Here is a 56,878-nt window from a genome sequence, read left to right on the forward strand (position 1 = left end):
CTGGCCGACCTCATCGCCCAGTTCCGCACCGCATCGGCCGCCGGCCACGCCGCCCAGGCCCGCAAGGCCTCCGCACGGCCGATGGGTGGCAACGCCCGCTCGACCGGTGCTGTGCCGCGCACGGCGGTCCGCATGAAGGTGCAGGGCGCCGGCGGGGCCGCGCTGAAGGCGCAGGCGTCCGAGGACGACTGGGAAGAGTTCTGATCGGCTGATCCCGATCGAGGGATCGGGACATCAATGACAATGACCGGCTGGCGTCACCCGACGCCGGCCGGTTTGCTTTTCGGGACGTGCTCTGGCGCAGGACGGCCGGCTGACCCGTCGTTGGCGCCCTGTGCCAACTGACGATCGAAGGGTTCCGCGGCCGTGCTGGCGTGGTCCTGAGGCCGTGCTGATGGAGATTGCGCTGCTACTGGCTCGCCCAAAGGATGCGGGCGATCCATTCGATCTCATCGACCGCAAATTGCCGATCCGGATAGTCCGGATTGACGGAAGCCAGCTCGATCGTGCGGGCGGTGCGGCGCTGCAGGATCTTCGCCATCACCTCGCCCTCGCGCGTCTTCACCACGACGCGATCACCGCGCCGGATCGAGGCGCTGGGCGACACGATGACGATGTCGCCGTCGCGGTAGAGCGGCATCATCGACTGCCCGGACACCTCCAGTGCATATACGGTCTCGTCATTCGTGGCCGGCAGGCTGATCTCGTCCCAGCCCTGTCCGACGGGAAAACCTGCATCGTCGAAGAAGCCGCCGGCGCCGGCTTCGGCAAGGCCGAGCAGCGGCACGGTCATCATCTTCGGTATGCGCGGCTCCAGCGACGTGCCGCGCATCAGCCCGACGAACTCGTCCATGCTGCTGCCCGTCGCTTCGACGATCTTGGCGATCGACTCGGTCGAGGGCCAGCGGGGGCGGCCGTCATTGGCCGCACGTTTGGACTTGTTGAAGGTCGTCGGATCGAGGCCGGCGCGGCGGGCAAGTCCGGACGGCGACAGCTTGTAGCGTGCCGCGAGCGCGTCGATAGCAGCCCAGATCCGGTCATGTGACAGCATGCGAATACGCCTAGGCGCTAGCGAGACAGTGAGGAATAAAGTCCTTGTCGTGAGTCTTAAAGTGCGCGCCCGCCACTGTCCAGCCCGAATTCATGATGGACGTGTTGTACAGGACGAGTTGCAGAGCAGTCGTCGCGCCTGCAGATGCGCGGAACGCGCGACCTGCTGGAACTCTGGCGCAATTGTGGCATTGATGGGATAGGAGTCTTACTGCCGCGTCGGCGGCACCGTCACCGGCCATGCGCTGCACCTGCTCCGGCTGGCCGAGGACGCGCGCAAGGAGTGCCGCTGACGATGAGCCTCAGATTTGCGCCGAACACCACCGAGGAAACCCGCCGGCGCGCCAGCGAGCCCGATCGCGGCCGCGATGCCAGGGCGCCTCAGCACATCCCGTGGCGAGGCTGGAAGGACATTCTGGTCCGCATCTACTTCTCCTTCTTCGAGGATCGGGTGATGCTGATCGCGGCCGGAGCGACCTTCTACCTGCTGCTGGCGCTCTTTCCGGCTCTTGCGGTCTTCGTCTCGCTCTACGGCTTCGTCGCCGACCCCGTGACCATCGCCGACCACATAGCCTTCATCGGGCAATTTCTGCCGCCGGCCGGCACGGAGCTCCTGGAGACGCAGCTGAAGACGCTTGCGCGGCAGGACCCGGCCTCGCTCTCGGTCGGCTTCATATCCGGCCTCCTGTTCTCGCTCTGGAGCGCCAACAACGGCATCAAGACGCTGTTCGAGGCGATGAACGTCGCCTATGGCGAGAACGAGGAGCGCAGCTTCCTGAAGCTGAACGCCGTTGCCTTCTGCTTCACGCTCGGTGCGGTCTTCATCGGCATCCTGCTCATCACGTTGGTTGGCATCGTGCCGGCGGTGATGAGCATCCTCGGCCTCGAAAGCTTCGCCGACCTTCTGATTGCCGCCGCGCGCTGGCCTGTCGCCTTCGCGCTGATCGTCGGCGCCATCGCCTTCGTCTATCGCTTTGGCCCGAGCCGGAACCGGGCGCGCTGGAGCTGGGTGCTGTTCGGCGCCGTGTTGACCGCCATCGTCTGGCTGGCCGTGTCCGTGGGCTTCTCCTGGTATCTCGCCAACTTCGCCAACTACAACGCCACTTACGGTTCGCTGGGTGCGGTGATCGGCTTCATGATGTGGGTCTGGATCTCCTCGGTGATCTTCATCGTCGGCGCGGAGATCAATGCCGAGATGGAGCATCAGACGGCCATCGACACGACCGACAAGCCGGACAAGCCGATCGGCACGCGCGGCGCCCGCGTCGCCGACACGATCGGCAAGAGCTCGACACGCGACAAGGCTCCCACGGCCGAGAAGAAGGGGCTGTTCGGCTGGCTGAAGCCGGCGCCCGAAGTGCCGAAAGGCTGAGACGTCCAGCGCCTCGTGCCACAGCGGCCGCCCCATGTCGCGAACCGATGCGGCGGCGTCGCGTCCTGCCCGCGGAAAATCCTCGACAGGTGCCTATATTGGCCCCTGATCGACGCTGAAACTGCAAAGCCCACCCCTCGGCCGGAAGCGGCAGACGGGGACCGGCACGTGGCGGTGGCGTCAGCGGGATCGTTGCCATGTCCATCAGCATCTTCGAGCTCTTCAAGATCGGCATAGGACCATCGTCCTCCCATACGGTCGGGCCGATGTGGGCCTGCCGACGCTACCTCGACCGTCTCGAAGAGCGCGGGCTGAAGACGCTGACGGCCGGGGTGACGGTGCGCCTCTACGGCTCGCTGGCGCTGACGGGCAGGGGTCACGGCACCGATAAGGCGGTGATGCTCGGACTTGCCGGGCTTCGCCCCGACACGCTCGACCCGGATGATGCCGAAGAGCTCTACGCCTTCATTCGGCAGCAGGGCGAGCTGCAGCTCGACCGCGCCCAGCGCATCCCCTTCCGCGAGGGTCACGAGCTGCTCCTCCTGATGCGCGAGCGCCTGCCGCATCACTCCAACGGGATGCGCTTCGAGGCCTTCGATGCGGGCGGCCGGGAAATCGACCGGGCAGACTACTACTCGGTCGGCGGCGGCTTCGTCCTCTCGGCGGCGGAGGTCGAGAATGCCGCGCCGGTGATGACCAATGCGCGCGCGCCGTTCCCCTTCGCTTCCGGCGACGAGCTCTTGGCGATCTGCGACCGCGAGCGGATGACCATCGGCGAGGTCGTCTTGGCCAACGAGGAGACCTGGCGGTCGAAGGAGGAAATCCGCTCCGGCATCCTCTCGATCCGCGATGCGATGTTCGATTCCATCGAGCGCGGATGCCGCATGGACGGCATCCTGCCGGGCGGCTTGAAGGTGCGCCGACGCGCCAAGCAGCTCCATACCGAGCTGCTGCGCCGGCCGGAGCAGGCGTTGCGCGACCCGCTGACGACGCTTGACTGGGTGAACCTCTATGCGCTTGCGGTGAACGAGGAGAATGCCGCCGGCGGCCGTGTCGTTACCGCGCCGACCAATGGCGCGGCCGGCGTCATACCGGCGGTGCTCGCCTATTACGAGCGCTTCGTCCACTCGGCGAACGACGACGGCGTCGTGCAGTTCATGGCGACGGCGTCTGCGATCGGCGCGCTGTACAAGCAGAACGCTTCCATCTCCGCGGCCGAGATGGGCTGCCAGGGGGAGGTGGGCGTTGCCTGCTCGATGGCAGCGGCCGGCCTATGTGCCGTGCTCGGCGGTACGCCGCGCCAGGTGGAGAATGCTGCCGAGATCGCCATGGAGCATAATCTCGGCCTCACCTGTGATCCCATCGGCGGGCTGGTGCAGATCCCCTGTATTGAGCGCAACACGATGGGCGCGGTGAAGGCCATCAACGCCGCGCGACTGGCGCTCAAGGGCGATGGCACGCACTTCGTCTCGCTCGACAGTGTCATCGAGACGATGCGCCAGACCGGCGTGGACATGAGCGAGAAGTACAAGGAGACCGCCCTCGGCGGGCTGGCGGTGAACGTCACGCTCTGCTGAGCGGAGCTGCGGGACAGGGGCGCCGGGCGAGCGCCCAAGCGCCTCGCCGACCAGCCGTGTTGCGGCGACGGCGACGGCGCTCCTCAAGGGTCGAAAACGCACAAGTCAAAAGCTTTGCCGGCGAATATTGTTTTCGCCCGTCCGGCTCTCTATTGTGACAACAATTCTCGAGATTTTTCGGAGCCTTGCGCAGCCTCGTGGAGGGAAGCAGCCGATGCCTACCAGTCATGTCCTGATCAGTCTGTGCGGCGAAGTCGCACTGCTGCTGTGGGGCATCCAGATGGTCAGCGCTGGCATGCAGCGCGCGCTCGGCAGCAGCCTCCGGCACTTCCTCTCCATCGGGCTGAAGAACCGCTTCCGCGCCGTCCTTACCGGTCTCGTCGTCACGGGCCTTCTGCAGAGCAGCACGGCGACGGCGATGATGGCGACATCCTTTACGATCGGCGGAGCCGTCGATCTCGTGCCGGCGCTGGCGATCATGCTCGGCGCCAATGTCGGCACGACGCTGATCGTGCAGCTCGTTTCCTTCGACATTACGCTGGTCTATCCCGCGCTGATCCTGATCGGCGTCGTCCTGTTCCGGCGCGGCCGTCGCGCCGCGGCTCGCGATGCCGGCACGGCCGTTGTCGGGCTCGGCATCATCCTCCTGTCGCTGCACCTGTTGATCGAGACCATGCGGCCGCTGGAAGCCTCGGCCGTCCTGCGCGATCTTCTGCAGGCGGTGACGGATGATCCGCTGCTCTGCATCCTGCTGGCCGGGCTGCTGGCCTGGGCGGCGCATTCCAGCGTCGCGGCAATGCTTTTCATCATGTCGCTGGCCGGGGCAGGCGTGGTGACGCCGCAGGCCTCCCTGGCGCTCGTCATCGGTGCCAATCTCGGCAGTGCGCTCAACCCGGTGATCGGCGGCCTCGGCGGCGATCCCACGCGGCTGCGTTTGCCTGTCGGCAATCTCCTCAACCGCGTCGTCGGCTGCATCGTCGCGCTGCCGCTGCTGCCCTACCTGACGGCGCCGCTGCTCGATCTCGCCGGCGGTCCCGCCCGGGCTGCGGCCTTGTTCCACTTCGGCTTCAACATCGCAACCGCCATCCTCTTCGTCGGGCTTCTGCCGAGGCAGGCGCGGCTGATGGCTCGGCTTCTGCCGAAGCAGGCTGAAGCGGCCGATGCCGGCAAGCCGCAATATCTGAACGAGATGGCGCTCGGAACGCCCTCGGTCGCTCTGTCGAACGCGGCGCGCGAGGTGCTGCGCATGGTCGACATCGTGGAGGCGATGCTGCGCGGCTCGCAGGACGTCTTTCATCGTGACGACCGCGACAAGATTGCCGCGATCAGCCGCATGGATGACACGCTGGACCGGCTCTACAAGGCGATCCAGCGCTATCTCGGCCAAATCCGCCACGAGCGTCTGGACGCGGAGGAGGCCCAGCGCCTCTCCGACACGCTGGCGCTCGCGATCAACCTCGAGCATATCGGCGACATCATCGACCGCAACCTGATGGATCTCGCCGCCAAACGCGTCAGCAACGGTTTGAGACTTCCGGAGGAAGCGCAGGCGCAGGTCGACGACATGCATGCGCGGCTGCTCGATCACCTCCAACTGGCCGTCGCGGTCTTCATGTCCGGGGACTGGCAGGCCGCGCGACGGCTCGTCGCCGAGAAGGAGAGCTTTCGCGACATCGAGCGGGAAGCAACGCAGCGGCATGTCGAGCATATGCGCGCCGGCGCGCGCGGCGAGATCGAGACGAGTTCGCTGCAGCTCGACATCACCCGCGATCTGAAACGCATCGAGTCGCATATCGCCGCAACGGCCTACGGCATCCTGGAGGCCGCCGGCCAGCTGCGCGGAAGCCGCCTGACCGCGTGAAGCCGTGGTTCGCATGCTCGGATCGGGCAGGCGCGGCGGTAGAGGCGCGGTTCTACGCCGGCTATCGATCATCCCGGCGCTGCGGGGGCTGCTTAAAGGTCGATCAAGGCTTCTGCTGTAGCCATCAACGGACGGATACTCCGACCCTGCAGGTGGCGGCATGGCTCACGGATGCGAAGGCTGCCGCTCAGGCGCCGAGCTCGATTTCACCTTCTCGATGGCATTCCAGCCGATCTACGACGTCGCGGCGGAGCGTGTGTGGGGCTACGAGGCGTTGATCCGCGGCACGGCCGGCGAGGGCGCCTATGGCGTTCTCAGCAAGGTGGCGGCGGATCAGAAGTATCGCTTCGATCAGGCCTGCCGCGTGAAGGCGATCGAGCTTGCCTCGGCGCTCTTCCCGCAGGGCGCAGACCTGCGGCTCTCCATCAACTTCATGCCGAACGCCGTCTACGAGCCGGCGGCCTGTCTGCGTGCAACGCTCGCCGCCGCCAAGACGCACCGCTTTCCGCTGAACTCGATCATGTTCGAGTTCACCGAGGCGGAGGAGATAGTCGACACTGATCACCTCACGAAGATCATCACCGAATACCGGCGGCGCGGCTTCATCACCGCGCTCGACGACTTCGGCGCCGGCTTCGCCGGTCTTGGGCTCCTCGCCGACTTTCAGCCTGACCTGATCAAGATCGACATGAAGCTCGTCCGCGATGTCGATACGAGCCGTCCGCGTCAGGCGATCCTGGCGGCGGTGCTTCACATCGCGCGGGAACTGGGGATCACGGTGCTTGCCGAAGGCGTGGAGACGGAGGCGGAGTTTCTGGCTTTGAAGGCTGCCGGCATCCGGCTGTTCCAGGGCTACTATTTCGCCAAGCCGGCCTTCGAGGCGCTGCCGCCGATCGGCGCCGGCGCGGCGGTCGCGGCCTGAGACAACGTCACCGTCGGCCAAGGCCTGATCGTGCACAGGCGGGCCGGACTGCTGGATCAGGACCGCTTCGGCACCGCAAACTGGAAGCTCTGCACTCCTCCGCCATCGAGTTCGGCCGGCTCGTTCGGCAAGGCCATCGCGGCGACGAGCCAGGACGGCCGCGACTCGGCGCCAAGATGCGATGTCGGGATGATCGCTTCGGGATCGTCGAGGCTCGACAGCGTGATGCTGATCGTGCCCGTCGGCAGATACTGGTAGGTGAGAGGTGTGCCGCAGTCCGGGCAGAAACCGCGATCGGCGACCGAAGAGCTGCGGAAGAGTTTCGGGGGCTGCTTGTGCCAGACGACGTTCTGGGCGCTGAACTGCGCATGGCCGAGAAGCGGCGCACCGGCTGAGCGCTGGCACATTCGACATTCGCAGAGGCTGGCCATCGCCGGCTCGCCCTTGACGGTGTAGCGGATGGCGCCGCACTGGCAGCCGCCGGTCAGCTCGCTCATCGAAATGCCTCCATCGTGAATGCCGTGGACCGGCCGCATTCCGCGGCCGCCACGTTTCGGCTCATTCATTCACGAAGACGAGGCCGGGGCCAAGATCGCATATGTGAGCGGTGCCCACTGCGAAGGTCCGATCGGCGCCAGAAGAGGCGGTTCCCGGCTGCCGGAACGTCCAAAGCGGCGACGGTCCTCCGGCCGCGCCGCTCTCAACGATAAAGTGTCGAGACGGAGCCCTGCATCACGCGTCATCCGACAATGCAGGGCCCCGAAGTCACTCCGCGGCCGCCTGCTGCTCCAGGAGCCGGCTGACATGCTGAAGCGAGAGCGTCATCGCGTCGAGCGAGGCCGCAATCTCCTTCTGCTGATCGCGCAAGACCTTCTCCTGCTCCTGGAAGCGCTCCAGCGCCGCCTCGAGCTGCTTCCGGCGCCCGTTGGGCTGATGGTAGATCTCGATCAGCTGCTTGGCCTCGGTCAGCGAGAAGCCCAGAACCTTGGCGAGCAGGATGAGCCGCAGCCGCGCCCGATCCTTGCGGGAGTAGAGGCGCGTGGTTCCGCGGCGGTCCGGCGAGAGCAGGCCGCGGTCTTCGTAGAAGCGTAATGTCCGCAGGGTGACGCCGAATTCGCGCGCCAGATCACCGATCTTGAAGACCTGCCGATCCGAATGGCGATCTTCCTTCATTCCGAGGAGGAACTCGACGTCCGCCACAACGACGCCGTCGTCGAGTGGCTCGACGGTCTTCATGTCTGTCATTTAGAGGATTCCGGGAAGTTCGTTGGAGGAGAGTTCAATGGTCTCAAAGGCGTAGAGGCCAACTCTGTCCCCGCGTAATATCGTGAAGAATGAGGCGCTTACAAGATGTGGTCTCATTCTAAAATCCAGCTTCGATCACGCTTCCCCGCGTATTTAACGAATTCTGAATAATCCGGATCACGCATCGTTTACCGGATTACCTAGCGGCATCGCCGGCCGAGCGTGTCGTTGGGAACAAAGCTGCGCCGGGCGACCTGCGTCGGGGACGGAACGAGGAGACTCACATGGCCGAGCCGAGAACCGCAGCTCAGGTGAAGCGCTCCGCTGACGAGCCTGACGTTTCGCTGGCCTCGCTCAACCGAACTCTTGAGCAGCTGGAAAGCCGGCTGTCGCGGCTGACCTTGAGCAAGGGCGTAGTGTCGCCGGCGCCGTCCGGCCGGATCACCGAGGTGCCCGGCGAGATGGCGGCGCAGTTTGCGGGGCAGCCGAGCGCGCCGACCCCGGCGCCGCGCCCATCGCTCTCCGACGCCGTTTCCGAAATCGCCATGCGCCGGCAGATGCTGGAGCGCGAGGGTGAGAAGAGCGCGGGTGCTGCGGCGGCCGCCGCCGACCTGCGCGACATCATCGCGCGCCATTCCGCTCCTGCGCCGCGTCCGACCGCTCCTGTTGCGGCCCGTCCGGCCCAGGCCGACATCGAGGCGCTGAAGTCCGATGGCGTCAGCTACGCCCTGATGGCGAGCGTCACGGCAGAGCTGCAGCAGCTCCGCGCGACGCTGAAGTCGGAGGTGGCCGAGCGCATCGAGCCGCGTTTCGACGACATGCGGACCGCCTTCGACGAACTGCGCCAACTCGTCGCTGACCAGGCGAGCCCCGACACCATCGACGCCGAAATCTCGCGCGTCGATCGCGGCCTCGTGCAGATGGTCGACGGCGGCGCTGATCCCGGCATGGTGGAAGCACTGCGCCACGAGCTGCGCCAGATGCGCCAGCTGGTTGCCCAGACGGCGCGCGAGGACACGCTGCAGTCGGTCGGCCGGCGATGGGACGATCTCGCGACCTCGATCAGCGGCAAGGCCGAGGAAGAAACGCGCGCCAAGCAGGATCTGAAGGCCGAGCTGGAGCGTCTGCGCGAATCTCTCGGCGGTCTGGCCAGCGAGGACCACATCAAGGCCGTGGAGCGCCGCTGGGACGACTTCGAGACGCGCTATCTCGACCGTGCCGCACCGGACGGCGACCAGCTGAGCGACCTCCTGCAGAAGGAGATGCAGGCGCTGCGCGAGAAGCTGGAGACGCTTGCCAGCGAACGCTCGATCAAGGCCGTCGAGGAGCGCTGGGGCCAGCTCGAGGAGCGCTTTGCCTCGCGTGACATCGAAGCCAAGATCGAGGCGATGGCCGCGCGCATGGAGCAGCTGGAGACGGCGCTCGCAAAGCTCCCGGAGACGCTGCCGATCGCGCCGCTGGAGCAGCGCATCCATTCGCTCGCCCTGTCCATCGAGCAGCTGCTGACGCACCAGCCCGAGCACGACATCGACCACTTCGTGGCTCTGGAGGAACGCCTCGACGAGATCTCGCGCGCCATCGTCTCCAATGCACGCCAGGCACCGGCGCAGCTGGACATGGCGCCGATCGAGCGCATCGAAGCCCGAATTGCGGCGCTGACCGCGCGGGTCGACCAGATTGCGCAGGAGGGTGACGCCGAGCTGTTGTCGCAGCGCGTCAGCGAATTGGCGCAGCGCGTCGAAGCGTTGTCCTTCGATGGCGTTTCAGGCGAGCTTGCCGCGCGCCTGTCGGACTTCTCGGACCGGCTCGAGCGTCTGCTGGCTGAAGCCGAACAGCCGCGCGTCGATGTGGAGGCAATCGAGGGACGGTTGTCGGACCTGGCCGCGCGCATCGAGAGCGGCCTGCCGCAGGTTGACGAGGCGCTGGTCCGCTCGCTCGAGGCGCAGATCGCCAAGCTGTCGCAGCAGGTCGGCACCATCGGCGGCTTCGGCTCGGGCGGCGAGGTGGAGTTCGACGAGCGACTGGCGGCGATCGAGCGCCGGCTCGACGAGAACCGCGACGCCCTGATCGCATCTGCGAAGGCGGCCGCCGACGAGGCCGTGGAGCGGATGCTGGAGATCGGCGCCTTCCGCGAAAGCGAGCATGTCGAGCAGCTCTCGCAGGACCTGCGTTCGCTGGAGGCGCTCGCGCGCCAGACTGACGAGCGGGCCGGCCATGTCTTCGAGGCCGTCCACGGCACGCTGCAGAAGATCGTGCAGCGGCTCGACCAGATGGATCGTGACTTCGCCGGTGCGAGCCACCGCAACGACGTCCGCGAGAGTGCGCCGGTCGTGCAGGCCGCAGCGGCTCCGGCTGTCGCATCCGCTGCGGCGGCTGCCGAGCCGCCGATGCGCGGCGCCGATGTGGGCGGTCTGCGCAATGCCATCTCGCGCCGGCTGAATCTGCGCGACGCTGCGGCGGAGAGTGCGGGCGAGACAGCCGGCGACGTTCTCGAAGGCACGCGCGACGAGACGCCGGAGGAGATGCGGGCGCCCTCGCTCGATGCCGCCGACTTCATCGACACGCGCGAGGCCAACCGGCCGCTGGAGATCGGCTCCGGCGCTCCGGACATCGCGGCCCTGCTCAACCGCGTGCGGGCTCAGCAGAGCGCCGGCACGGCCGAGGTCGATCCCGCCGTTCGCGCCGACTTCCGCGCCGCCGCCAAGCGCGCCGCCGTCGCCGCGGCTGCGGAGGCCGAGAGCCTGCGCTCGAACGGTTCGGAGGAGGGCGGCCGCGTCAGCCTCAGCGAGGCGATCTCGCGCCGCCGCAAGCCCATCCTGATGGCCGTCGGAGCCGTGCTGCTGGCCCTGATGGCGATGCCGCTCGGCCGCGCCTTCCTGGCGCAGCGTCCGGATGCCGTCGACGAGGACGCCGGCGTGCAGATCGAGGAGCCGGCAACGCCGATGTCGAACACGACGCCGGCCGAAGCACCTGCTGCATCGTCGTCCGAGATCGAGGATGCGGCGCCGGTCGCGCCCGCCGCGCCCGCAGCGTCTGAGGCATCCGTCAAGCCGCCGTTGATGCCTGTGGCGACACCGCCGCAGCAGCCTTCGGCGATCGCTCCCGCCGCGCCGGAGAGCACCACGCCGGCGGCAAACGCCGGGCCTGCCGGCACGGCCGCGCCATCCGGCACGCCGGCGATGGCGCCGTCCGCTTCACCCCAGCCTTCCTCGGCAATGACGGCGCCAACCGGCTCTGCTCCGGTAGCGGACGCTGCACCACTGGCCTCGGCGCTGAGTGCGGCCTCTCCGGCCGGCTCGAAAGTGGCAGGCGCCGGCGAGGCCGCTCTGCCGACCGCTCCCGCCGCGTCGTCCACGGATGCCGGCCTGCTGGCTTCGGCGACCGCCAAGCTCCCCGCCGCGACCCGGATGCTGCCGGCCGTTCCGGATGGCATCGGCACGCCGGCCCTGACGGCAGCCGCCAACGGTGGCGACCCGAAGGCGATCTTCGAGGTGGGCTTGCGAATCATGGAAGGCCGTGCCGGCGAGCCGGACGCGTCCGCGGCGCTGCCGTGGTTCGCCAAGGCCGCGACGGCTGGCTTCGCGCCGGCGCAGTACAGCCTCGGCACCCTGTTCGAGAAGGGCAATGGCGTCACCCGCGACCTGCCGACGGCGCGCGACTGGTACCTTCTGGCGGCCGATCAGGGGAACGTGCGGGCCATGCACAACCTCGCGGTCCTCTACGCGACCGGCATAGACGGCAAGTCGGAGCCGGAGACGGCCGTGAAGTGGTTCAGCGACGCGGCCGCCTACGGCATGCGCGACAGCCAGTACAATCTCGGCATCCTGTTTGCGCGCGGATCGGGCGTCGAGCAGAACCTCGAAGCGTCCTACCGCTGGTTCTCCATCGTCGCCCGTGCCGGTGACAAGGATGCCGAGGAGAAGCGGCAGGAACTGGCAAAGTCGCTGCCCGCGGAGACGGTCAAGGCCGCCGATGCGGCGGTGGCCAACTGGCAGCCCAAGGCCCGTGTCGAGGAGGCCAACACCGTCCAGGTCCCCGATGGCTGGGACAAGCCGAGCGACCAGACCTCTTCGATCGACATGAAGCGGGCGATCCGCAACGTCCAGGCGATCCTGATCAAGCTCGGCTACGAGCCGGGCGTGCCGGACGGCGTGATCGGCGAGAAGACCACTGAGGCCATCATCGCCTTCCAGAAGAAGACGGGGCTGACGCCGAACGGTCAGATCGACGAGCCGCTGATCCGGGCGCTGCTGCAGCGCAAGGACGCCTGACATATCATTGGCGCGGAAGCGATGATCCGCGTTTGACAGGGGCGGGGGCTTCGGGCGAAGACGGGCCTCGCCTTCCGCCCGTCCCCCGAAGCTGTACTCGCGCGTGAATCTCTATCTCCCGATCGCGGAACTCTCGGTCAACGTCTTCGTCCTCATCGGCATGGGCGCGGCCGTGGGATTCCTGTCGGGCCTGTTCGGGGTCGGCGGCGGCTTTCTGATCACCCCGCTCCTCATCTTCTACAACATCCCGCCCGCGGTCGCGGTCGCAACCGGTGCGAACCAGGTGATCGCGTCTTCCTTCTCGGGGGCGCTGGCGCATTACAAGCGCGGCACGGTCGACCTCAAGCTCGGCACCATGCTGCTGATCGGCGGTGCGGTCGGCTCGGTGCTCGGCGTTCTTCTCTTCACCCTTCTGCGCCGGCTCGGTCAGCTCGATCTCATCGTTTCGCTTCTCTACGTCGTCTTCCTCGGCACCGTCGGGGGGCTGATGCTGGTCGAGAGCGTCCGCGCCATGCTGCGCGCCTCCGGCGATGGCTCGGGCGAGATCCGGAAATCCGGCCACCACAGCTGGATCCACCGCCTGCCGCTGAAGATGCGCTTCCAGCGCTCCAAGCTCTACGTCTCGGTCATCCCGGTTCTCGGGATCGGCCTCTTCATCGGCATTCTCGGGGCCGTGATGGGCGTCGGCGGCGGTTTCATCATGGTGCCGGCGATGATCTACCTGCTGCGCGTGCCGACGAGCGTCGTCGTCGGCACCTCGCTGTTCCAGATCATTTTCACCGCCGCGGTCACGACGGTTCTCCAGGCCGCGACCAATACGACGATCGACGTCGTCCTCGCCTTCCTCTTGATGATCGGCGGCGTCGTCGGCGCGCAGTTCGGCGCCGAGGCCGGCCGCAAGCTGCGCGGCGATCAGCTGCGCGCGCTGCTCGCGCTCCTGGTGCTGTCGGTGTGCCTGCGCCTTGCCTTCCAGCTCGTCGCTTATCCCGGCGAACTCTTCTCCATCACGCTGCCGACCGGAGAGCTCGGCTGATGCGCTCGGGCCCGCAGCGGCTGTTGCGCAGGCTTGCCTGTGCCGGGACACTGGCCGCTCTGGTGCCGGCAGCGCTGGCACCCGCGACGGCGCAGAACCTCCTGCCCGAAACCTTCGAGATCGGCCTCTCCACCGAGCGGATCGGAATCACTTCGGACTTCAACGGCGCCCGGCTGGTGATCTTCGGGGCACTCGACAACGCCGATGCGCAGATCCTGCGCCAGCAGCGCTACGACATCATCGTCGCGCTGGAGGGGCCGAAGCGCCCGGTGGTGGTGCGCGAGAAGGAGCGGACGCTCGGCCTCTGGATCAACCGCGGCTCGGAAGACTTCAACGCCGCGCCGAGCTCCTATGCGCTGGCCTCCACCCGTCCGCTCGGCGACATCGCGCCGGAATCGACGCTGGCGCAGCTGTCGATCGGCATCGATGACCTGCGTCTCGACGCCAAGCGCCAAGGCGAGACGGCGGTACCGAACCGCGACATCTACGCGACCGCCTTCCGGCGCATCAAGAAAGAGACCGGTCTGTACAACCAGACGCATGGCACGGTGGAGTTCGTCAGCCCGACCCTGTTCAGGGCCGATCTGCAGCTGCCGGCGGACCTGCCGGTCGGGCGGCATGTCGCCCGCGCCTTCCTGTTCCGCAGCGGCGTCTTCCTGCGTGAGCGCTCTGACGAGCTCTATGTGGTGAAGACGGGCTTCGAGAACTTCGTCTACGATTTTGCCACGCGCAACAGCCTCACCTACGGCATCTTCGCGGTGCTTCTGGCGATCTTCACCGGCTGGTTCGGGCGGATCGTCTTCCGCCGCGACTGAAGGCGCTCGACGGCCAGTGAGACGTCAGGCCCAGAAGTCCGGCAGCACCTCCGAGAGGCGGGGGCCGAGGCGGAGCGGCGCCACCTTCTCGGCAAGGCCGGTGCGGTCGGAGATCTCGACGCCCAGGCCGCAGATCGTCGCTGGCCCCTGCGCCGGCTCCATGCGCCCGCGCGGGATCTTCGACAGGAAGCGGTTCAGCGGCTCCTCCTTGTCCATGCCGAGCGAGGAATCGTAGTCGCCGCACATGCCGGCATCCGACTGATAGGCGGTGCCGCCCGGCAGGATCTGGTGATCCGCGGTCGGCACATGCGTATGGGTGCCGACGACGACGCTGGCGCGCCCATCGAGATAGTGGCCGAAGCACTGCTTCTCGCTCGTCGCCTCGGCATGGAAGTCGAAGATGATGGCATCCGCCTGCTCGCCAAGCGGACAGGCGGAGACGATCTCGTCGGCGGACCGGAAGGGATCGTCCAGATCGGGGTTCATGAACACCCGACCCATCACATTGGCGACGAGGACGCGGGCGCCGTTGCGAGCCTCGAAGAGGCCGGAGCCACTGCCCGGCGTTCCTGCCGGGAAATTCGCAGGACGAAGGAATCGGTCCTGGCGGGCGGAGAACACCAGCGCTTCGCGCTGGTCGAAGACGTGGTTGCCGGTCGACACGATGTCCGCGCCGGCCTCCCGCGTGCGCAGGAAGATATCCTCGGTGATGCCGAAGCCGCCGGCGGCATTCTCGCCGTTCACCACCACGAAATCGAGCTTCAGGTCGGCGATCAGGCCGGGCAGGCGCTCGAACACGGCCATGCGCCCGGTGCGGCCGACCATGTCGCCGAGGAAGAGAAAGCGCATCGACGGATCAGCCGCGCTCGTTCTTCGCCGTTTCCAGCTTGTGAAGCGAATGCTGCACGGCCGGGCGCGAGCCGACACGCTCGACCCAGGCAAGGAGCGATTCGAGCTCGTTGGCGCCGTCGTCCTTCAGGCCCTTGCCGGAGACGGCGATACGGACCCAGCCGAAATTGATGATGTCGGCGATCGTGTAGGTGTCGCCCGCGAGATAGTCGTTGCTCTTCAGCCGCTCGTCGAGGACGCGCAGGATCCGCAGCGATTCATCACGGTAGCGATCGATCGCATAGGGGATCTTCTCCTTGGCGAACTTGGCGAAGTGGTTCCATTGGCCGAGCATCGGGCCAACACCGCCGACCTGGAAGAAGGTCCAAGCCAGCGTTTCGGCACGCGCCTGCCCGGAGGTCGGCAGGAACTGGCCGGTCTTCTCCGCGAGATAGATCAGGATGGCGCCGGATTCGAAGACGCGGATCGACTGGCCGCCGTCATTGTCGACGATGGCGGGGATCTTGCCGTTCGGGTTGATCGCCAGGAAGTCTGGTGCCTTCTGCGCGCCGGACGAGATGTCGACGAGGTGGAGGCGATAATCGAGGCCGCACTCTTCGAGCATGGTCACCGGCTTTTCGCCATTCGGCGTCGTCCAGGTGTAGAGATCGATCATCGGGCAGCTCCTTTTTGCCGCAGCGGCTTTCGCGGGCAAGCTAGTGCGTCGCCGCAATTCCGACACGGGTCAAGCGTCGTGCAATGCCGGCCGAAGAAAGCTGTGCACGACCATCCTCAAAGAGACCCATCATCCGCATGCATGACATGACACTTCGCCCGACGCGGCCAAACCGCCTCGGAGGCCCGTTGCGCGGATCCACCATTGCCGCACTGCTCGCGACGGTCCTTGCGACATCCGGCTGCCTCTCGACGACGCCGGCGGGTGATACGGCTCCGGTCACGATCGATGCGAAGGCCGCACTGTCGAGCGTCAATGCGTTTCGCGCCAGCAATGGCCTCGGCCCCCTGACGATCGCCGCGGGGCTGACCGATGCGGCCGCCGCGCAGTCAGCGGCAATGGCGGGGCGGCAGACGATGAGCCACACGGTGGGTGGCCGGCTGGACGCTCGCCTCGCCACTGCGGGTTACCGATGGGGCGTCACCGCTGAGAATATCGGGCGCGACTATCGTGATTATGCGGGCGCCATCAAGGGCTGGGAAAACTCGCCAGCGCATCGCCGCAACATGCTCAATCCCACCGTTACCGAGATCGGCATGGCAGGTGCGCGCAACGTCGAAAGCGGGCGGGCCTTCTGGACGATGATCCTGGCGGCGCCGAGCCGGAGAACGACGGTCGCGTCGGTGGCGCCCGCCTTCTCCTTCGGACACCCGATCAGGGTCGCAGCACCTCCCGCTCCGTGACGATCATATGCAGCGGCACGTCATGTGCGTCGGCGGGGGCCTCGGCGACTTCCTGAACGGCGAAGGCGACGCCGGCGAGAACCGGGTCGCCACCGCGATCCCGGATCGCTGCGATGGCGCGGTCATAGAAGCCGCGGCCATAGCCGATCCTGTGGCAGCGCCGGTCGAAGGCCGACATCGGTACGAGCATGACCATCGGATCGAGAACGGGGGCATCGGCGCCCGGCGCCACAGTGCCGAAGCCCTGTGACTCGAGCACGGCACCGCTGAGAAGTTCGCGGAACTCCAGCCTGTCGCCGATGATGGCCGGCACGCAGATCCGGGCTCCCTGATCGGCAAGCATCGCCATCAGTGGCCGGAGGTCGACCTCCGAGCGGATCGGCAGAAAGCCTGAGATGATCGTGCCGGGCTCAACCGGAAGAAGCGGGGCGCATCGCTCGGCAATGACGTGCGATGCCTCGATGCGGGCATCGGCCGGGATCGCATCCCGGCGCGCCAGGGCATCCGCCCTCAAGGTGGCTTTCAGGCTGCGATAATCGGTCTGCATCGGTGGGTCTCCTCGGCGGGCGACCTGACCGGATAATGCGGAGGAAGGGAAGGGGGAAGGGAGGCAGTGGCGAGCCACCTCGGCCGATGAGGAAGTCGATCCCGGGAACCTACAAAGTAGGTGGGCGCCGTGTGCTCCGGCCCACGGACCGGAACAGGGACAGCTCCCTCAGGAAAGAGTAAGGCCCCGGGGAAATGTTACCCCTGTCGAACCGCGCAGCCCGCCGACACCGAATATAGGCCGAGCGACGGCTGCAATCCAGAGGGGAGCCCGATGCCGCACTGCGTGCGGAGCGCTGTACGGCCGATCAATCTTATGCGCTGAGGCGGCTCCCGACCGGCGAGTTGGCGGCAAAGCGCTGCTTGAACGTACCGAAGGGCATCGGCTTGCCGAACAGGTAGCCTTGCCCCTCCACGACGCGGCTTCGCAGATATCGGGCCTGCGCCTCGGTCTCGATTCCTTCGGCGATGACGGCGAGATCGCATCCTTCAGCCATCCGCGTCACGGCATCGACGATGCCCTGATCCTTGCGTGAGGTTTCGATCTCGCTGACGAAGGAGCGGTCGATCTTCAGGCGGCTGATGTCGAGCTTCTTCAGCATGGAGAGCGAGGCAAATCCGGTGCCGAAATCGTCGAAGGCGATGCCGACGCTCTTACGCCTGATCCGCTTGAGATGGTCGGCCACCATGCGATCGTCCAAGAGGACGATGTTCTCGATCACCTCCAGTTCCAGAGCGCTGGCCGGCAGGCCGCTGACGCGCAAGGCCTCCTCGACCTGTTCGACGAAGTCCGCCGAGCGCAGCTGCGCCGCGAAGAGGTTGACCCCGACCTTGAAGCTCGGAAGGCCGGCCCTGCGCAGCTCCATCGCCTGGCGGCACGCCGACTGCAGGATCCAGTTGCCGACGGGCACCGCGAGATGGCTGCGCTCGAGGACCGAGAGGAACGCGGCAGGGGCGAGCACGCCGCAATAAGGATAGTTCCAGCGCAGCAGCGCCTCGGCGCCGACGATGTGACCTCCAGCAAGGTCGACCTGTGGCTGGTAGTAGAGCTCGAAGCTCCCATCGTTCCAGGCATCGTGCAGCTCCTGTGCGATCCCACTCCTTTCGATGGAGGCGCGTCGTAGTTCCGGAGTGAACAGGCGGACGCGGGCGCGGCCTTTGCCCTTGGCGTCATAGAGGGCGAGATCCGCGGCGGTGAGCATCGCATCGGCGTCCAGCGCCTCGGTCTGCGACGGCATGATGCCGATGCTGGCGGAGATGTACATCAACTGCTGCTGCACCTCGATCGGCACTTCGATCGCAGCGATGATCTCTTGCCCGATCCGCGCCGCCCGCATCGGATCGGCGCTGTTGGAGATCAGAACGCCGAATTCGTCGCCGCCAAGGCGTGCCGCCATGTGCTGGCAGTCGATGACCGACAATATGCGCTTGGCGACAATGCTGAGGACCTCGTCTCCTGCCGCATGCCCAAGCATGTCGTTCACGGCCTTGAAGCCGTCGAGATCGATCATGAGCAGCGTGAACGGCGTATCCGCGTCACGGCTGGCGTCCACCTTCTCGGCCAAGGTCTCGTGGAAGCGGGTTCTGTTGGCAAGTCCCGTCAGCGGATCCGAGAAAGCCAGCGCCCTGATTTTCTCTTCGCTTCGCAGCCGCTCTCGCTGATCGCGAAATGCCACGACGACCTGCGGACGCCCGCCGAGCCGAACCTCACTGAGCAGGATGCGGACAGGGAGAGTGGAGCCGGATGCGCAGACCAGACGTGCATCCGCCTCCTCATGCTCCGGCATGGACAGTGCATCGATGCCGGGGAGAAGAGACTTCAGCGTCCGCCCGACCAGTTCGTCGCGACTCCAGCCAATCAGGCGGGCGAGGCTGTCATTGGCAGAGATGATCTGATCGCCTTCGCAGATCGCCAAGCCCTCGAGAGCGAGGTTCGCCAGTTCTCCCAGGCGGATGCGCTCTCGTCGCAGCTCGGCCTTGGCATGCAGGCTGAAGCGCAGGCCGAGGACGGCGATCGAGAGGACGCCGAAGCAGACAGCCGCCACGATTGGGGCGAGCACCTCGGGCGGAACCGCCAGGCGTGGCAGCCGGATGGCCGGATTGTACTCCAGGTCCATCGCGGCCATGCCGCTGAGATGCAGGACCGCAATGGAGAGAACGAGAAGCGGTGCGCCGGCAAGCCGCACGGTCCGGTTCCGCTCGCCGGCAACAACGACCGACAGTCCGAACAGCGGCAATCCGGCGACGATCGAGAATGCCACCAGTCCCGGATCCCAATGCACCACACCTGTGACGAAGTAGGCGGCCTGCCCAACATAGTGGAGAAGCGCGACCCCAGATCCGATGATCACGCCGCCGACGAAGCGCCTGCCTCGGCCCAGCCGCCCGATGGTGATTGCCAAGCCGAGCCCGATGCCGAGCACGGCGAGCAGCAGGGACAGTGCGGTCAGAAACGGCTCGAAAGCTGAGAGCATCCCTGGCTGGAAAGCCAGAAGGGCGATCATGTGGGTTGCCCAGGCCGTGGATCCGGCGGCTACGATCGCGACCGCAGCCCACTTCCGCCGGGCTGCGCCTTCTGATCGCCCGGCGTGCTTGGAAACGGAAAAGGATCCGTAGACGCCGATGACGCAGACGGTCGCTGCGAGCAGCAGAAGGGTAGGGTCGTTTTCGACCTGAAGGCAGGTCACAATAGAGTTCATGAGGCTCTCCGCACCCGACCCTGCGCAGGGCGCGGTTAACGCGGCGTCATGAGCGGGGAGCCTCACGGCAATGTTATGCGTCAGCGACTATGAAGGCCATCCCAGGGCTCTTCGTCAGAACGGCTCGGCCACGTCGGCAAAGGAGATCAGACGTTCGTCAGACGCGACAGGATCGTCTCGACACTGTCGGCGGCGGCGTCGAGGAGGCGGGCAGCCTCGGCCTCGCGAGCGCTGATCTCGCCGCTCATAGCCTGGCCGGCCTGCCGGGTCTCGCCGAGCTCGGCTTCCAGCGCGGCGATGCGGCGCCGGGCTTCGGACAGCTCGTCCGTGACGGTGATGCCGGCCATGACGGTCAAGCGGATGTCGCCGATCTCGCCGAAGCTGCCGCGCATCTCCGCGACGCGGCCGTCGAACTCGGCGGCGAGCTGCTCCAGATGCTGCTCCTCGCCCTCCGCACAGGCCATGCGGTAGGTTTTTCCGTCGATGGTGACGACAACTTGCGGCACTGCGGCTCAGCCCTGCTTATGTCGTTCGAGGACGGCGCGCACCGTTTCCATGGCGGTCACCAGGCGGCGCGACACCTCCCGGTTCGCCTGCTCCAGCCGATCGCTGCGCGCCAGCGCCGAGTCGAGCTCGCCGGCGAGGCGGCCACGGTCGGCGGTCATGCGCTGGATCTCCGCCTCACCCTCGCGCAGGATCGATTCGCGTTCGATCCGCGCGTCCACCGCGTCGGACAGCCGCTCGACGGCCTTCGCCAGCCGATCCTTCGCTGTCTCGAGGGAGGGTTGGATGGACATGAACAGGTCTCCTGACGCCGCCGAGCGGCAGCCGGTCCGGCAGGTGCGGCGCAGCTCTTGGCAAAGTGCACGCGCATCGAAGCTGTTGCTTTAGCTCGCACGGCCGCATGTGAAAAGTCCGCGACGTACCCGAGTCCGGCGTGACCCATCCAATGGAGCGCCCGCCTTGAACGCAGAAGCGCGGTCCTGGCGCTTTACGCCGCCTGCAAATCGTTAGAGCCTTTCAGGGTCAGATGGATTGCGTTCTGTTTCTCCGCTGGAGAGGCGATCCGGCAGGAGAGACGTGCCGGTCGATGGGGTTCCATCGGCCAAGCGGCTCGACGAACCGGGCGCCCGCCAGCTGGAAACCCGAAGGGCCGGGTGAATTCGGGCCAATTCCATCGGGCTTCGTCTCGGCCGTAGCCCCGCTACGACCTTTACCGAACCCCTCGACCTTGATCCCGAATTCCCTCCGGCAGAACGCTTCCACCTGACCCTGAAAGGCTCTAAACACAGGCGCAACGCCCCGGCAGGCCGCCGGCCTCTCGCCTGGGTTTGCCGTCTGCCGCCCGGCTGCACCGGACGGTGCCAGCTCTGGTCGGGCCCGCATCTCAAGGAGGAATGACATGGCAGTTCGCGTCGCAATCAACGGGTTCGGTCGCATCGGCCGCAACGTGCTTCGCGCCATCGTGGAGTCGGGACGCACCGACGTCGAGGTCATTGCCATCAATGATCTCGGGCCGGTCGAGACCAACGCCCACCTGATCCGCTTCGATTCCGTCCACGGCCGCTTCCCGCACGAGGTGAAGGTGGACGGTGACACGATCGACGTCGGCCGCGGCCCGATCAAGGTGACGGCCGAGCGTGACCCGAAGAACCTGCCCTGGGGCGAGCTCAACATCGACATCGCGATGGAGTGCACGGGCATCTTCACCGATCCCGCCAAGGCCTCGGCTCACCTCGAAGCCGGCGCCAAGAAGGTGCTGATCTCCGGTCCGCTGACCAAGGCCGAGAACGAGAAGACCATCGTCTACGGCGTCAACCACAAGACGCTGACCGCCGACGACCGGATCGTCTCCAACGCCTCCTGCACCACCAACTGCCTCGGCCCCGTCGCCAAGGTCCTCAACGATGCCATCGGCATCGACAAGGGCTTCATGACGACGATCCACTCCTACACCGGCGACCAGCCGACGCTGGACACGATGCACAAGGATCTCTACCGCGCCCGCGCCGCGGCGCTGTCGATGATCCCGACGACGACCGGCGCTGCCAAGGCGGTCGCGCTCGTCCTGCCGGAGCTGAAGGGCCGTCTCGACGGTGTCTCGATCCGCGTCCCGACCCCCAATGTCTCCGTCGTCGACTTCAAGTTCGTGGCCAAGCGCGACACGACCGTGGAAGAGATCGAGAATGCCATCCGCGCGGCCGCCGATGGCCCGCTGAAGGGCATCCTCGGCTACACCGACTTCCCGAACGTCTCGTCGGACTTCAACCACGACCCGCATTCCTCGGTCTTCCATATGGGCCAGACCAAGGTGATGGACGGCAACTTCGTGCGCATCCTGTCCTGGTACGACAATGAGTGGGGCTTCTCGAACCGCATGTCGGACACCGCCGTCGCCATGGCGTCGGCCTGATCCGAGGCTTGCAGAAGCGCGATCCGAGAGGGGCTGCCGGCATGCCGGCAGCCCCTCTGCTTTTGGGTGCGGGGTGCCGGCCGCGCAAACGGCGGCAGAAGAGCCCTGCGACCGAGCAGAGGCCCGTGAAAAGCCTACGTCCGGACTGTACTTGCCGGTAGCAATCCGTCGTTCCGCTGATATAGGGAACGGGTCGGCCTTCGGGCCTGATAGGAGACGAATCGCGTAAAACGGCCGCCCTCCCGGATCGAGCCTCGGCTTGGGAGATGCGGTGGGCAACCGAGGCAGCCGCGGATGATCGACCCACTCTATGCCGCCGTTCTCGTCGGAACGGGGCTCGTGCTTCTGGCGGCGTTCTCCAGCCTTCTCGCCTACCGCTACGGCGCGCCGCTGCTGCTGCTGTTCCTGGGGATCGGCCTGCTTGCCGGCGTCGACGGGATCGGCATCGAGTTCGACAATGCCGGGCTTGCCTATTTCGTCGGCTCGATCGCGCTTGCCATCATCCTGTTCGACAGCGGCTTCGGCACGCCGCTGAAGGCGTTCCGCCAGGCCGCATTGCCGGCGGTGACCCTGGCGACGGTGGGCGTGCCGGTCACGGCCGCCGTGTTCGGGCTGGCGGCGAGCTACGTCCTCGGCATGTCCTGGCTGGAGGGCGTGCTGCTCGGTGCCATTGTCGGTTCGACGGACGCGGCGGCCGTGTTCTTCCTTCTGCGCATCGGCGGCATCAATATCCGCGACCGCGTGGTCTCCACGCTCGAAGTCGAATCCGGCTCCAACGATCCGATGGCGGTGTTCCTGACAATCGCGCTGGTCGATGTCCTCTCCGGCGGTAGCAGCCTCGATGCCTTCGGCTGGGATGTCGTCCTCGGCTTCGTCGAGGAGATGGGCATCGGTGCCGTGATGGGCGTTGCCGGCGGCTGGATGATCAAGACGCTGATCAACCGCATCGATCTCGACCGCGGCCTCACCCCGATCTTCACGCTGGCCCTCTCGCTCCTGGTCTTCTCGGCCACCGGCGCGATCCACGGCAGCGGCTTTCTCGCCGTCTATGTGGCCGGGCTCTATGCCGGCAACAGCGGCATGCGCTCGGCCGCATCGCTGAAGCGCTTCCAGGACGGCATGACCTGGTTGGCGCAGATCATCATGTTCCTCGTCCTCGGCCTGCTGGCAACGCCATCGCAGTTCCCGGCGATCGCCGGAAGCGCCATCGCGCTGGCGCTGTTCCTGATCTTCGTCGCGCGGCCGCTTGCCGTGTGGCTCTGCCTTCTGCCCTTCACCTTCCAGAGCCGCGAAACCGCCTTCATCTCCTGGGTCGGCCTGCGCGGCGCCGTGTCGATCCTCCTCGCCATCGTCCCGCTGATGGGCGGCATCGACGAGCACCGCATCTTCTTCAACACCGCCTTCATCATCGTGCTGGTTTCGCTGCTACTGCAGGGTTGGACGATCGGCATCCTGGCGCGCTGGCTGGGGCTGATCGTGCCGGCGCGGATCGGGCCGGTGGAAAAGGTGGAGCTGGAGCTGCCGGGCACGGCGCATCACGAGCTCCTGTCCTATCGCGTCGTCGCGCAGAGCCCGGTGGCCCGCGGCGAACGCCTGCCGCGCTGGGCGCGCCCCTCGCTGGTGATCCGCGACGGCAAGTCGATGCGCTACCAGTACGCCGGCCGGCTGATGCCGGGCGACTACGTCTATCTCTTCATCTCGCCGCGCTATCCGCGGCTGCTCGACCGCCTGTTCGCAAGTCCTGCCCCCGTCGGTCCGGACGATGCCGAGTTCTTCGGCGAGTTCTCGGTCGATCCCGCCAAGCCGGCGCGCTTCCTCAATCAGGCCTATGGCGTTGGCCTCGACGAGGATGAGGAGCAGCTCACCATTTCCGATCTGATGATCGGCCGTCTGGGCGGACGCGCTGAATACGGCGACCGGGTGCCGCTCGGGCCGGTCGAGCTGATCGTGCGTGACACGGCGCCGGATGGGGCCGTTGCTGCGGCCGGCCTGTCGCTCGAGCCGGAGGCGCCGCCGGAAATTCCGCTCTTCCTGAACCGCCGCCAGATCGCCGCTGCGTGGCGACGGCGCTGGAAGAGCCGGGGCGGAGCGCGTCTCGACGAATCCCAGGCTTTGATGGATGATCCGCGCCCGGTGGAGCGCGGCAGCAGGGAGAAGACGATGACGATGTTCAAGACGCTGGACGACGCCGACCTCCAGGGCAAGCGGGTGCTCCTGCGCATCGACCTGAACGTGCCGATGAAGGACGGGGTGGTGACGGACGAGACGCGCATCGAGCGCGTGCTCCCGACGATCCGCGAGATCGCCGACAAGGGTGGCCGCGTGGTACTGCTCGCCCATTTCGGCCGCCCGAAGGGCAAGCCCAATCCCGACATGTCGCTGGAGCCGATCGCCGCCGTCCTGTCGAACCGGCTCGGCAAGCCGGTCGGCTTCTCCGCGGATTGTGTCGGCCCTGTCGCCGCCGGCATCGTCTCGGCGCTGAACGATGGCGACGTGCTGCTGCTCGAAAACACCCGCTTCCACGCCGGCGAGGAAGAGAATGACGAGAGCTTCGTCGCCGAACTCGCCTCGCTCGGCGACATCTATGTCAACGACGCCTTCTCGGCCGCGCACCGCGCCCATGCCTCCACGGAGGGGCTGGCGCATCACATGCCATCCTATGCGGGCCGCACCATGCAGGCCGAGCTGGAGGCGCTGGAGAAGGGTCTCGGCAGCCCGGAGAAGCCGGTGGTCGCGATCGTCGGCGGCGCCAAGGTCTCGACCAAGATCGATCTTCTGTCGAACCTCGTCACCAAGGTCGACGCGCTGGTGATCGGCGGCGGCATGGCGAACACCTTCCTCGCCGCCGAAGGCAAGGATGTCGGCAAGTCGCTCTGCGAGCACGATCTGGCCGACACGGCCCGCGAGATCGTGGCGAAGGCGAGGGAAGCCGGCTGCACCATCGTGCTGCCGACGGACGCGGTGATCGCGCGCGAGTTCAAGGCCGGCGCGGCCAACGAGACGCTCAGTGTCGATGCCGTCCCGGCCGACGCGATGATCCTCGACGCCGGACCGGCGAGCGTCGAGGCGATCAACGGCTGGATCGACAGGGCGAAGACGCTGGTCTGGAATGGGCCGCTCGGCGCCTTCGAGATCGAGCCCTTCGACCGCGCCACCATGGCCGCTGCCGGTCATGCCGCCGAGCGGACGAAGGCGGGCGAACTCGTGTCGGTCGCCGGCGGCGGCGACACGGTCGCGGCGCTGAACCAGGCGGGCGCCGCCGATGACTTCACCTATGTCTCGACGGCGGGCGGTGCCTTCCTGGAATGGATGGAAGGCAAGCCGCTGCCGGGCGTCGAGGTGCTGAAGGCCTGATCAGGCGGAGCATACACGGCCGGCCGGCGCCGCTTCGGGAGGCAGCGGCGCCGCCACCAGTTTGAGGATCGGATGTCGTGAAGGCCGCGCTGCTCTCCTGGCTGCTCTTCCCTGTCTATGTCTGGCAGGGAACCGCCGTGCGCCGGCGCACGGAGCGGATGCGTCCGCCGGCGGGGCCGAGCCGCGGCACAGTCGGTCTTTCGGGGCCAGATGGACGAGATGAGCCGGCAATCCGGCTGTTGGTGATCGGCGACTCCTCGGCCGCCGGCGTCGGTGTCGATGCGGTGGAGGATAGCCTCGCGCCGCGCCTCGCCGAGCGGCTGCATGTCATCAGCGGCCTTGGCGTCGCCTGGCGCGCTGCCGGCTCCAACTCGGCCGTCTCGGCGCAGCTGCGCGACTTCGTCGTGCCAAACCTGGCGCGCGACGCCTTTACCCACATCGTGCTGATGATCGGCAGCAACGATGCCAAGAACTTCCATGGCCGCTTACGCTTCAAGAAGGCGTTCGGCGGTCTGCTCTACGCCTTGAGGGCGAAGTGGCCGGAGGCGCGGATCGTCTGGTCGCCGCCGGTGGACCTGCGGCGTGTGCCGGCGCTACCGAGAGGTCTCGCGACTGTTCTCGAGCTGCGCGCCTCCGTCATCCGCCAGATGGGCGAGCGGCTCTGCAATGAGCGCGGGGCGATTGCGGCAACGCCGCTGCCGCGGGTCGAGCCGGCCGGCTTTGCGCGCGATGGCTTCCACGCCTCGGCGGAGGGCTATGCCTATATGGCCGGCCACCTTGCCGACTATGTGCTCGGCGACCGCCTGAAGGCGGACTGAACCTCCGGAGCCCAAAGCCCGGACATAGAGGCTGAGCCGGTGACGCGGCGCCTCAGCTCTTCCAGGTCTTGATCAGCATCTCCAGGAAACGCTCGGCCGGCGGCGAGAGATTGCCGCTGCGGCGCCGCACGATGCCGATCGTCCGTGTGACAATGGGATCGACGATCGGTCGCGCGAGGATCAGCGGGTGCTCCTCCTGCGGCGTTGCGAGCCGCGGCAGGACGGAGATGCCGAGGCCTGCCTCGACGAGGCCGAGCGAGGTATTGAGGTGCGTTACCTCGTAGAACCAGTTCAGCCTGAGATTGGCTCTGGCAAGCGCCGCATCGAGCAGTGTGCGGTTGCCACTGGTCCGGTCGACGGTCACGAGATGATGACCCTCCAGCTGCGGCCAGCGGATCTCCTCATGCGCGGCGAGGGGATGATCCTTGCGCATCGCCAGCACGAACGGATCGTCGATCAGTGGCTCGAATGACAGCTCGGGGTCGGAGTTGCCCATCAGGTTGATGCCGAACTCGACGCCGCCCTGAGCCACCGCACGCAGTCCGTCGATCGCGGTCAGATCGAGGATGCGGAACCGGATGTGCGGGAACTCTTCGTTGAAACGACGCACAACGCGGGGCAGGAAGTAGAACGCCGCCGTCGGCAGGCACGCCATGGTGATGAGGCCGCGCCGCTGGCTGTTGGCATCCTTCAGGGCAAATAGCGAGCCGTCGAATTCCTCCAGCATGCGCCGCACCAGCGGCATCAGTTCGCGCCCGGTTGCGGTGGGCGCGACGTGCCGCGTCGTGCGCTCCAGAAGCGGGGCACCAATGGCCGCTTCCAGCTTTTGGATGCGCCGGGTGAGCGCCGGCTGCGACATGTTCAATGCCTCCGCCGCGCGATGAAAGCTCTCCAGCTCCGTCACCTGCTGGAAGGCACGCAGGTCGAGAATTTCGCAATTGATGTTCAAAACGAAATAATGCCTCCGAAATTTGCATTTCTCAAATCAGCGCCCAGCCGCCATTTAGCAATAATCTGCTCGATTGTTCCAGTCGGTGCATCATCAGAGATCGGCATGAACGACCTTCTCCGGATTCCTTGTGTTCTGATGCGCGGCGGCACCTCACGTGGGCCGTTCTTCCTCGCATCTGACCTGCCGGCCGATCCGGCAGCGCGCGACGCGGCGCTCCTGTCGATCATGGGCAGCGGTCACCCGCTGCAGATCGATGGTATCGGCGGCGGCAACCCTGTCACCAGCAAGGTCGCCATCATCGGGCCGGCGAGCATTCCCGGCGCCGACGTCGATTACCTGTTTGCGCAGGTGCGCAACGACCGCCAGCTCGTCGACTATTCGCCCAACTGCGGCAACATGCTTGCCGCGGTCGGTCCGTTCGCTATCGAGGCAGGCCTTGTGCCGGCACGATCCGGCGACACGCTGGTGCGCATCCACAACGTCAACACCGGCAAGCTGATCGACGCCAAGGTGCCGACGCGCGGCAGCCAGGTGACCTATCTCGGCGATGCGTCCATCGATGGCGTGCCGGGCCTTGCCGCACCGATTGCGCTGACTTTCCTCGATGCTGCAGGCGGCAAGACCGGCAGCCTGCTGCCGACCGGCGCGGCGAGCGAGATCATCGACGGCACCAAGGCCACGTGCATCGATTGCGCCATGCCGATGGTGCTGATGCGCGCCGAGGATCTCGGCGTCTCAGGCTATGAGGATCCGTCGGCGCTTACGGTGAACGGCGATCTGGCCGCCCGGCTCGCGGCGATCCGACTGGAAGCCGGCCGGCGCATGGGCATGGGCGACGTCTCCGACATGGTGATCCCCAAGCCGGTTCTCATCGCGCCGCCGCGGCAGGGCGGCACGCTGTGTGCCCGCTACTTCATGCCCATCGATTGTCATCCGGCGCTTGCGACCACCGGCGCCGTCGGCATCGCCACGGCGGTGGCCACCACGGGCACCGTTGCCTATGAGATGGCCGGCATCGCTCACATGCCGATGATTGTACGGCTGGAGCACCCGAGCGGACGCATCGACGTCGAGCTCGAGGAACGTGACGGCAAGATCGTGGCCGGTCTCGTGCGTACCGCCCGCCGTCTGTTCGAGGGCTACGCCTTCGCCAAACCTGCCGCGTCGCTGACGCGCGCGGCCTGAACCTTAGAACCACCGGCATGAAGCCGGACATCCAGGGAGGAATACCATGCGTCGCATGCTGCTAGCCGCCGCCGCCGTTCTCGCCTTTGCCGGTGTGGCAGAAGCCCAGTCCGTGCGGATGAGCGTCGGCTCCTATAATCTCAACAACCTGCCGTTCCCGGTTGCCGACAGCCTCGGTTTCTACAAGGACGAGGGTCTCGACGTCACCACCGAGAACTTCGCGCAGGGCGGCTCAAAGGTGCTGCAGGCACTGGTCGCCGGCTCGACCGACGTCGCGGTCGGCTTCTACGATCACACCATCCAGATGCAGGCCAAGCGCAAGGACGTCGTCGGCTTCATCCAGCTCGCCCGCAATTCGGGCCTGGTGCTCGCCGGCAAGACCGACACGGATTTCGATCCGGCCAAGCCTGAGACGATCAAGGGCAAGAAGGTCGGCATCACCTCGCCGGGCTCCTCCTCGGACTTCTTCGTGCGCTACTTTCTCCAGCAGCACGGTATGAACGAGGACGACGTGTCGATCATCGGCGTCGGCTCGGGCGCGGCGGCCGTCGCGGCTCTGCAGCAGGGCAAGATCGACCTTCTCGTCAACTACGATCCGGCTGCGACGATCATCGTCGAGCGCGGCGTCGGCAAGATCCTGATCGATGCCCGCAGCGACGAAGGCGCCAAGGAAGTCTATGGCGGGATTTATCCCACCTCGGTCCTTTATGCGACAAAGGACTACATCGACGCCAATCCCGAGGTGATCCAGAAGGTCACCAACGCGACGGTTCGGGCCCTGCACTGGATGCGCGACCACAGCGCCGAAGAGATCGTCGAGAAGCTGCCGTCTGATTTCGTCACCGGCGACAAGGCGACTTACGTGAAGGCGGTGGAGAACGCTAAGGCGATCTTCTCGCAGGATGGCATGTTCAACACCACCGATCTTGAGACGCCCCTCAAGGTGCTGAAGACGTTCAACGAAGACGTCGCCAAGGCCGACATCGACCTGTCGAAGACCTACACGAACACGTTCGTGGAGGCGGCCGGCAAGACCACCTCGAACTGAGGATACATCCATGTCTGCGATCGTACGAACGCTGAAGCCTGTCCCGGAACCGACGGATCGGCTCGCGCCGAAGCCGATGGTGACCATCGATGACGTGACGATGGCCTTCGGCGCATTCGTCGCGGTCGAAAACGTCCAGCTGACGGTCGGCGATGGCGAGTTTCTCGCCGTCGTCGGTCCGACCGGCTGCGGCAAGTCCACGATCCTCAATGCCATCGCCGGGCTGCTGAAGCCCGCGAAGGGGCAGGTGACGATCGATGGGACGCCGGTCTCCGGCGTCCAGAACAACATTGGCTACCTCTTCCAGCAGGATGCGCTGCTGCCGTGGAAGACGGCTTACGAGAATGTCGAGCTCGGCCTGAAATTCCGCGGCGTCGGCGCGGCTGAGCGGCGCGAGAAGGTGATGGGCTGGCTCGCTAAGGTCGGCCTCAAGGGCTTCGAGAGCCGCTATCCGCACCAGCTCTCCGGCGGTCAGCGAAAGCGCGTGCAGATGGCGCAGGCGCTGATCATCGAACCGCAGGTCATCCTGATGGACGAGCCGTTCTCCGCGCTCGACATCCATACGCGGCACCTCATGCAGAACGAGTTGCTGCGTCTGTGGCAGGAAGACCGTCGAGCGGTGGTGATGATCACCCACGACCTGGAGGAGGCGATCGCCCTCGGGGATCGCGTCGTCGTTCTCGCGGCCGGTCCGAAGAGCCGCGTCATCGAGAGTTTCCCGGTCGATCTCGAGCGCCCGCGCGACGTCGCGGAGATCAAGCTCGACGAGAAATTCATGAGGCTGTACCGCGACATCTGGGCGTCGCTGCGCGGAGAGGTGGAGAAGAGCTATGCAAGCCACTAACGTCCGTCTGATCCAGCTGGCGCTCCTTGTCGTCATCCTCGGCGGCTGGGAACTCGGCGTCGCCACCGGGGCGATCGACCAGTTCTTCTTTCCCTCGCCCCTCGCCATCGTTCGGCAGATCGTCGAGTGGGTGATGGATCCCGAGTTCTACAACCATGTCGGCGTCACGCTCGGCGAGACGGTGCTCGGCTATCTCATCGGCACCGGCCTCGGCGTCGCCGCCGGCGTCTGGCTCGGCCTCAGCCCGTTCGTGGCGCGCGTGCTGGATCCCTTCATCAAGGCCGTAAACGCCATTCCGCGCGTCGTGCTAGCGCCGATCTTCGTGCTCTGGCTCGGCCTCGGCCTCTGGTCGAAAGTCGCTCTGGCGGTGACGCTGGTGTTCTTCATCACCTTCTTCAATGCCATGCAGGGCGTGAAGGAAGTGAACCCGGTGGTGCTGTCGAACGCCCGCATTCTCGGCGCCAAGCGCACTGATCTCCTGCGCCACGTCTACTTCCCGGCGGCGGCCAGCTGGATCCTCTCCTCGCTGCGCACCTCGGTCGGTTTCGCGGTGGTGGGCGCGATCATCGGCGAGTATCTCGGCGCCTCGGCCGGCCTCGGCTATCTGATCGCCCGCTCGGAAGGCAATTTCGACGCGGTCGGCGTCTTCGCCGGCATCATCATCCTCGCCGTCTTCGTGCTGGTGATCGACCTGGTCCTCGACCTCGTCGAGCGCAAGCTGATCACCTGGCGGCCGCGCAACGGTGAGGAGCGTCCGGCCTAACGCCGGCTCACCTCGGCATCCCATCTGGACGGGCGGCGAGCTTTCGCCGCCCGTTTTCGTATGCAATCTTTGCATGACAAACAGCCGCTGAGCGGCCGATCGGACAGCCGCGCCGTCAGTCCTCGTTCTCGTCCTCATAACCGACGAGGTGCAGCGGGCGCGCCGGCAGGCCTTTCAGCGAGCACCAGCGCACCAGCGCCTCCTCGCGCCCGTGCGTGACCCAGACCTCTGACGGCGCGAGGTCGTCGATCGTCTCGGTCAGCTCGTCCCAGTCGCAATGGTCGGAGATGACGAGCGGCAGCTCGACACCGCGCTGGCGGGCGCGCTGGCGCACCTGCATCCAGCCGCTGGCAAAGCAGGAGACGGGATCGGGAAAGCGCCGCGCCCAACGATCGGCGAAGGTGGACGGCGGCCCGACGATCACCGCGCCGGCGAAGTTACCCTTGTTGCCCCGCTCCAGAGTCGCTGGCCGGAGTTCGCCGAGGTCGATGCCCTGGCTGGCATAATAGTCGCAGAGCTTTTTCAGGGCGCCGTGGATGTAGATCGGCGCATCGTAGCCCTCGTCGCGCAGGAGCCGGATCACCCGCTGCGCCTTGCCCAGCGCATAGGCACCGACGAGATGGGCGCGCTCCGGAAACTGCCGTGTCGAGGCGATCAGCTTGCGGATCTCGGTCCGCTGCTCGGGATGCCGGAAGACGGGGAGGGCGAAGGTTGCCTCGGTGATGAAGACGTCGCAGGGCACCGGCTCGAAGGCGGCGCAGGTCGGATCAGCGCGCCGCTTGTAGTCGCCGGAGGCAACAATCCGCAGGCCATTCTTCTCCACCGCGATCTGTGCCGATCCCAGCACATGGCCGGCCGGATGGAAGGAGACGGTGACGCCGTTGATGGTGATCGTTTCGCCGAAGGCAGCCGCCTGCCGCGCGCCGGCGAAATTGTCGCCATAGCGGATCGCCATGATCTCCAGCGTCTGGCGCGTCGCCAGCACGGCCTCGTTGCCGGGGCGGGCATGGTCGGCATGACCATGCGTGACCAGCGCACGGGCGACCGGCTTCACAGGGTCGATATGGAAGTCGCCCGGCGGGCAATAGAGCCCGTCCGGGGTAGGGCGCAGGAGATCGTCGGGACGCAACATGGGCGGGAAGATAGGGCCGAAGCGCACCGCCGGAAGCGGTCCGCCCTCATGTCGCTGAGTCCTTCAACGGCTTGCGTCAGAGCGGGCCGCGCGAGACGGCCCGCCGCATCGGCCTTTAGAATTCCGCGGCGCGGGCGGCGAGCATGGCATCGTTGCGGCGCTGGAAGAACTCCTCGTAGCCGCCGTTGCGCTCGGCATAGCGGAGCGGCTTCACCGCCTCGACCAGGATTTCCGTGGCGTCCGGTTGGGTCTCCAGGATCGTCATCACCTCGGCGATATATTCGTCGAGCGCCATCGCAGCCGGATCCTTTGCCTGCCGCTCGCCCATTAGGGCGGTGCGCACGTAAGGCGGCGCAAGTTCGAGCACGCTGACGCCGGTGCCCTTCAGCTGATAGCGCAGCGACTGGCTCCAGGAATGGATCGCGGCCTTGGTGGCGCAGTAGGTCGGCGTCATTGCCAGCGGCAGGAAGGCGAGGCCCGAGGTCACGGTCATCACCGTTGCGCGCGGGCGGGACAGAAGATGCGGCAACAGAGCGGTCGTCAGGTGGATCGGCCCGAGAAGGTTGGTTGCGACGGTCGCGTCGGCGGTCGCCGTGATGGCCTCCGGCGCCCCGGTCTTGAGGTTCTCGTTCTTCATGATGCCGGCGGAATGAATCACGGCGTCCAGTGCCGGAAAGTCACGGGAGAGCTGTTCCGCGAAGGCCGGGATCGAGCCGACGTCGGCGATGTCGAGGACGGCACTCGCCATGCCCGGATTGGCGTCGGTGACTTCGGCAAGGACGTCGGCGCGGCGCCCGGCGATGATGACCGTATTGCCGCGGGCATGGAAGGCTTCGGCAAGGCCCCGGCCGATGCCGCTGCCGCCGCCGGTGATGAGGATGGTGTTGCCACTCGTCTGCATTGTGAGGCTTCCGCTGGATTGTTGGAAATCTTCGTCACCGCAGCCCTGCGGCGACTTGCGCGGAACCTAGTCCCGTTGCATTCCAACGGAAAGAAGGCACCCGAGAGTTCCATACTTACCCAATGGAGAGTGACGATATGTCAGTGGTGATTAGCGCGTTCGATGAGGCGGCATCGCGCGAGGCGAAGGAGCGCCGCGCCGAGGACGTCGAACTGGAGGTACTGGTGCGCGAGATCATCGGGCGCGTTGCGGACAAGTGGACCATGCTCACGCTTGAGGCGCTGGAGGAGCATGGGCGCATGCGCTTCACTCGGCTCGGTGAGATCATCGGCGACATCAGCCAGAAGATGCTGACCAAGACGCTGCGCCAGATGGAGGCGGATGGTCTCGTCTCGCGCACCGTCTTTCCGGTGGTGCCGCCGCGCGTCGAATATGAGCTGACGCCGCTCGGCCGTAGCCTCGGAGCTGCCTTCTGCGGCGTCTGGATCTGGGCGGAGCAGCATCGCGAGACGATCCGCCAGGCGCGCGCCGACTTCAGCGCCAGAGCGGACTGACGTCACTCACCTCAGGCGCTCGGGCCGGCTGATTGCTATTCCGCGGCTGCGAGCGCATATCCCCGCGGCTTCTGGGGCCGCGGCATGATCATCGATACCTATTCGTCCGGCGATGCGACCGCCGATCGGCGCGCCGAATACGCCGCCGACTACGCTGCCGGCGGCGATGCAGCCGCGGCCGCCGAACTGATGGAGCAGGCGCTGCAGCGCGCGCCCGGCTGGGCCGCCGGCTGGATGCGGCTCGCCGATTATCGTGACGCGGCCGGTGACCGGGACGGCGCGGCAAGCGCCTGCCGCCAAGCCCTGGAGCTCGACCCGGCTGACGGGCAGGGGGCCGGGCTGAGGCTTGCCGCCTACGGGCTTGTGCCGCCGCCCGATACCGCGCCGCCAGCTTTCGTCCGTGGCCTCTTCGACCAGTATGCCGATCGCTTCGAGACGGCCCTGGTTGAGAAGCTCGACTATGCCGCGCCGGCCGAGCTGGAAGCGGCGCTGATCGCCGCCGCAGGACTTGGCCGGCGCTTCCGGGCTGCACTGGATCTGGGCTGCGGCACCGGCCTGATGGGCGAGCGGCTGCACTCGCTCGTAGACCGGCTCGTCGGTGTCGATCTCTCGCCGGGCATGCTGGAGAAGGCACGCCGCAAGAGCATCTACGATGATCTGACCGAAGGCGACATCCTCGGCTTCGTGGCCGAACCCTGCACCTTCGACCTCGTCACCGCGGCCGATGTCCTCAATTATCTCGGCGATCTCACGCCAGTCTTCGCACGGGTCGCCACATGGCTGGCGCCCGGCGGCCTCTTTGCCTTTACCGTGGAGGCGCAAGGTGGTCCCGAGCCCTTCATGCTGCGCGAGACGATGCGCTACGCCCATGACGGCGCGGCGGTGCTCGGCCTCCTGGAGGAGGCCGGCTTCAAGGTTATGGATCAGCGGAGCATCGTGCTGCGCACGGATCGCGGCGCGCCTGTCGCGGGCATCGTCTTCGTCGCCGCCCGCTAGGGTCGCCGCTGGCCGAGCAGGCCTACGCCGCCTTCAGCGCTGCGATCGTCTCCAGCGCCGCGTTCGTCGAGCCGGTGCGTTGTTCGGCGCTGATGTTGAGGCCTTCCGCGACGATGACCTCCGGCGCGGTGACGCCGAAGAAGCCGAAGACGGCACGCAGATAAGTTTCCGCGTGCTCGAATGCGCTGAACGGCGAACCGGCGCCGTAGAAGCCGCCACGCGCGACCGTCAGGATCACCCGCTTGTCGCCGGCCAGCCCCTCGGGACCCTTCTCGGTATAGCGGAAGGTCTTGCCCGCAACGGCGAGGCGGTCGATCCACGCCTTGAGCTGGCTGGCGATGGAGAAGTTGTACAGAGCGACGCCAATCACCACGATGTCGGCGGCGAGGAACTCCTCGAGCACGGCATCGCCGAGGGCGACATCCTCCTGCGCAGCCTGATCGAGCGCCATGCCGGCGTTCAGCCTGGCGATGGATCGGGTGGTCAGATGCGCAAGAGGCTCCGCCACCAGATCGCGATAGGTGATTTCGAGATCGGGAATCTCGCTGCGCAGGCGCTCGACCGTCGCTTTCGACAGGGAGCGGCTGACCGAGTTTTCGCCGAGGATGCTGGAATCGATGTGGAGGAGCTTCATGAGCAGGTTCCTTTCGCAAAGCTGGTAACAAAGCGATACCTGCGCTACTTAGATGACTGCCGGAAACACCCGCAAGGAGGCACATTTTTGGTACGAGAGCACACCAATGTGACCACCGAGAACCTGCACGTCCCCTCACGCTGCCGGGTCGTCAGCGCCATCCTGGCGCGGATCGGCGACAAATGGTCGGTGCTCGTGGTCATGATGCTGCGCGACGGGCCGATGCGCTTCAACGAGTTGAAACGCTCGATCGGCAGCATCTCCCAGCGCATGCTGACCCTGACGCTTCGCAACCTCGAGCGTGACGGCCTCGTGACGCGCACGGTCACGCCGACGATCCCGCCGCGGGTCGATTACGAGCTGACCGAGCTTGGTCAGTCGCTGCGGCTGCCGGTCGAGGGGCTCGGGGCCTGGGCCTTCGAGAACTACGGCAAGATCACTGACGCCCAGCGCCGCTTCGACGGGGTGGCGCCGGAGGCGGGAGCGCAGGAAGCGGCGGAGTAGGCGCCGACCCCGCCCGGCGCCCGCGACCCCGCAGCCCTTGCTGCCGCTCTCTGTGCTGCTATCGTCTGCCGCGATGCAGCATGAGGGAATGGCGTGGGAATCGAGGCGCACCGGCAGGACCATCCGAGCGACGCCGAGACGACGCGCAAGGCCCACCGCTTCGGCAACTGGGCGGCTACGGCGACGCATCACAGCCCCTGGGAGGATGCGCTCGGCATTCTGGCGGGAACGACGCTGACGGCGGTCGGCATCGCTATCCTCGGCCATCTCGGCTTTCTCACCGGCGGCATGGCGGGCCTCGCCTTCGTCATCCACTATCTCACCGCGTGGAACTTCGGCCTCGTCTTCTTCATCCTGAATCTGCCCTTCTACCTCCTTGCGGTCGGGCGGATGGGCCGCGCCTTCACGATCAAGACCGTTTTCGCCGTGACGCTGCTGTCGGTTCTGACCGCCTTTAGCCCGGACCTGCTCCGGCTGGACTATGTCGAGCCGCTGACCGGCGCCTTCCTCGGCGGGCTGATGATCGGCTTCGGCCTGCTCGCTCTGTTCCGCCATCGCTCCTCGGCCGGCGGCGTCGGCATCCTCGCCGTCTTCCTGCAGGACCGCTTCGGCTGGCGCGCCGGGCTGACGCAACTCGCCGTCGACCTGACCGTGCTGGTGACGGCTTTCCTCGCGGTGCCGCCGCGCGCCGTCGCCTATTCCGTCTTCGGCGCGCTGGTGCTTAACGTCTTCCTCGCCATCTTCCACCGCACCGACCGCTATCTCGCGAACTGATCGGGCGCCGCGGGCGTCAGGCTTGGCGAGGGCGCGCCTGAGTCTTACCTCCTCACGTGTGACACTCGCACTCGACCTCCCGCCCGCCGCCGCATCCGCGTTTCTGCTGTCGCAGCCCTTCGTCGACTGGTTCGCGCAGAAGGGCTGGAACCCACGGCCCCATCAGCTGGACTTGCTGGCGCGGGCGCAGAGCGGCGCCTCGACGCTTCTGATCGCGCCGACCGGCGCCGGCAAGACGCTGGCGGGCTTCCTGCCGGCCTTGGTCGACCTGACGCTACGGCCGAAGGCCAAGCCCGGCACCCGGCCGCGCGGCGTCCACACGCTCTACATCTCGCCGCTGAAGGCCTTGGCGGTCGACATCCACCGCAACCTGCAGACGCCGATCGACGAGATGGATCTGCCGATCAGCATCGAGACGCGCACCGGCGACACCTCGCAGGTACGCCGGCAGCGCCAGAAGCTCAAACCCCCGGACATCCTGCTGACGACGCCGGAGCAGCTGGCGCTGTTGATCTCGGCCAAGGATGCGGAAGGCTTCTTTGCGGACCTGCGCTTCGTCGTCTTCGACGAGCTGCATTCGCTGGTGACGTCAAAACGCGGCCATCTCCTGGCGCTTGGCCTTGCGCGGCTGCGGCGGCTGCGGCCGGAGCTGCAGACGATCGGCCTCTCCGCCACCGTCGCCGAGCCGGACGACCTGCGCCGCTGGCTGGTGGCGCAAGGGGAGAGTGTTGGAGATCCAGCGCTGTCCGACCTCGTCGTCGTCGAAGGGGGCGCCAAGCCGGAAATCACCATCCTGAAGTCGGAAGAGCGTGTCCCCTGGCAGGGGCACATGGCGCTCTATGCCGTGTCCGAAGTCTACGAGGCGATCAAGCGGCACAAGACCGCCATCCTCTTCGTCAACACGCGCTTCCAGGCCGAGCTCCTCTTCCAGGAGCTGTGGCGCATCAATGTCGACACGCTGCCCATTGCGCTCCATCACGGCTCGCTCGACGTTGCCCAGCGCCGCAAGGTGGAGCAGGCCATGGCGGAGAACCGCCTGCGCGCCGTGGTCGCGACCTCGACGCTCGACCTCGGCATCGACTGGGGTGATGTTGACCTCGTCATCCATGTCGGCGCGCCGAAGGGCGCCTCGCGCCTCGCCCAGCGCATCGGCCGCGCCAACCACCGCATGGACGAGCCGTCGCGCGCCATTCTGGTGCCGGCCAATCGCTTCGAGGCGATGGAGTGCCAGGCGGCGCTCGATGCCAACTATCTCGGGGCGCAGGACACGCCGCCGCTGCGGGAGGGCGCGCTCGACGTCCTCGCCCAGCACGTCCTCGGCATGGCCTGCGCCGCGCCCTTCCGTGCCGACGACTTGTATGACGAGGTGCGGACCGCCGCGCCCTATGCCGGACTCGATCGCGACACCTTCGACCGCATCGTCGACTTCGTGGCGACCGGCGGCTACGCGCTGCGCGTCTACGAGCGCTACGCCAAGATCAAGCTGACCAGCGACGGCACCTGGCGGATCACCCACCCGCGCGTCGCCCAGCAGTACCGGATGAACGCCGGCACGATCCTCGAAGCGCCGACGCTGCAGATCCGCCTCGTGCGCGGCCGCTCGCGCAGCGCCGTGCAACGCGGCGGGCCGATCCTGGGCAAGCTGGAGGAGAGCTTTCTGGAGCAGCTCGCCGCCGGCGACACCTTTCTCTTCGCGGGGCAGGTGCTGCGCTTCGAGGGGATCGTCGAGAATGTCGGTCTCGTGACCAAGGCGACCGGCGAAGACCCGAAAGTCCCGGCCTGGGCGGGCTCGAAGTTCCCGCTGACGACCTATCTCGCCGCGCAGGTGCGGGCGATGCTGGCGGACCCGGCGCGCTGGAAGGCACTGCCGGACCAGGTGCGATCATGGCTGGAGATTCATGAACGCAAGTCGGTGATCCCAGGGCCGGACGACCTTCTGATCGAAACTTTTCCGCATGGCAGCCGCTTCTTCATGGTGCTTTACCCTTTCGAGGGACGGCTGGCGCACCAGACGCTGGGCATGCTCCTGACGCGCAGGCTGGAGCGGGCGCGGGCAAAGCCGCTCGGCTTCGTCGCGACCGATTACGCCCTGTCGATCTGGGGGCGCGGCGATCTGGGCGCCATGATTGCTTCCGGTAAGCTCGACCTCGCCGACCTCCTCGATGAGGACATGCTGGGCGACGACCTCGAAAGCTGGATGGGCGATTCCTGGCTGTTGAAGCGCTCGTTCCGGCAATGCGCCCTGATCGCCGGGCTGATCGACAAGCGCCACCCAGGCCAAGAGAAGACTGGGCGGCAGGTGACGGTCTCCGCCGACCTCATCTACGACGTCCTGCGATCGCACGAGCCCGACCACATCCTCCTCCAGGCCACCTGGGCGGATGCGGCGACCGGTCTGCTCGACGTACGGCGCGTGTCCGATCTCCTCGCCCGCATCAAGCACCACATCGTCCACAAAGACCTCGATCAGGTCTCGCCGCTGGCGGTGCCGGTGATGCTGGAGATCGGCCGTGAGGCGGTGCTCGGCGAGGCTCGCGACGAGCTTCTCGCCGAACTCGCCGAGGACGACATGATCGACATTGCCATGGGCTGACGCCGCCCGCAGGGCAGCGTCGCTGTATCGCCTCAGTGCAGCGCCAGCGGATCGGCGGCGTCGGCCCTGTTCTGGATCGACAGGCGGTCGACGATGGTGGCGCTCGCCGCGTTGAGGCCAGCAACTTCGACCTCGATCCCGCGCTTGCGAAACTTCAGCACCGCCTTGTCCAGTGCGCCGACGCCGGTCAGATCCCAGATGTGTGCGGCCGAGACGTCAATCACGACGCGGTCGACGTCCTCCCGGAAGTCGAAGGATTGGGTGAAGGCCTGCGCGGAGGCGAAGAACACCTGGCCTTCCACGACATAGCGCCGCTCGCGCCCGTCGGCGGAGAGCGTCGAGCCGACAGAGAAGATCTGCGCGATCTTGGAGGCGAAGAAGAGGCCGGACAGGAGCACGCCCGCGAACACGCCGAGCGCCAGGTTGTGCGTCCACACCACAATCACCACCGTCGTCAGCATGACGATGGAGGAGCGGCGGGGATGCGTGACGAGGCTGACCACCGAGCGCCAGTCGAAGGTGGCGATGGAGACCATGATCATCACCGCGACCAGCGCCGCCATCGGGATCACCGCCACGAGGTCGCCGAGCCCGACGATCAGGACGAGCAGGAGCACGCCCGCGAAGAAGCAGGACAGGCGCGTGCGTCCGCCGGAGCGCACGTTGATGCCGGACTGGCCGATCATCGCACAGCCCGCCATGCCGCCGAAGAAGCCGGTGACGAAGTTGGCGATGCCCTGGCCGACGCATTCGCGGTTCTTGTCGGAGGGCGTGTCGGTGAGATCGTCCACCACGGCGGCGGTCATCAGCGACTCCAACAGGCCGACGAGTGCGATGCCGACGGAGTAGGGCAGAATGATCAAGAGCGTGTCGAGGTTCAGCGGCACGTCGGGCAGGAGGAAGGTCGGCAGCGTCGAGGGCAGTTCGCCCATGTCGCCGACGGTGCGCACGTCGATGCCAAAGCCGACGGTGACGGCCGTGAGGATGACGATGGCGACGAGCGGCGAGGGCACCGCCTTGGTCAGCCTCGGCAGGAGGTAGATGATGGCGAGCGCCGCGGCGACCAGAACGTAGGTCGCTGCCGGAACGTCGATCAGCTCCGGCAATTGCGCCAGGAAGATCAGGATGGCCAGCGCGTTGACGAAGCCGGTCATCACCGAGCGCGACACAAAGCGCATGGCATCGCCAAGGCGAAGCGCACCGGCGATCATCTGGATGACGCCGGCGAGGATCGTCGCGGCGAAAAGGTATTGGAGGCCGTGGTCGCGCACCAGTGTCACCATCAGCACCGCGGTCGCGGCGGTTGCGGCCGAAATCATTGCGGGCCGGCCGCCGAAGATCGAGATCAACACGGCGATGGAGAAGGAGGCGTAGAGCCCGACCTTCGGATCGACGCCGGCAATGATGGAGAAGGCAATCGCCTCGGGGATGAGCGCGAGCGCAACGACCGTCCCGGACAGGAGGTCGCCACGCACATTGCCGAGCCACTCGGCCCGGAGATTTGCAAAGAGGTTCATGGAGCAACGGGAAATCGCGACGACACCCGATCGGGGACCGGCTGCTGCAGGTGGCGGGATGTCGTCTGGATTGGCCGGGGGATCGGCGCCCGGCATAGCCACCCGGCGGGCCGGGTCCTTGTGCGACCTCCTTGTCAAACACCATCTGGCAAAATGCAAGCGCAGTCCGCGGTTGACCTGACCGACCCTCGGGATCATCCGTCGCAGCCAAGCCGGCTTGCGCCGCGACCATGACTTCGATTCCATGGGAACGAAACGCGAATCAATGATCGGCGGCGAGACGATACGCATGAATGCACTGGCGCGGCGGCTGCGGCAGTCCGAGGGGGAAGCGCTCTCTGTCGTGCTGACGGGGGAGGAGGTGCGCTGCGACCCTAGCGGCGCCATCTTCGCGCCGGCGCATGGTCTCCTCGTCGTCTCCGACCTGCATCTGGAGAAGGGCGCGGCCTTTGCGCGGCGGGGCATGATGATGCCGCCCTACGACACCGCGGCGACGCTGGCGCTGCTTAGCGCTGCGATCGAGCGCTACCGGCCGGCCAGAGTCCTCTGCCTCGGCGACAGCTTCCACGACCGCCACGGCGCGGCGTTGATGCCGGCGGCCTTCCGCGAGATGCTGAGCGCGCTGATGAGCGGGCGCGACTGGATCTGGGTCTCAGGCAACCATGATCCGGAACCGCCGGCCTTTATCGGCGGCACGACGGTGGAAGAGGTGGCGATCGGCCCCTGGTTCTTCCGCCACGAACCGAGTGCGAGGCCGCGGCCCGGTGAGGTTGCCGGGCACCTCCATCCCGTCGCACGGGTCACCGGCAACGGCCGCTCGACGCGCGGCGCCTGCTTTGCGACGGATGGCGATCGCATGGTGATGCCGTCCTTTGGCGTCACCACGGGCGGGCTGAACGTCCTCGACCGCGCCTTCCACGGCCTGTTCGAGACGGCGCGCGCCCGCGCCTACGTCATCGGCCTCTCGCGCATCTATCCGATTGCCTTCCGCTCGCTCTGCCAAGGCTGAGCCTGCCGCGACCTGGTGTTATCCTGAGGCGTCGAGCTTACCGGCTCTTAGAAGCTGTAGACGTTTTTCACGCCGCTTTTTATATGACGGGCAAACGCCTTATCGAGACGGGTTCGCCATGGCCGGCCATTCACAGTTCAAGAACATCATGCACCGCAAGGGCCGCCAGGACGCGGTCCGCTCGAAGCTGTTTTCCAAGCTCGCGCGCGAGATCACCGTGGCGGCCAAGGCCGGGCTGCCCGACCCCGACATGAATCCGCGCCTGCGCCTCGCCATCAACAACGCCAAGGCGCAGTCGATGCCGAAGGACAACATCGATCGCGCCATCAAGAAGGCGGCCGGCGGCGACAGCGAGAACTACGACGAGGTCCGCTACGAGGGCTATGGCCCGGGCGGCGTCGCCGTGATCGTCGAGGCGCTGACGGACAACCGCAACCGCACTGCGTCCAACGTGCGCTCCTATTTCACCAAGTCGGGTGGCGCGCTCGGTGAAACTGGCTCGGTCGGCTTCATGTTCGACCGCGTCGGCGAGATCGTCTATCCGGTCAAGGCCGGCGACGCCGACACGGTGATGGAAGCCGCGATCGAAGCTGGCGCCGACGACGTCGTGTCCGACGAGAACGGCCACACGATCATCACCGCCTTCGAGGACATGACCGAGGTCTCCCGTGCGCTGGAGGCCAAGCTCGGCGAGGCCGAGAGCGTCAAGGCGATCTGGCGGCCGCAGACCGGCACGCCCGTCGACGAGGAGAAGGCGCAGAGCATCATGAAGCTCATCGCCAATCTCGACGACGACGACGACGTGCAGAACGTCTACGCCAACTTCGAAGTCGACGACGCGACCATGGCGAAGCTCTCGGCCGCCTGAGGCTCGACCGGGCGGTCGGCCACGAGCCGCCGCGACACGAAGGAGACATGAAACGGCGGGCCGCGTGGCTCGCCGTTTTCGTATCCGACGGTCGCACCGTTCCGGCGCCCGCCTGTGGCGGAAAGGTATCGTCTCGGGGTGTTCCTTTGCACGCCAACGATCTGCAGATACTCCATTCGTTAAAAAGCCATTAACCATATCCAGATCGTGCGGGAGCCGGGCTTTGCCGGCAGCGATCGGGGACGGCAATGACGCGGCGGAGGGGTTCGTGGCTGCGCCTGGCGGGGGTTGCCTTCGCCGGCTGGGTGGTGCTGCCGCTCGTGGTCGGCATCGCCTTCCTCGTCGCCTGGGCGCCGACGGTGATCGATCGCTACGAGGTCTCGCGCCAGACGACGGTCGACCGCGTCCGCTCCAACCGCCTTGTCGTCGATCTCGCGCGCGATCGTGACAAGCCGTGGAACGCCTCCGTCGAGGAGGCGATGTATGTCGAGCTCCGCAATATTCCGCCAGTCATGGTCGACGCCGTCCTGAACAGCGAGGACCGGCGCTACTATCACATCTATCGCCATATCGGTTTCGATCCGATCGGCTTCGTCAAGGCCGCGGCCAGCGGCTTTCGGCGCGGCGGCTCGTCCATCGCCCAGCAGCTCGCCAAGAACGTCTATGTCGGCAACGCTCCGACGGTGAAGCGCAAGCTGGAGGAGCTTGCCGTCGCCCTTTGGCTGGAGCGCAATTTCAGCAAGGACGAGATCCTCGAACTCTACCTCAACACTGTCTTCATGGGCGAGGAGACCAAGGGTATCGAGGCCGCCGCACGCCACTATTTCGGCTATTCCTTCAAGTTCGAGGGCGCGCAGAAGCCGTTCACGCCGATGATGGCGGCGCGGCTTGCCGTCACCATCAAGGATCCAAGCTTCGGCAATCCCGACAAGCCGCGCAATGCGGAGCGGGCCAAGCGGCTGCTGGCTGCAATGGAAACGCGCGGCGTCGGTTCCCTCACACCCGCGACGGCGAAGGCCTTCAAGCTCGAGGCGAGCCGGCGTGATCTGCGCGAGCACCATCTCGACAGCCGCTTTCAGTTCGCGCGCGACATCGCCGTGCGCGAGGCGGGTTCGCTGGTGCCGCAGGCCAAGGGCGCGGTCGACATCGTCTCCCACTATGATTCAGAGACGCAGCTCTATGTGGAGCGGGCGATCGACAGATATGCGCGTGGCTTTGCACGCGCCGGTTACGATCAGCTGGTCGCCTATGTCGTGAACAATCGCACGGGCGGCATCGAGGCCATCGTCGCGCCGCCGGCACCGACCTTCTATCCGGGATCGACGGTCAAGCCGTTCGTGGCGCTGTGCGGCCTCGTCGATCACGGCATGACCGCCGACAGCACTGTCGAGGATTCTGCAGTCGGTGTGCCGCCGGTCGCTAATTTCGACCACCATTATCTCGGCAAGATCCGGCTGGCGGAGAGTCTCGCCAAGAGCCGCAATCCGCCCTTCGTGCGCCTCCTGGCACGCTGGGGCGCCTCATGCCCGAATGCCAGTCTCGCGAAGATGGGCAGCCCGTTCCGCTTCAAGAACGCCAGCATCCGGCAGATGGCGCTCGGTGCCGAGCCTGTGCCGCTGATGGACATCCTGCAGAGCTACGTGACATTGGCGAGCTGCGGGCGCATCGCCGAGGCGCCGCGGCTGGTGAAGGAGATCCGCGACCGTAAGGATGGCCGCATCCTCTATCGCCACAGGCCGGGTGGCGTCGCGATGAACGACAAGCTGCTGGCCGGCTACGACGCGCTGCATTCGATGCTGTCCGAGACGGCGCGTGCCGGCGGGACGGCGGACGGCAGCCGTTTCCGCGGCGCCGCGGTCGCGGCCAAGACCGGGACGTCGGACGACAATCGTCAGGTGACGCTGGTGACCTTCACCGCGGACTACACCGTGCTGGTATCGGTGGCGGCCAGCAACCCCAAGCGCATCCAGCGGCCGCTGACGGGCCACGCGCTGGTCGGCTTGGTGCGCCGCATCAATGCCAATATCCATGACGGGCTGCCGGTGACGCCGCTCGGCTGCGACGCCAAGACTGTGGTGGCGTCCCGCTGATCGGTAACGCCGGCGGTGCCGCCTGATCTCTGCCGACAGCGTCAGCCGCTGCTGCCGGCGGGCGGGTTCCGGACAACTGGGACGATTGTCTCCGCCACCAGCCGGTGCAGCTCCTGCACATAGCCGCCGCGCGCCGACGGCTGCGTCTCGTCGGAAGTGATGGCGACGGTGAGCTTGAGTTCGGGGATGACGTAGATCATCTGGCCGCCATAGCCCCAGCCATAGTAGCCTGTGTAGCCCGCAAAGGTCTCGATGAACCAGCCGTAGCCGTAGCGGCCGGCATGAAAGGCCGACGTCGTCCGGGGCTCCCACGAACGGCGGATCCAGTCTTGCGACAGGACGCGCGTACCGTCGGCCGCCACACCGTCGCGGCGGTAGAGTTCGCCGAGCGCCAGGAGCGAGCGCGGCGTCATCGCCATCTGGTTGCCGCCGAGATAGACCCCTTGCGGATCGCGCTCCCAGTCAGTGACGGTGATGCCCGCGGGCCGCAGCCAGTCGCGTGCGAGCTGCAGCGTCGAGCGGCCGCTCGCCTTCGTCAGGATTGCCGAAAGGAGATGCGTCGAGCCGGTGGAATACAGCATCCGCCCACCAGGCTCGTCGACGAACGGGCGGCGCAAGGCATCGCGCACCCAGTTGCGCGACGAAATCCAGGCGCCGTAATTGCCGCCGGAGGTGCGCTCCAGCCCGGCCTGCATGGAGAGCAGGTTGCCGATCGTCACGCGAGCAAGGCGTGGATCGGCATCGGCGGGGAAGTCGCTGCGCAGGAACTCGGCAATCGGCTGGTCCGGCCCTTTGATCAGGCCCTTGTCGATGGCGATGCCGACGAGCGCGGAGACCACCGACTTCGAGGCCGACTTGATGTTGTGCGCGCTCGTGGTGCGGCTGCCGCGGAAACCCTCCTCGACCAGCGTCGCTCCGTCGACGGAGATGAGCAGCGTGCGCAGCGCCGGCAGCGACTGCGCTCGCTCGATCGTAGCCTCGAAGCGATCCGACGACGGCGCGGCGTCGGCACCCGCTGCTGGTGTGCCCGCCTGTGACGCTGTCTGCGCGGCTGCGGCGGTGAGGGACGAAGCGGCGCCTGAAACGAGCAGTGCGGCAATGATAGCGTGTCTGATCATCGGGCCGACATGGGGACCGCGGCGCGCGAGGGAAAGCCGATGACGCGGTGTTGAGCCGGAGAAGGCATAGCCGCTTCGTCATCAGCCGCCGGATTTTCGTCATCGGCCGCCGGATTTTCAGGTCTGTTCACCTTTTGTCTTTATCCGCAGCCTCGAACGCGGTATCGAGGAGCTGGAACGGTATGGAACGGGAGCAGACCATTCGCATCGTCGGCATCGATCCGGGATTGCGCCGTACGGGCTGGGGCATTGTCGAGACGCTCGGCAACAGCCTGCGCTTCGTCGCGTCCGGCACAGTGACATCGGATGGCGCTCTGGATCTCGCTTCCCGTCTGCGCCAGCTGCATGACGGTCTGAGCGAGATCATCCACCTCCATCGGCCGGACGAGGCGGCGGTTGAGCAGACCTTCGTCAACAAGGATGCGGTGGCGACGCTGAAGCTCGGCCAGGCGCGCGGCGTCGCCATGCTGGTGCCGGCGCTGGCCGGATTGCCGGTGGCGGAATACGCGCCGAATGCGGTGAAGAAGGCGGTCATCGGCGTCGGGCATGGCGAGAAGCAGCAGATCCATATGATGGTGAAGGTGCTGATGCCGCGCGCGACCTTTGACACGCATGATGCCGCCGACGCGCTGGCGATCGCCATCTGCCACACCCATCATCGTCAGGCGGCGCAGGCTCTGGCGCGCGTGTCGATGGCAGCGCTGTGATGGGCTCCATCGTCCCCGACCTCGACACCATGTCTCCGGATACGCACCCGTGATCGGCAAACTGAAGGGCACCGTCGACGAAGTCGGCGAGGACCATGTCGTGGTCGACGTCCATGGCGTCGGCTATCTCGCCTTCTGCGGCGCGCGCACGCTGGCGAACCTGCCGGCCGTCGGCGAGGCCATCGTCCTCTTCATCGAGACCTATGTGCGCGAGGACATGATCCGCCTTTACGGCTTTGCCACCGAGGCCGAGCGCGGCTGGTTCCGCCTGCTGCAGAACGTACAGGGCGTCGGGGCCAAGGTGGCGCTTGCGGTAATCGGAACGCTGTCGAGCGGCGATCTCGCCAATGCCATCGCGCTGCAGGACAAGACGATGGTCGCGCGCGCGCCAGGCGTTGGGCCGAAGGTCGCGGCGCGCATCGTGGCGGAGCTGAAGGACAAGGCGCCGGCCTTCTCCAGCGGCGCCGCCAGTGAGGAGCTCGGGCTCAAGCGTGAGCTGGGTGAGGGCGTCGCGCCGGCGCCGATCGCCGATGCCGTCTCGGCGCTCACCAATCTCGGCTATTCGCGTGATCAGGCCGCGGGCGCCGTCGCTACCGCCGTGAAGGAAGCGGGCGAGGGCGCGTCCTCGACGGTGCTGATCCGGCTGGGGCTGAAGGCGCTAAGCCGATGATAGGAATGCAGGCCTTGACCTGCACCGTGCTGCGCGCGAACGACTAGTGCATGAGTGATACCCGCCTTCTCACGCCGGAAAAGCGCGGCGAGGATGTCGACGCCACGCTGCGGCCCCAGCGGCTCGACGATTTCGTCGGCCAGGCGGCGGCGCGCGCCAACCTGAAGGTCTTCATTGAAGCGGCCAAAGGGCGCGGCGAGGCCCTGGATCATGTCCTCTTCGTCGGCCCGCCCGGGCTCGGCAAGACGACCCTGGCGCAGATCATGGCGAAGGAGCTCGGGGTGAACTTCCGCTCGACCTCCGGCCCGGTCATTGCCAAGGCCGGCGATCTGGCAGCGCTGCTGACCAACCTTGAGGATCGCGACGTCCTCTTCATCGACGAGATCCACCGCCTCAACCCGGCGGTGGAGGAGATCCTCTACCCCGCCATGGAGGACTTCCAGCTCGATCTCATCATCGGCGAAGGGCCGGCGGCGCGCTCGGTGAAGATCGATCTCGCCAAGTTCACCTTGGTGGCCGCGACGACGCGCCTCGGCCTCCTGACGACGCCGCTGCGCGACCGCTTCGGAATTCCGGTGCGGTTGAACTTCTATACGGTTGAGGAGCTGGAGCACATCGTCACCCGCGGCGCCCGCATCCTCGGCGTGCCGCTGCGCGCCGACGGCGCGGTGGAGATCGCGCGGCGGGCCCGCGGCACGCCCCGTATCGCCGGGCGGCTCCTGCGCCGCGTGCGCGACTTCGCCCATGTCGCGGAGGTGGCCGAGGTCGATCGGCGCATCGCCGACGAGGCGCTGTCGCGGCTCGAAGTCGACAGCCTCGGCCTCGACCAGCTCGATCGCCGCTACCTCGATCTGATCGCGCTGTCCTTCGGCGGCGGCCCCGTCGGCATCGAGACGATCGCGGCGGCCCTGTCGGAGCCGCGCGACGCCATCGAGGACACCGTCGAGCCTTACCTCTTGCAGCAGGGCTTCATCCAGCGCACGCCGCGCGGGCGCCTGCTGACGCAGCACGCCTTCCGGCATCTAGGCCTTGCCGTGCCGCAGACCTATCAGGGCGTCCAGTCGAGCCTGTTCGACGAGTCCGGCGAAGCTTGAGGCTGACCAAGGCGCGAGATCGCGCGTCCGCCGCGCCTCAGACGGCAGGCTGCAGCCGCAACCAGGCCGGTGCGTTACCGCGGCGTGAAGTCGGTCTCCGCCGTGACGGACCGGCAGTAGGCGACGAGAATGCGGATGCAGTTCTCGACATCGCCCAGGCTGATCACCTCGGAGGGCGTGTGCATGTAGCGAAGCGGTACCTCCAGGAGGCCGGTGGCGATGCCGCTATCTGCCGCCTGCAGCACGCGCGCATCGGTGGGCGAGGTCCCCGGCGTGACGCTGATCTGGTATCGCGCCGAGGAAAGCTCGGCGGCCTCGCGAAGCATGGTGAAGACCACCGGATTGGTGTTGGCGCCCTGTGAAATGCCGGGCCCGCTTCCCATGTCGAGCTGCCCGTATTCGCTCGGGTCGACGCCGGGATAGTCGAGAGCCTGCCCCATATCGATCGCGATGGCCGACTGCGGCTGGATCCGGGAGGCTGCCGCCTGCGCACCGCGGGAGCCGATCTCCTCCTGCACCGTGGCAACGGCATAGACGCCGACATCGGGGTTAAGGCCGCCCTCCTGTGCGAGGATCCGCAACGTCTCCGCCACGATGAACAGGCCTGCCTTGTTGTCGAAGGCGCGTGCCACCGCGCGATCGCCGGCGAGTGGCGCGAACTCGTGCTGGAACGTCAGGGGGTCGCCGCGCGAGACGAGGGCGAGAGCCTCCTCCTGCGAGGATGCGCCGATATCGATCCAGAGGTCGCTCATCTTCGGCTTGTTCTGGAGCTCGTCCGGATTGAGGACGTGGATCGCCTTGCGCCCCACCACCCCCGGGATCCGCGTTCGCCCATGAACCCATACCCGCTGGCCGATCGGCACGACGCTGTCATGGCCGCCGACAGGGCTGAAATAGAGAAGTCCCCGCGCGTCGATGTGATGAACGACGAAGCCGATCTCATCCATGTGCCCGGCGAGCATGATCTTCATTGACGCGTCAGGGTTCAGGGCGGCCGTGGCGTTGCCGAGAACGTCCTTGTCGAACTGGTGGAAAAAGGGCGCAAGATAGTCTTCGAAGACGCGGGCGATCGCCTGCTCTGAACCGCTGGGCGAGGGCGTGGCGACGAGGGTTTTGAGGAACTCCAGTGACTGCGGCTGCATCGGCGACTCCGGCTGTCGGTTGCTATGCACCCCACTCTGGTCGCGGCGTCGTCCAGATTTGGAAAGCCGGTAGGAGAGCGGCTCCCGAGCCTGCGACATCACGGCCTGACCGACATCGGCGAAGTGCATCGGCAGCCAAACGCAGTCGCACGCGGTTCGGCGCCCCTCGATTTCCTGAGCCTGCCAAAGGATCGCTCCGGAAACTGCTGGTGAGGCGGGGCTTGGCGGCGCACGTCACCCCGAAAGCATGGACGCCGCCGGACCATCAGGAATGATCCGGCGGCGTCCGCGTATCGGAAGGGGCCCCGTGCGGGCCGTATCGTTCAGCGCATTTACTTCGTCAGTGCGGCCGACTGGGCATCCATGCGGCCGATCTCGAAGAACAGCGTCTCGCCGGAGGAGTCATCGACGCCGTCATTGTCGGTGATGACGAAGCCGGTGCCGTCCTTGTCGATCGCAAAGCCCTCGAGCTTGTCGACGACATAGCCGTTGGTCTGCGCCTTCAGATCGGGCAGGAGATCGCGGACCAGCGTCTTCTCGACGGTCGGCAATTCCCCACCAAGCTTGACAGGCTTGAGATCGGCGAGCTTGACGCGCGTCAGCGTCTTCAGCTTGGCGGCATCGCCAATCAGGTTGTCGCGCTCGATGAGGTAAGCATAGTCACCATCCACCGTCAGTTCGGAGAGGCCGACCCATGCGCCCTCGGCGGACGGTGCTTCCAGCGGATAGCGCACGGCGCCCCATTCCTTGGACTTCAGGTCGTAGGCGAGGAGCTTTGTCGTGTTCTTCGGATCGTCTTTCCACGGGCGCTGCACGGCGACCCAGAGCGTGTCGCCGACCTTGGTGATGCCCTCCGCGCCGAAGCGCGTCTGGCCCTTCAGGAGCTCGTCCGGGAAGGGTACGCGCTCGCTGACGATGCCCTTGCCGTCGACATGAACGAGCTGGTGCGGCACCTCCTTCTTCTCGTCGCCCTCGCTGGCGAGCCAGAAGCCGCCGGCTCCATCGAGCGTAATGCCCTCGATGTCGAGCTTCTCCGCCGCCTTGCCACCGTCGGTGACCGGCAGGGCAGAGGTGATCTTCGCCGGCTTCGCGCTGGCGTCGATCGTGAAGATCGTCGGCGCCTTGCCGTAGACGCTGTCGCTGGCAGCGAAGAGTTGCCTCGGCTTGTCGGCGTCGGCAGCGAGCGCGCCGAGCGCGCCCCAGCCGATCGGCTGCCCGTCCTTCGTCTCGGAGACGAGCTGCGGATAGGCCGCCGTCCCCTCGGCGCGCTCGTAGAGCATCACGTGCGAGCGGGCGGCGCCATCCTCCACGAGGTCCGCCTCGTTGGCGGTGACGAGGAGGTTGCGCTTGGCGATGGCGACGGCGCCTTCCGGCGAGATGCCGGACGGCAGCAGCTGCAGGAACTCGGGCTCCTTGCCGGTGTCGCGATAGACGCCGACCACCGAACCGCGCTCGGACAGGACGAAGATCAGCGTCTCGTCGCCGAACTTGGCGACTTCGAGACCCTCCGGCTCGATGCCTTTGGCGTCGGAGCGCTTGTCCGGGTAGTGGCCGGCGGCGGCGACCTTCATCTCGAATGACACGCCCGAGTCCCAGGCGACGCTGCCATCGCGGTTGAAGATCGTGAAGCCGCGCGTGCCGCCCTTCCAGTCGCCTTCGTTCGCGGCGACGAAGCGGTCTGTGCCGAGCCACTGGACGGCATCCGGCTCGCGGGGCCGCTCCTCGACCGTGTCGGTGAAGGCGAGCTTGCCATCGTCCTCAGCATCCACGCCCTCGAGCGCCACGCCGCCGGCCGTGAAGTGCGCCGTGACCTTGCCGTTCTTCCCGTCGACGATGGCGAAGTGGTTGTTCTCCTGCAGGGAGACGATGATCTCGCCATCGGCGTTGATGTCGACAAATTCCGGCTCCGGATCCTCCGGCGCGACCGCGGCAATGCCGGTGAGGTCCACCTTTTTCAGTCCGGCGCAGTCGGCCTTGCCGTCGCTGATCGGCAGCACGGCGAGGAAGCCGGCCGGCATCTGCGGCAGGGCGCCGTCGTTGACGTCCTCGTCGCGTTCGTTCTCGATGGCGATGGCCGCAAAGCTGCGATCGGGCGCGATCGCGACTGAATCCGGCTGGCCGCCGAGATCGCAGCTCGCCTCGACCGCCTTGGAGCCGATGTCGACGACCGCCAGCTGGCCTGACGGATCGGCCTTGCTCTTCGACGTGTTGACGCCGACAAACACCGTCTTGCCGAAGGCCGAGACGGAGGTCGGCTCGCCGTCGAACTTGACGTAGCCGGCCGGCTTCGGCGCCTTCGGATCGGCGATGTCGATGAAGCCGATGCCGCCGAAGGGGCTGTCGCTGTAGATCAGCGTGTTGCCGTCCTCGCTTGCCGTGATGATCTCAGCGGAGGTCGCCGCCTTGCTGTCGCTGCCCTCCGGCAGGTTCGTAGCGACCGGGAAGGAGGCGATGCGGTTGAACACTGGCTCGGCGGCGGCGGCGAGGGTGGAGGAGGCGAGCAGCGCCAGGGCGAGCGGAAGGGTGGACTTGGCAGACATGCCGACGATTCCTCAAGATCCGTTGCGATGTCTTCTCCAAGCAGCGGGATGTAACGGCTGCATGACGATACTATGCAGAACAGGTGACAGCGCGGTCCGGCTGCCGTAACAGCGCCGCTCATGACGCAAGCACTCGCAGGCCGGCTGACGGAAACGGGCCATTCGCTGGATGTTCGGGTTTATTTCGAGGACACCGATTTCTCGGGCGTCGTCTACCATGCCCGCTATCTCCACTTCCTGGAGCGCGGCCGCACCGACTATCTGCGCCTCAAGGGGATCGGGCACCGCGAGCTCGCCGAGGGGCAGTTCGGCGAACCGATCGCCTTCGCGGTCCGGCGCATGGAGATCGAGTTCCTGCGCCCGGCGCGGATCGACGACGTGCTGACCGTGGAGACGGTGACGGCTCTTCTTGGCGGCGCGCGCATCGTCCTCGAGCAGCGGATCCGCCGCGGCGAGGAGGTTCTGATCGACGCCAAGGTGAAAGTCGCAGTAATCTCGCCCGACGGTCGTCCGCGCCGGATGCCCGCACCCGTACTGGCGACGCTCGGGCAGGACCTGCCGAAGCCATAGCGCGTCGATAACGAACCCTTAACCCTAACGGTGCACTAATCGCCGCGAAGGCAATGGATCTTGTGCACTGCGCCATTCTTTCACCGGATTTTCCCTGTCAACGGAAGCTCTGGGGAAAGCGGCGGCGTTCGAAACGGCAGCAGCGGGCAAGCTCTTGAACGAGCTGCGGGCGCGCGCCGTTCGGCGCCGGCCGGCGGTGTGGGTGCCGCTTGATCTCTTTTCGAGGGTCTCGATCATGGAAGTCGTGCAGGATTCGCTGGCGGCACATAGCGCATCGGTTTCGCTGTGGGATCTGTTCTGGCAGGCATCCTTCATCGTCAAGCTGGTGATGATGGGCCTGCTGATTGCCTCGGTCTGGACCTGGGCAATCATCATCGACAAGACGATGCGCTATGGCCGTTTCCGTCGCCAGCTGAATAACTTCGAGAGCAATTTCTGGTCCGGCCAGTCGCTGGAGGAGCTCTACCACACGCTCGCCGAGCGCCGCACGTCGGGCATGGGCGCGCTCTTCGTCGCTGCCATGCGCGAGTGGAAGAAGTCCTTCGAGAAGGGCGCCCGTTCCCCGATCGGTCTCCATACCCGCATCGAGAAGGCGATGGATGTCACGATCGCCCGCGAGATGGACGATCTGGAGTCGCGCCTCGGCTTCCTCGCGACCGTCGGCTCGGCCGCGCCATTCGTTGGCCTGTTCGGCACCGTGGTCGGCATCATGACCTCGTTCCAGGCGATTGCCGGCTCGAAGTCGACGAACCTCGCCGTCGTCGCGCCCGGCATCGCCGAGGCGCTGCTGGCGACCGCGATCGGTCTCGTCGCCGCCATCCCGGCCGTTATCGCGTACAACAAGCTGTCGGCCGATGCGGGCAAGCTCGGCATGCGGCTCGAGGCTTTCGCCGACGAGTTCTCCGCCATCCTGTCGCGCCAGATCGACGAGAAGCTGCCGGCGCGCTGAGCGCCGAAACGAGACATGACGCCCGCGCCGGAGACGGCGGCGGGCTTCTCGGCAACCGATCCCGTATGGGATCATGAAGGATCGACCAGATGGGCATGGGTGTAGCAACATCCGGAGGTGGGTCACGCCGCGGCCGCGGTCGCGGTGGCCGTCGCCGCCCGATGAGCGAGATCAACGTCACGCCGATGGTCGACGTGATGCTGGTGCTGCTGATCATCTTCATGGTGGCGGCGCCGATGCTGACCGTGGGCGTGCCGCTGGAGCTGCCGAAGACGCAGGCGAAGGCGCTGAACTCCGAGACGCAGCCGATCACCGTGTCGGTGCAGTCCGGCGGCGGCGTCTTCATCCAGGATCAGGAGTATCCGGCCGAGGAGATCGTCGCCAAGCTGACCGAGATCGCCAAGACGGGCTACTCGGAGCGCATCTTCGTCAAGGCCGACAAGGCTGCGGACTATGGCAGCGTCATGCAGGTCATGGCGCGGATTTCGGCTGCCGGCTTCACCAATATCGGTCTGATCACGGACCAGGACACCACAAGCTGATCTGACGGTCATGAAAGCGGGCGTCGTCACATCCACCGTCCTTCACACCGCGGTCCTCACCTGGGGACTGTGGTCGTTGTCGTCGCCCGAGCCCCTCGATGTGTCCTACTCCGAGGCGCTTCCGGTCGAGATCGTGATGTCGGAGAACTTCCAGGGCGTTCAGGGCGAGAAGGAAGCGCCGATCACCGAGAAGCCGGCGCCGAAACCGACGACCCGGCCGCAGACGCTGCCGATGGAGGCGCAGAACGTCGGCGACAACGAAACCGACCTGCCGACGCCGCCGACGCCCGACAAGACGCGCAACCAGACGCCGCAGACCGGTGCGCCGAAGCCTTCGGCGCGCCCCGAAGCCGAGCCGCAGCCGGCCGAGAAGCCGCAGGAGGTGGCCGAGGTGCCGCCGCCGCCCAAGCAGCCGGAGCCGACGCCGGAGCCGCCGAAGGAAACCGCCAAGCCCGAGGCACCGAAGGAGCCGACGCCCGAGATCGATCCTCTGGCCGAAGCGATCGCCGCGGCCGAGAAGGAGCCGGTGAAGGAGGCCCCGAAGGAGCCGGACCCGGCGCCGAAGAACGTGCCCGTGCCGCAGCTGAAGCCGAAGGCGCCCAAGCCCACGCAGGTTGCCGAGGCCAAGCCGGAGACGCCGAAGAAGCCCGCCGACAAACCGAGCACCAAGAAGAAGCCAGAGACCTCGCAGGAGGACGCTCCGGATTCGCAGACCGATTTCGAGGCAATGGCGGCGGCCGTCATCAACAAGCAGAAGGCGGCTGGCGGCGGCGCCAAGCGCTCGACCGAGACGGCCTCGCTCGGCTCCAAGAAGACCACCGGCGCGACGCTGTCGCGTGGCGAGAAGGATGCGCTGAGCGAGCAGCTGAACGGCTGCTGGCAGCGTCCGGCGGGCCTCGAAAGCGAGGAGGGCCTGCGCACCGTGGTGACGTTCAACCTGACGCCGGATGGCCACCTCGAGGGCAGCCCGAGCGTCGACTCTTCGAGCGGCAACCGGGCCTTCGATGAAAGCGCCCTGCGCGCCGTGCGCAAGTGCAACAGTGAAGGGTTCCAGCTCCCGTCCAACAATGGCGAAGGCTGGGACACGTTCAAAGTCAACTTCGATCCGGAAGACATGGGCAACGCCTGACCCATGGGCTTGCGATCCGACGCATCCGACCTGAACAAGGCCAAATCGATATGATGAAGACCTGCAAGACGTTGGCTGCGGCCGTCCTGATGGCGACCGGCGGCGCTCTGGTCGCCGCGTCGCCGGCGCTCGCCGTCATCGAGCTGGACGTCACCAAGGGCAACGTGCAGCCGCTGCCGATCGCGATCGGCGACTTCCAGTCGCGCGATGGCATCGGTGCCAAGATCTCGGCGGTCGTGACCGCCGATCTGAAGCGTTCGGGCCTCTTCGCGCCGATCGATCCGGCTGCCTTCATCCAGAAGGACCTCAGCCCGGACGCCACCCCGAATTTCGCCGACTGGACGGTGATCAACGCCCAGGCGCTCGTCTCCGGGCGCGTCTCGCCGGAAGCCGACGGCCGTCTGCGCGTCGAGTTCCGGCTCTGGGACACGTTCGCCGGCCAGCAGCTCGACGGTCAGCAGTTCTATGCCAATCCCGAGAACTGGCGCCGCGTCGCCCATATCATCGCCGACGCGATCTATGAGCGGCTGACTGGCGAGAAGGGCTATTTCGACACGCGCGTCGTCTATGTCGACGAGACGGGATCCAAGAGCCAGCGGGTCAAGCGCCTCGCCATCATGGACCAGGACGGCGCCAATGTGCGCTACCTGACGAAGGGCGGCGACCTCGTGCTGACGCCGCGCTTCTCGCCGAACCGGCAGGAAGTCACCTACATGTCCTTCGGCAATGCCGAGCCGCGCGTCTACCTGCTGCAACTCGAGACCGGGCAGCGCGAAGTCGTCGGCAACTTCCCCGGCATGACCTTCTCACCGCGCTTCTCGCCGGACGGTCAGAAGGTGATCATGAGCCTCCAGCAGGAGGCCAACTCCAACATCTACGCCATGGACCTGCGCTCGCGTGCGACGACGCGGCTGACCAACACGGCGGCGATCGACACCTCGCCCTGCTACTCGCCGGACGGGCAGCGGATCGTGTTCGAGTCCGACCGCGGCGGACGGCCGCAGCTCTACGTGATGAATGCCGACGGCAGCGGGCAGACCCGCATCTCCTTCGGCGACGGCTCGTATTCGACGCCGGTCTGGTCGCCGCGCGGCGACCTCATCGCCTTTACCAAGCAGTCGGGCGGGCAGTTCCAGATCGGCGTCATGCGCCCGGACGGCTCGGGCGAGCGCATCCTGACCTCTGGCTTCCACAACGAGGGGCCGACCTGGGCGCCCAACGGCCGCGTGCTGATGTTTTTCCGCGATGCGCAGGGCAGCGGCGGGCCGCAGCTCTACTCGATCGACCTGACCGGCCGTAACGAGCAGAAGATCGGCACGCCGAGCTATGCGTCCGATCCCGCCTGGTCGCCGTCGCTCGAATAGCAAGAAATGGTCAGGGCTGCGCAAGGCGGCCCTGATAGATAAGGGCTTTGGCATGGCGGCGCCGCCATGCTGAGGACTCAATTCCGCCGCAAGCGGGGCAGGCGATGCACAGGGCCGCCGATCACGGCGTTGACGAGGTTTTAACTTCGTTTGCGGTAAACGGGCGGTAACGGAAACCACCGCAATTGAAGGAGCTGGCCATGCGCCGGATCGCACTAGGGGCACATAGCCGTATCGCTCTCGCGCTCGTCGCGGCACTCGCCGTTTCGGCCTGCGCCAACAAGAACAAGAACGGTCTGCCGGACAATGCCAGCGAGCTCGGTCTCGGCGGCGCCGGTGGCGCTGGCGGCTATGGACGCGGCAACGCCGCGCCGGGCACCGCGCAGGACTTCACCGTCAATGTCGGCGACCGCATCTTCTTCGACACCGACTCTTCGTCGATCCGCGCCGATGCCCAGCAGACGCT

General features: G+C 66.6%; 49 protein-coding genes, 1 other RNA gene, 2 pseudogenes and 1 other annotated feature (1 of these 53 cut by a window edge). Of the genes and pseudogenes, 34 read left to right on the plus strand and 18 right to left on the minus strand.

Annotated features, from left to right (window positions below; translation table 11 throughout):
- Positions 1-204 (plus strand): annotated as a pseudogene (locus C0R46_RS00005) (hypothetical protein); the annotation flags it as partial.
- 205 nt (positions 205-409) lie between these two features.
- Here C0R46_RS00005 and C0R46_RS00010 read toward each other — a convergent pair.
- Positions 410-1,051 (minus strand): S24 family peptidase, encoded by a 642-nt coding sequence (locus C0R46_RS00010; RefSeq protein ID WP_102957550.1) that lies wholly within the window; start codon positions 1,049-1,051, stop codon positions 410-412.
- Positions 1,052-1,345: 294 nt separating this feature from the next.
- Between C0R46_RS00010 and C0R46_RS00015 the strand changes: the two genes are divergently transcribed.
- The 4 genes from C0R46_RS00015 to C0R46_RS00030 all read left to right on the plus strand — a co-directional run bounded on the left by C0R46_RS00015 (position 1,346) and on the right by C0R46_RS00030 (position 6,782).
- Positions 1,346-2,422 carry a YihY/virulence factor BrkB family protein gene (locus C0R46_RS00015; RefSeq protein WP_102957551.1) on the plus strand — a complete coding sequence of 359 codons (1,077 nt, stop codon included), beginning with the start codon at positions 1,346-1,348 and terminating at the stop codon, positions 2,420-2,422.
- A 197-nt stretch (positions 2,423-2,619) separates the two neighbouring features.
- Complete coding sequence (locus C0R46_RS00020) at positions 2,620-3,999, plus strand: L-serine ammonia-lyase (RefSeq protein WP_102957552.1); 1,380 nt, start codon at positions 2,620-2,622, stop codon at positions 3,997-3,999.
- Positions 4,000-4,213: 214 nt separating this feature from the next.
- Complete coding sequence (locus C0R46_RS00025) at positions 4,214-5,860, plus strand: Na/Pi cotransporter family protein (RefSeq protein WP_102957553.1); 1,647 nt, start codon at positions 4,214-4,216, stop codon at positions 5,858-5,860.
- A 160-nt stretch (positions 5,861-6,020) separates the two neighbouring features.
- On the plus strand, positions 6,021-6,782 hold the full coding sequence (locus tag C0R46_RS00030; protein WP_102957554.1) for an EAL domain-containing protein: 762 nt from the start codon (positions 6,021-6,023) through the stop codon (positions 6,780-6,782).
- A 56-nt stretch (positions 6,783-6,838) separates the two neighbouring features.
- On the opposite strand, the gene C0R46_RS00035 is transcribed toward C0R46_RS00030, so the two are convergent.
- The gene (locus C0R46_RS00035; protein WP_157944500.1) at positions 6,839-7,279 is read right to left on the minus strand and encodes a GFA family protein; all 441 of its coding nucleotides are present in this window, start codon (positions 7,277-7,279) and stop codon (positions 6,839-6,841) included.
- Positions 7,280-7,547: 268 nt separating this feature from the next.
- Positions 7,548-8,027, minus strand: a complete 480-nt coding sequence (locus tag C0R46_RS00040) for a MerR family transcriptional regulator (RefSeq protein WP_245413353.1) — start codon at positions 8,025-8,027, stop codon at positions 7,548-7,550.
- 284 nt (positions 8,028-8,311) lie between these two features.
- Here C0R46_RS00040 and C0R46_RS00045 point away from each other — a divergent pair, with 284 nt between their 5' ends.
- The 3 genes from C0R46_RS00045 to C0R46_RS00055 all read left to right on the plus strand — a co-directional run bounded on the left by C0R46_RS00045 (position 8,312) and on the right by C0R46_RS00055 (position 14,146).
- The gene (locus tag C0R46_RS00045) at positions 8,312-12,298 is read left to right on the plus strand and encodes a peptidoglycan-binding protein (RefSeq protein WP_102957556.1); all 3,987 of its coding nucleotides are present in this window, start codon (positions 8,312-8,314) and stop codon (positions 12,296-12,298) included.
- 103 nt (positions 12,299-12,401) lie between these two features.
- Positions 12,402-13,331, plus strand: a complete 930-nt coding sequence (locus C0R46_RS00050) for a sulfite exporter TauE/SafE family protein (RefSeq protein ID WP_102957557.1) — start codon at positions 12,402-12,404, stop codon at positions 13,329-13,331.
- A complete protein-coding gene (locus C0R46_RS00055) occupies positions 13,331-14,146 on the plus strand; it encodes a TIGR02186 family protein (protein ID WP_102957558.1) in 816 nt (271 codons plus the stop codon). The genes C0R46_RS00050 and C0R46_RS00055 overlap by 1 nt, the downstream gene beginning before the upstream one ends.
- 24 nt (positions 14,147-14,170) lie before the next feature.
- Here C0R46_RS00055 and C0R46_RS00060 read toward each other — a convergent pair whose 3' ends face one another.
- The gene (locus tag C0R46_RS00060) at positions 14,171-14,995 is read right to left on the minus strand and encodes a TIGR00282 family metallophosphoesterase (protein ID WP_102957559.1); all 825 of its coding nucleotides are present in this window, start codon (positions 14,993-14,995) and stop codon (positions 14,171-14,173) included.
- A 7-nt stretch (positions 14,996-15,002) separates the two neighbouring features.
- The gene (locus tag C0R46_RS00065) at positions 15,003-15,650 is read right to left on the minus strand and encodes a glutathione S-transferase N-terminal domain-containing protein (protein WP_102957560.1); all 648 of its coding nucleotides are present in this window, start codon (positions 15,648-15,650) and stop codon (positions 15,003-15,005) included.
- A 188-nt stretch (positions 15,651-15,838) separates the two neighbouring features.
- Here C0R46_RS00065 and C0R46_RS00070 point away from each other — a divergent pair, with 188 nt between their 5' ends.
- On the plus strand, positions 15,839-16,393 hold the full coding sequence (locus C0R46_RS00070; protein ID WP_157944501.1) for a CAP domain-containing protein: 555 nt from the start codon (positions 15,839-15,841) through the stop codon (positions 16,391-16,393).
- Here the strand turns inward: C0R46_RS00070 and C0R46_RS00075 are convergent.
- The 5 genes from C0R46_RS00075 to C0R46_RS00095 all read right to left on the minus strand — a co-directional run bounded on the left by C0R46_RS00075 (position 16,365) and on the right by C0R46_RS00095 (position 20,435).
- Positions 16,365-16,940, minus strand: a complete 576-nt coding sequence (locus C0R46_RS00075; RefSeq protein ID WP_102957562.1) for a 5-formyltetrahydrofolate cyclo-ligase — start codon at positions 16,938-16,940, stop codon at positions 16,365-16,367. The two genes, C0R46_RS00070 and C0R46_RS00075, sit on opposite strands and share 29 nt — an antisense overlap.
- A 67-nt stretch (positions 16,941-17,007) precedes the next feature.
- A non-coding RNA gene (ssrS, locus tag C0R46_RS00080) (6S RNA) lies at positions 17,008-17,165 on the minus strand.
- A gap of 88 nt (positions 17,166-17,253) precedes the next feature.
- Positions 17,254-19,638 carry a bifunctional diguanylate cyclase/phosphodiesterase gene (locus C0R46_RS00085; RefSeq protein WP_102957563.1) on the minus strand — a complete coding sequence of 795 codons (2,385 nt, stop codon included), beginning with the start codon at positions 19,636-19,638 and terminating at the stop codon, positions 17,254-17,256.
- A gap of 146 nt (positions 19,639-19,784) precedes the next feature.
- Entirely contained in the window at positions 19,785-20,144 is a 360-nt protein-coding gene (locus C0R46_RS00090) for a cell division protein ZapA (RefSeq protein WP_102957564.1), read from the minus strand.
- Between the two features lie 6 nt (positions 20,145-20,150).
- Positions 20,151-20,435 carry a DUF4164 domain-containing protein gene (locus C0R46_RS00095; protein WP_102957565.1) on the minus strand — a complete coding sequence of 95 codons (285 nt, stop codon included), beginning with the start codon at positions 20,433-20,435 and terminating at the stop codon, positions 20,151-20,153.
- A gap of 605 nt (positions 20,436-21,040) precedes the next feature.
- Here C0R46_RS00095 and gap point away from each other — a divergent pair.
- The 4 genes and pseudogenes from gap to C0R46_RS00115 all read left to right on the plus strand — a co-directional run bounded on the left by gap (position 21,041) and on the right by C0R46_RS00115 (position 26,223).
- On the plus strand, positions 21,041-22,051 hold the full coding sequence (gap, locus tag C0R46_RS00100) for a type I glyceraldehyde-3-phosphate dehydrogenase (protein ID WP_102957566.1): 1,011 nt from the start codon (positions 21,041-21,043) through the stop codon (positions 22,049-22,051).
- Positions 22,052-22,348: 297 nt separating this feature from the next.
- Positions 22,349-24,205 (plus strand): annotated as a pseudogene (locus C0R46_RS00105) (potassium/proton antiporter); the annotation flags it as partial.
- 6 nt (positions 24,206-24,211) lie between these two features.
- A complete protein-coding gene (locus C0R46_RS00110; RefSeq protein ID WP_102958527.1) occupies positions 24,212-25,405 on the plus strand; it encodes a phosphoglycerate kinase in 1,194 nt (397 codons plus the stop codon).
- A 77-nt stretch (positions 25,406-25,482) separates the two neighbouring features.
- A complete protein-coding gene (locus C0R46_RS00115) occupies positions 25,483-26,223 on the plus strand; it encodes an SGNH/GDSL hydrolase family protein (RefSeq protein WP_245413354.1) in 741 nt (246 codons plus the stop codon).
- A gap of 52 nt (positions 26,224-26,275) precedes the next feature.
- On the opposite strand, the gene C0R46_RS00120 is transcribed toward C0R46_RS00115, so the two are convergent.
- Positions 26,276-27,172 carry a LysR family transcriptional regulator gene (locus tag C0R46_RS00120; protein WP_102957567.1) on the minus strand — a complete coding sequence of 299 codons (897 nt, stop codon included), beginning with the start codon at positions 27,170-27,172 and terminating at the stop codon, positions 26,276-26,278.
- A gap of 105 nt (positions 27,173-27,277) precedes the next feature.
- Between C0R46_RS00120 and C0R46_RS00125 the strand changes: the two genes are divergently transcribed.
- The 4 genes from C0R46_RS00125 to C0R46_RS00140 all read left to right on the plus strand — a co-directional run bounded on the left by C0R46_RS00125 (position 27,278) and on the right by C0R46_RS00140 (position 31,015).
- A complete protein-coding gene (locus C0R46_RS00125; RefSeq protein WP_102957568.1) occupies positions 27,278-28,360 on the plus strand; it encodes a 4-oxalomesaconate tautomerase in 1,083 nt (360 codons plus the stop codon).
- A gap of 46 nt (positions 28,361-28,406) precedes the next feature.
- The gene (locus C0R46_RS00130) at positions 28,407-29,408 is read left to right on the plus strand and encodes an ABC transporter substrate-binding protein (RefSeq protein ID WP_198598201.1); all 1,002 of its coding nucleotides are present in this window, start codon (positions 28,407-28,409) and stop codon (positions 29,406-29,408) included.
- A gap of 76 nt (positions 29,409-29,484) precedes the next feature.
- Positions 29,485-30,252 (plus strand): ABC transporter ATP-binding protein, encoded by a 768-nt coding sequence (locus C0R46_RS00135; RefSeq protein WP_245413412.1) that lies wholly within the window; start codon positions 29,485-29,487, stop codon positions 30,250-30,252.
- Positions 30,239-31,015, plus strand: coding sequence for an ABC transporter permease (locus tag C0R46_RS00140; protein ID WP_102957570.1), 777 nt, complete (start codon positions 30,239-30,241; stop codon positions 31,013-31,015). The genes C0R46_RS00135 and C0R46_RS00140 overlap by 14 nt, the downstream gene beginning before the upstream one ends.
- Positions 31,016-31,130: 115 nt before the next feature.
- Here the strand turns inward: C0R46_RS00140 and C0R46_RS00145 are convergent, their stop codons facing one another.
- Both C0R46_RS00145 and C0R46_RS00150 read right to left on the minus strand, forming a co-directional pair.
- Positions 31,131-32,144, minus strand: a complete 1,014-nt coding sequence (locus tag C0R46_RS00145; protein ID WP_102958530.1) for a ligase-associated DNA damage response exonuclease — start codon at positions 32,142-32,144, stop codon at positions 31,131-31,133.
- Positions 32,145-32,262: 118 nt separating this feature from the next.
- Positions 32,263-33,048 carry an SDR family oxidoreductase gene (locus tag C0R46_RS00150; RefSeq protein ID WP_102957571.1) on the minus strand — a complete coding sequence of 262 codons (786 nt, stop codon included), beginning with the start codon at positions 33,046-33,048 and terminating at the stop codon, positions 32,263-32,265.
- Positions 33,049-33,185: 137 nt separating this feature from the next.
- Here C0R46_RS00150 and C0R46_RS00155 point away from each other — a divergent pair, with 137 nt between their 5' ends.
- Both C0R46_RS00155 and C0R46_RS00160 read left to right on the plus strand, forming a co-directional pair.
- Positions 33,186-33,602: a winged helix-turn-helix transcriptional regulator gene (locus C0R46_RS00155; protein WP_102957572.1), complete on the plus strand. Its 417-nt coding sequence runs from the start codon at positions 33,186-33,188 to the stop codon at positions 33,600-33,602.
- Between the two features lie 84 nt (positions 33,603-33,686).
- Positions 33,687-34,598 (plus strand): methyltransferase domain-containing protein, encoded by a 912-nt coding sequence (locus C0R46_RS00160; protein ID WP_102957573.1) that lies wholly within the window; start codon positions 33,687-33,689, stop codon positions 34,596-34,598.
- Between the two features lie 22 nt (positions 34,599-34,620).
- Here C0R46_RS00160 and C0R46_RS00165 read toward each other — a convergent pair whose 3' ends face one another.
- Entirely contained in the window at positions 34,621-35,232 is a 612-nt protein-coding gene (locus C0R46_RS00165; protein ID WP_102957574.1) for an FMN-dependent NADH-azoreductase, read from the minus strand.
- Between the two features lie 87 nt (positions 35,233-35,319).
- On the opposite strand from C0R46_RS00165, the gene C0R46_RS00170 reads away from it, so the two are divergent.
- The 3 genes from C0R46_RS00170 to C0R46_RS00180 all read left to right on the plus strand — a co-directional run bounded on the left by C0R46_RS00170 (position 35,320) and on the right by C0R46_RS00180 (position 39,103).
- On the plus strand, positions 35,320-35,736 hold the full coding sequence (locus tag C0R46_RS00170; protein WP_102957575.1) for a winged helix-turn-helix transcriptional regulator: 417 nt from the start codon (positions 35,320-35,322) through the stop codon (positions 35,734-35,736).
- Between the two features lie 93 nt (positions 35,737-35,829).
- Complete coding sequence (locus tag C0R46_RS00175; RefSeq protein ID WP_102957576.1) at positions 35,830-36,510, plus strand: YitT family protein; 681 nt, start codon at positions 35,830-35,832, stop codon at positions 36,508-36,510.
- Between the two features lie 58 nt (positions 36,511-36,568).
- Positions 36,569-39,103 (plus strand): ligase-associated DNA damage response DEXH box helicase, encoded by a 2,535-nt coding sequence (locus C0R46_RS00180; RefSeq protein WP_102957577.1) that lies wholly within the window; start codon positions 36,569-36,571, stop codon positions 39,101-39,103.
- Positions 39,104-39,135: 32 nt separating this feature from the next.
- Here the strand turns inward: C0R46_RS00180 and C0R46_RS00185 are convergent, their stop codons facing one another.
- The gene (locus C0R46_RS00185) at positions 39,136-40,620 is read right to left on the minus strand and encodes a SulP family inorganic anion transporter (RefSeq protein ID WP_102957578.1); all 1,485 of its coding nucleotides are present in this window, start codon (positions 40,618-40,620) and stop codon (positions 39,136-39,138) included.
- A 68-nt stretch (positions 40,621-40,688) separates the two neighbouring features.
- Positions 40,689-40,741 (minus strand) — a sequence feature (sul1 is cis-regulatory element that is thought to sense ions involved in sulfur or methionine metabolism; They are found in Alphaproteobacteria).
- Between the two features lie 168 nt (positions 40,742-40,909).
- Between C0R46_RS00185 and pdeM the strand changes: the two genes are divergently transcribed.
- The 3 genes from pdeM (at position 40,910) to C0R46_RS00200 (ending at position 44,587) form a co-directional block, all read left to right on the plus strand.
- A complete protein-coding gene (gene pdeM / locus C0R46_RS00190) occupies positions 40,910-41,629 on the plus strand; it encodes a ligase-associated DNA damage response endonuclease PdeM (RefSeq protein ID WP_102958531.1) in 720 nt (239 codons plus the stop codon).
- A gap of 118 nt (positions 41,630-41,747) precedes the next feature.
- A complete protein-coding gene (locus C0R46_RS00195) occupies positions 41,748-42,497 on the plus strand; it encodes a YebC/PmpR family DNA-binding transcriptional regulator (protein ID WP_102957579.1) in 750 nt (249 codons plus the stop codon).
- Positions 42,498-42,745: 248 nt separating this feature from the next.
- Positions 42,746-44,587 carry a transglycosylase domain-containing protein gene (locus tag C0R46_RS00200; protein ID WP_102957580.1) on the plus strand — a complete coding sequence of 614 codons (1,842 nt, stop codon included), beginning with the start codon at positions 42,746-42,748 and terminating at the stop codon, positions 44,585-44,587.
- A gap of 41 nt (positions 44,588-44,628) precedes the next feature.
- On the opposite strand, the gene C0R46_RS00205 is transcribed toward C0R46_RS00200, so the two are convergent.
- Complete coding sequence (locus C0R46_RS00205; protein WP_102957581.1) at positions 44,629-45,705, minus strand: serine hydrolase domain-containing protein; 1,077 nt, start codon at positions 45,703-45,705, stop codon at positions 44,629-44,631.
- 182 nt (positions 45,706-45,887) lie between these two features.
- Here C0R46_RS00205 and ruvC point away from each other — a divergent pair, with 182 nt between their 5' ends.
- From ruvC to ruvB, 3 genes are read left to right on the plus strand one after another with little or no spacing between them, the layout of a single operon-like run.
- A complete protein-coding gene (ruvC, locus tag C0R46_RS00210) occupies positions 45,888-46,412 on the plus strand; it encodes a crossover junction endodeoxyribonuclease RuvC (protein ID WP_102957582.1) in 525 nt (174 codons plus the stop codon).
- Between the two features lie 49 nt (positions 46,413-46,461).
- On the plus strand, positions 46,462-47,082 hold the full coding sequence (ruvA, locus tag C0R46_RS00215) for a Holliday junction branch migration protein RuvA (RefSeq protein WP_102957583.1): 621 nt from the start codon (positions 46,462-46,464) through the stop codon (positions 47,080-47,082).
- A gap of 50 nt (positions 47,083-47,132) precedes the next feature.
- A complete protein-coding gene (gene ruvB / locus C0R46_RS00220) occupies positions 47,133-48,176 on the plus strand; it encodes a Holliday junction branch migration DNA helicase RuvB (protein WP_102957584.1) in 1,044 nt (347 codons plus the stop codon).
- Positions 48,177-48,250: 74 nt separating this feature from the next.
- Here ruvB and C0R46_RS00225 read toward each other — a convergent pair whose 3' ends face one another.
- Positions 48,251-49,318: a M20/M25/M40 family metallo-hydrolase gene (locus C0R46_RS00225; RefSeq protein ID WP_102957585.1), complete on the minus strand. Its 1,068-nt coding sequence runs from the start codon at positions 49,316-49,318 to the stop codon at positions 48,251-48,253.
- Between the two features lie 332 nt (positions 49,319-49,650).
- Entirely contained in the window at positions 49,651-51,858 is a 2,208-nt protein-coding gene (locus C0R46_RS00230; RefSeq protein WP_102957586.1) for an esterase-like activity of phytase family protein, read from the minus strand.
- A gap of 120 nt (positions 51,859-51,978) precedes the next feature.
- Here C0R46_RS00230 and ybgC point away from each other — a divergent pair, with 120 nt between their 5' ends.
- The 6 genes from ybgC to pal form a co-directional block, all read left to right on the plus strand.
- A complete protein-coding gene (gene ybgC / locus C0R46_RS00235; RefSeq protein WP_102957587.1) occupies positions 51,979-52,428 on the plus strand; it encodes a tol-pal system-associated acyl-CoA thioesterase in 450 nt (149 codons plus the stop codon).
- A gap of 235 nt (positions 52,429-52,663) precedes the next feature.
- Positions 52,664-53,377 carry a protein TolQ gene (gene tolQ, locus C0R46_RS00240; RefSeq protein WP_102958532.1) on the plus strand — a complete coding sequence of 238 codons (714 nt, stop codon included), beginning with the start codon at positions 52,664-52,666 and terminating at the stop codon, positions 53,375-53,377.
- Between the two features lie 89 nt (positions 53,378-53,466).
- Positions 53,467-53,919: a protein TolR gene (gene tolR / locus C0R46_RS00245; protein ID WP_102957588.1), complete on the plus strand. Its 453-nt coding sequence runs from the start codon at positions 53,467-53,469 to the stop codon at positions 53,917-53,919.
- Positions 53,920-53,929: 10 nt separating this feature from the next.
- Positions 53,930-55,048 carry a cell envelope integrity protein TolA gene (tolA, locus tag C0R46_RS00250; RefSeq protein WP_102957589.1) on the plus strand — a complete coding sequence of 373 codons (1,119 nt, stop codon included), beginning with the start codon at positions 53,930-53,932 and terminating at the stop codon, positions 55,046-55,048.
- Positions 55,049-55,137: 89 nt separating this feature from the next.
- Positions 55,138-56,412, plus strand: coding sequence for a Tol-Pal system beta propeller repeat protein TolB (gene tolB, locus C0R46_RS00255; RefSeq protein WP_245413413.1), 1,275 nt, complete (start codon positions 55,138-55,140; stop codon positions 56,410-56,412).
- A 200-nt stretch (positions 56,413-56,612) separates the two neighbouring features.
- Positions 56,613-56,878, plus strand: the 5' portion of a protein-coding gene (gene pal / locus C0R46_RS00260) for a peptidoglycan-associated lipoprotein Pal (protein WP_102957591.1). It continues 274 nt past the right edge of the window; only the first 266 of its 540 coding nucleotides appear in the window; the start codon lies at positions 56,613-56,615; its stop codon lies off the right edge, out of view.

The sequence above is a fragment of the Mangrovicella endophytica genome (genome assembly GCF_002893625.1).
GTDB lineage: Bacteria > Pseudomonadota > Alphaproteobacteria > Rhizobiales > Rhizobiaceae > Mangrovicella > Mangrovicella endophytica.

Coding starts and splice junctions, on each gene's coding strand:
- C0R46_RS00010 (WP_102957550.1), bottom strand. CDS start 1,051: ATGCTGTCACATGACCGGATCTGGGCTGCTATCGACGCGCTCGCGGCA.
- C0R46_RS00015 (WP_102957551.1), top strand. CDS start 1,346: ATGAGCCTCAGATTTGCGCCGAACACCACCGAGGAAACCCGCCGGCGC.
- C0R46_RS00020 (WP_102957552.1), top strand. CDS start 2,620: ATGTCCATCAGCATCTTCGAGCTCTTCAAGATCGGCATAGGACCATCG.
- C0R46_RS00025 (WP_102957553.1), top strand. CDS start 4,214: ATGCCTACCAGTCATGTCCTGATCAGTCTGTGCGGCGAAGTCGCACTG.
- C0R46_RS00030 (WP_102957554.1), top strand. CDS start 6,021: ATGGCTCACGGATGCGAAGGCTGCCGCTCAGGCGCCGAGCTCGATTTC.
- C0R46_RS00035 (WP_157944500.1), bottom strand. CDS start 7,279: ATGAGCGAGCTGACCGGCGGCTGCCAGTGCGGCGCCATCCGCTACACC.
- C0R46_RS00040 (WP_245413353.1), bottom strand. CDS start 8,027: ATGACAGACATGAAGACCGTCGAGCCACTCGACGACGGCGTCGTTGTG.
- C0R46_RS00045 (WP_102957556.1), top strand. CDS start 8,312: ATGGCCGAGCCGAGAACCGCAGCTCAGGTGAAGCGCTCCGCTGACGAG.
- C0R46_RS00055 (WP_102957558.1), top strand. CDS start 13,331: ATGCGCTCGGGCCCGCAGCGGCTGTTGCGCAGGCTTGCCTGTGCCGGG.
- C0R46_RS00060 (WP_102957559.1), bottom strand. CDS start 14,995: ATGCGCTTTCTCTTCCTCGGCGACATGGTCGGCCGCACCGGGCGCATG.
- C0R46_RS00065 (WP_102957560.1), bottom strand. CDS start 15,650: ATGATCGATCTCTACACCTGGACGACGCCGAATGGCGAAAAGCCGGTG.
- C0R46_RS00075 (WP_102957562.1), bottom strand. CDS start 16,940: ATGCAGACCGATTATCGCAGCCTGAAAGCCACCTTGAGGGCGGATGCC.
- C0R46_RS00085 (WP_102957563.1), bottom strand. CDS start 19,638: ATGAACTCTATTGTGACCTGCCTTCAGGTCGAAAACGACCCTACCCTT.
- C0R46_RS00095 (WP_102957565.1), bottom strand. CDS start 20,435: ATGTCCATCCAACCCTCCCTCGAGACAGCGAAGGATCGGCTGGCGAAG.
- gap (WP_102957566.1), top strand. CDS start 21,041: ATGGCAGTTCGCGTCGCAATCAACGGGTTCGGTCGCATCGGCCGCAAC.
- C0R46_RS00110 (WP_102958527.1), top strand. CDS start 24,212: ATGACGATGTTCAAGACGCTGGACGACGCCGACCTCCAGGGCAAGCGG.
- C0R46_RS00125 (WP_102957568.1), top strand. CDS start 27,278: ATGAACGACCTTCTCCGGATTCCTTGTGTTCTGATGCGCGGCGGCACC.
- C0R46_RS00130 (WP_198598201.1), top strand. CDS start 28,407: ATGCGTCGCATGCTGCTAGCCGCCGCCGCCGTTCTCGCCTTTGCCGGT.
- C0R46_RS00135 (WP_245413412.1), top strand. CDS start 29,485: ATGGTGACCATCGATGACGTGACGATGGCCTTCGGCGCATTCGTCGCG.
- C0R46_RS00140 (WP_102957570.1), top strand. CDS start 30,239: ATGCAAGCCACTAACGTCCGTCTGATCCAGCTGGCGCTCCTTGTCGTC.
- C0R46_RS00150 (WP_102957571.1), bottom strand. CDS start 33,048: ATGCAGACGAGTGGCAACACCATCCTCATCACCGGCGGCGGCAGCGGC.
- C0R46_RS00155 (WP_102957572.1), top strand. CDS start 33,186: ATGTCAGTGGTGATTAGCGCGTTCGATGAGGCGGCATCGCGCGAGGCG.
- C0R46_RS00160 (WP_102957573.1), top strand. CDS start 33,687: ATGATCATCGATACCTATTCGTCCGGCGATGCGACCGCCGATCGGCGC.
- C0R46_RS00165 (WP_102957574.1), bottom strand. CDS start 35,232: ATGAAGCTCCTCCACATCGATTCCAGCATCCTCGGCGAAAACTCGGTC.
- C0R46_RS00185 (WP_102957578.1), bottom strand. CDS start 40,620: ATGAACCTCTTTGCAAATCTCCGGGCCGAGTGGCTCGGCAATGTGCGT.
- pdeM (WP_102958531.1), top strand. CDS start 40,910: ATGAATGCACTGGCGCGGCGGCTGCGGCAGTCCGAGGGGGAAGCGCTC.
- C0R46_RS00195 (WP_102957579.1), top strand. CDS start 41,748: ATGGCCGGCCATTCACAGTTCAAGAACATCATGCACCGCAAGGGCCGC.
- C0R46_RS00200 (WP_102957580.1), top strand. CDS start 42,746: ATGACGCGGCGGAGGGGTTCGTGGCTGCGCCTGGCGGGGGTTGCCTTC.
- C0R46_RS00205 (WP_102957581.1), bottom strand. CDS start 45,705: ATGATCAGACACGCTATCATTGCCGCACTGCTCGTTTCAGGCGCCGCT.
- ruvC (WP_102957582.1), top strand. CDS start 45,888: ATGGAACGGGAGCAGACCATTCGCATCGTCGGCATCGATCCGGGATTG.
- ruvB (WP_102957584.1), top strand. CDS start 47,133: ATGAGTGATACCCGCCTTCTCACGCCGGAAAAGCGCGGCGAGGATGTC.
- C0R46_RS00225 (WP_102957585.1), bottom strand. CDS start 49,318: ATGCAGCCGCAGTCACTGGAGTTCCTCAAAACCCTCGTCGCCACGCCC.
- C0R46_RS00230 (WP_102957586.1), bottom strand. CDS start 51,858: ATGTCTGCCAAGTCCACCCTTCCGCTCGCCCTGGCGCTGCTCGCCTCC.
- ybgC (WP_102957587.1), top strand. CDS start 51,979: ATGACGCAAGCACTCGCAGGCCGGCTGACGGAAACGGGCCATTCGCTG.
- tolQ (WP_102958532.1), top strand. CDS start 52,664: ATGGAAGTCGTGCAGGATTCGCTGGCGGCACATAGCGCATCGGTTTCG.
- tolR (WP_102957588.1), top strand. CDS start 53,467: ATGGGCATGGGTGTAGCAACATCCGGAGGTGGGTCACGCCGCGGCCGC.
- tolA (WP_102957589.1), top strand. CDS start 53,930: ATGAAAGCGGGCGTCGTCACATCCACCGTCCTTCACACCGCGGTCCTC.
- tolB (WP_245413413.1), top strand. CDS start 55,138: ATGGCGACCGGCGGCGCTCTGGTCGCCGCGTCGCCGGCGCTCGCCGTC.